General features: G+C 67.4%; 51 protein-coding genes. 22 read left to right on the top strand and 29 right to left on the bottom strand.

Annotation, left to right across the window (positions count from 1 at the left end; all coding sequences use genetic code 11):
• Nucleotides 1-77: 77 nt before the first annotated feature.
• Nucleotides 78-1,553, top strand: a complete 1,476-nt coding sequence (locus ROZ37_RS19330) for an inorganic phosphate transporter (protein ID WP_312662060.1) — start codon at nt 78-80, stop codon at nt 1,551-1,553.
• A gap of 51 nt (nt 1,554-1,604) precedes the next feature.
• Here the strand turns inward: ROZ37_RS19330 and ROZ37_RS19325 are convergent, their stop codons facing one another.
• Together ROZ37_RS19325 and ROZ37_RS19320 are read right to left on the bottom strand one after the other, a co-directional pair.
• Nucleotides 1,605-3,032, bottom strand: a complete 1,428-nt coding sequence (locus tag ROZ37_RS19325) for an aldehyde dehydrogenase family protein (protein WP_312662057.1) — start codon at nt 3,030-3,032, stop codon at nt 1,605-1,607.
• 69 nt (nt 3,033-3,101) lie between these two features.
• A complete protein-coding gene (locus tag ROZ37_RS19320; RefSeq protein ID WP_312662055.1) occupies nt 3,102-6,101 on the bottom strand; it encodes an EAL domain-containing protein in 3,000 nt (999 codons plus the stop codon).
• 593 nt (nt 6,102-6,694) lie between these two features.
• Between ROZ37_RS19320 and ROZ37_RS19315 the strand changes: the two genes are divergently transcribed.
• Together ROZ37_RS19315 and ROZ37_RS19310 are read left to right on the top strand one after the other, a co-directional pair.
• Entirely contained in the window at nt 6,695-6,979 is a 285-nt protein-coding gene (locus ROZ37_RS19315) for a hypothetical protein (RefSeq protein WP_312662054.1), read from the top strand.
• Between the two features lie 676 nt (nt 6,980-7,655).
• On the top strand, nt 7,656-9,884 hold the full coding sequence (locus ROZ37_RS19310; protein WP_312662053.1) for an EAL domain-containing protein: 2,229 nt from the start codon (nt 7,656-7,658) through the stop codon (nt 9,882-9,884).
• Nucleotides 9,885-9,922: 38 nt separating this feature from the next.
• Here ROZ37_RS19310 and ROZ37_RS19305 read toward each other — a convergent pair whose 3' ends face one another.
• Nucleotides 9,923-11,434, bottom strand: a complete 1,512-nt coding sequence (locus ROZ37_RS19305; RefSeq protein WP_312662051.1) for an acetyl-CoA hydrolase/transferase family protein — start codon at nt 11,432-11,434, stop codon at nt 9,923-9,925.
• A gap of 329 nt (nt 11,435-11,763) precedes the next feature.
• Here ROZ37_RS19305 and gcvA point away from each other — a divergent pair, with 329 nt between their 5' ends.
• Nucleotides 11,764-12,732, top strand: a complete 969-nt coding sequence (gene gcvA, locus ROZ37_RS19300; protein ID WP_312662050.1) for a transcriptional regulator GcvA — start codon at nt 11,764-11,766, stop codon at nt 12,730-12,732.
• A gap of 46 nt (nt 12,733-12,778) precedes the next feature.
• Here gcvA and ROZ37_RS19295 read toward each other — a convergent pair whose 3' ends face one another.
• The 3 genes from ROZ37_RS19295 to trmA form a co-directional block, all read right to left on the bottom strand.
• Nucleotides 12,779-12,988 (bottom strand): DUF1059 domain-containing protein, encoded by a 210-nt coding sequence (locus ROZ37_RS19295; protein WP_312662049.1) that lies wholly within the window; start codon nt 12,986-12,988, stop codon nt 12,779-12,781.
• Between the two features lie 151 nt (nt 12,989-13,139).
• Nucleotides 13,140-14,291 (bottom strand): phosphatase domain-containing protein, encoded by a 1,152-nt coding sequence (locus ROZ37_RS19290; RefSeq protein WP_312662047.1) that lies wholly within the window; start codon nt 14,289-14,291, stop codon nt 13,140-13,142.
• Nucleotides 14,292-14,516: 225 nt separating this feature from the next.
• On the bottom strand, nt 14,517-15,605 hold the full coding sequence (gene trmA, locus ROZ37_RS19285) for a tRNA (uridine(54)-C5)-methyltransferase TrmA (protein WP_312662046.1): 1,089 nt from the start codon (nt 15,603-15,605) through the stop codon (nt 14,517-14,519).
• Nucleotides 15,606-15,894: 289 nt separating this feature from the next.
• On the opposite strand from trmA, the gene ROZ37_RS19280 reads away from it, so the two are divergent.
• The 5 genes from ROZ37_RS19280 to ROZ37_RS19260 all read left to right on the top strand — a co-directional run bounded on the left by ROZ37_RS19280 (nt 15,895) and on the right by ROZ37_RS19260 (nt 19,750).
• Nucleotides 15,895-16,362, top strand: a complete 468-nt coding sequence (locus ROZ37_RS19280; protein ID WP_312662045.1) for a TerB family tellurite resistance protein — start codon at nt 15,895-15,897, stop codon at nt 16,360-16,362.
• A 13-nt stretch (nt 16,363-16,375) separates the two neighbouring features.
• Nucleotides 16,376-17,035, top strand: coding sequence for a UdgX family uracil-DNA binding protein (locus ROZ37_RS19275; RefSeq protein ID WP_312662043.1), 660 nt, complete (start codon nt 16,376-16,378; stop codon nt 17,033-17,035).
• Between the two features lie 155 nt (nt 17,036-17,190).
• Nucleotides 17,191-17,970, top strand: a complete 780-nt coding sequence (gene hyi, locus ROZ37_RS19270; protein WP_312662042.1) for a hydroxypyruvate isomerase — start codon at nt 17,191-17,193, stop codon at nt 17,968-17,970.
• Between the two features lie 71 nt (nt 17,971-18,041).
• On the top strand, nt 18,042-19,304 hold the full coding sequence (locus tag ROZ37_RS19265) for a glycerate kinase (RefSeq protein WP_312662041.1): 1,263 nt from the start codon (nt 18,042-18,044) through the stop codon (nt 19,302-19,304).
• 35 nt (nt 19,305-19,339) lie between these two features.
• Nucleotides 19,340-19,750 carry a heme-binding protein gene (locus ROZ37_RS19260; RefSeq protein ID WP_312662039.1) on the top strand — a complete coding sequence of 137 codons (411 nt, stop codon included), beginning with the start codon at nt 19,340-19,342 and terminating at the stop codon, nt 19,748-19,750.
• A gap of 87 nt (nt 19,751-19,837) precedes the next feature.
• On the opposite strand, the gene ROZ37_RS19255 is transcribed toward ROZ37_RS19260, so the two are convergent.
• Nucleotides 19,838-20,737: a LysR substrate-binding domain-containing protein gene (locus ROZ37_RS19255; protein WP_312662038.1), complete on the bottom strand. Its 900-nt coding sequence runs from the start codon at nt 20,735-20,737 to the stop codon at nt 19,838-19,840.
• Nucleotides 20,738-21,096: 359 nt separating this feature from the next.
• Between ROZ37_RS19255 and ROZ37_RS19250 the strand changes: the two genes are divergently transcribed.
• Complete coding sequence (locus tag ROZ37_RS19250) at nt 21,097-22,266, top strand: MFS transporter (protein WP_312662115.1); 1,170 nt, start codon at nt 21,097-21,099, stop codon at nt 22,264-22,266.
• Between the two features lie 59 nt (nt 22,267-22,325).
• Here the strand turns inward: ROZ37_RS19250 and ROZ37_RS19245 are convergent, their stop codons facing one another.
• Nucleotides 22,326-23,375 (bottom strand): DMT family transporter, encoded by a 1,050-nt coding sequence (locus ROZ37_RS19245; RefSeq protein ID WP_312662037.1) that lies wholly within the window; start codon nt 23,373-23,375, stop codon nt 22,326-22,328.
• Nucleotides 23,376-23,813: 438 nt separating this feature from the next.
• On the opposite strand from ROZ37_RS19245, the gene ROZ37_RS19240 reads away from it, so the two are divergent.
• Nucleotides 23,814-24,281: a polyhydroxyalkanoate granule-associated phasin gene (locus ROZ37_RS19240; protein WP_312662036.1), complete on the top strand. Its 468-nt coding sequence runs from the start codon at nt 23,814-23,816 to the stop codon at nt 24,279-24,281.
• Nucleotides 24,282-24,439: 158 nt separating this feature from the next.
• Here the strand turns inward: ROZ37_RS19240 and ROZ37_RS19235 are convergent, their stop codons facing one another.
• Together ROZ37_RS19235 and ROZ37_RS19230 are read right to left on the bottom strand one after the other, a co-directional pair.
• Nucleotides 24,440-25,075 (bottom strand): ABC transporter substrate-binding protein, encoded by a 636-nt coding sequence (locus ROZ37_RS19235; RefSeq protein ID WP_312662035.1) that lies wholly within the window; start codon nt 25,073-25,075, stop codon nt 24,440-24,442.
• 118 nt (nt 25,076-25,193) lie between these two features.
• The gene (locus ROZ37_RS19230) at nt 25,194-25,547 is read right to left on the bottom strand and encodes an EF-hand domain-containing protein (RefSeq protein ID WP_312662033.1); all 354 of its coding nucleotides are present in this window, start codon (nt 25,545-25,547) and stop codon (nt 25,194-25,196) included.
• Nucleotides 25,548-25,679: 132 nt separating this feature from the next.
• On the opposite strand from ROZ37_RS19230, the gene ROZ37_RS19225 reads away from it, so the two are divergent.
• The 5 genes from ROZ37_RS19225 to ROZ37_RS19205 all read left to right on the top strand — a co-directional run bounded on the left by ROZ37_RS19225 (nt 25,680) and on the right by ROZ37_RS19205 (nt 35,098).
• Nucleotides 25,680-25,904, top strand: coding sequence for a hypothetical protein (locus tag ROZ37_RS19225; RefSeq protein ID WP_312662032.1), 225 nt, complete (start codon nt 25,680-25,682; stop codon nt 25,902-25,904).
• Nucleotides 25,905-26,255: 351 nt separating this feature from the next.
• Entirely contained in the window at nt 26,256-32,132 is a 5,877-nt protein-coding gene (locus ROZ37_RS19220) for a CHAT domain-containing protein (protein WP_312662031.1), read from the top strand.
• A 155-nt stretch (nt 32,133-32,287) separates the two neighbouring features.
• Entirely contained in the window at nt 32,288-34,276 is a 1,989-nt protein-coding gene (locus tag ROZ37_RS19215) for an AsmA family protein (RefSeq protein WP_312662029.1), read from the top strand.
• 37 nt (nt 34,277-34,313) lie between these two features.
• Complete coding sequence (locus ROZ37_RS19210; protein ID WP_312662028.1) at nt 34,314-34,451, top strand: DUF3096 domain-containing protein; 138 nt, start codon at nt 34,314-34,316, stop codon at nt 34,449-34,451.
• A gap of 173 nt (nt 34,452-34,624) precedes the next feature.
• Nucleotides 34,625-35,098, top strand: coding sequence for a phasin family protein (locus ROZ37_RS19205; RefSeq protein WP_312662027.1), 474 nt, complete (start codon nt 34,625-34,627; stop codon nt 35,096-35,098).
• A 150-nt stretch (nt 35,099-35,248) separates the two neighbouring features.
• Here ROZ37_RS19205 and ROZ37_RS19200 read toward each other — a convergent pair whose 3' ends face one another.
• The 9 genes from ROZ37_RS19200 to ROZ37_RS19160 all read right to left on the bottom strand — a co-directional run bounded on the left by ROZ37_RS19200 (nt 35,249) and on the right by ROZ37_RS19160 (nt 41,515).
• A complete protein-coding gene (locus ROZ37_RS19200; protein WP_312662026.1) occupies nt 35,249-35,452 on the bottom strand; it encodes a CsbD family protein in 204 nt (67 codons plus the stop codon).
• A gap of 254 nt (nt 35,453-35,706) precedes the next feature.
• A complete protein-coding gene (locus tag ROZ37_RS19195; RefSeq protein ID WP_312662024.1) occupies nt 35,707-36,966 on the bottom strand; it encodes a class I SAM-dependent methyltransferase in 1,260 nt (419 codons plus the stop codon).
• 426 nt (nt 36,967-37,392) lie between these two features.
• The gene (locus ROZ37_RS19190; RefSeq protein ID WP_312662023.1) at nt 37,393-37,971 is read right to left on the bottom strand and encodes a NapC/NirT family cytochrome c; all 579 of its coding nucleotides are present in this window, start codon (nt 37,969-37,971) and stop codon (nt 37,393-37,395) included.
• Between the two features lie 26 nt (nt 37,972-37,997).
• Nucleotides 37,998-38,330 carry a c-type cytochrome gene (locus ROZ37_RS19185; RefSeq protein WP_312662022.1) on the bottom strand — a complete coding sequence of 111 codons (333 nt, stop codon included), beginning with the start codon at nt 38,328-38,330 and terminating at the stop codon, nt 37,998-38,000.
• A gap of 153 nt (nt 38,331-38,483) precedes the next feature.
• A complete protein-coding gene (locus ROZ37_RS19180) occupies nt 38,484-38,729 on the bottom strand; it encodes a CDGSH iron-sulfur domain-containing protein (RefSeq protein WP_312662021.1) in 246 nt (81 codons plus the stop codon).
• A gap of 89 nt (nt 38,730-38,818) precedes the next feature.
• Complete coding sequence (locus tag ROZ37_RS19175) at nt 38,819-39,397, bottom strand: YceI family protein (protein WP_312662019.1); 579 nt, start codon at nt 39,395-39,397, stop codon at nt 38,819-38,821.
• Nucleotides 39,398-39,459: 62 nt separating this feature from the next.
• A complete protein-coding gene (locus tag ROZ37_RS19170) occupies nt 39,460-40,053 on the bottom strand; it encodes a YceI family protein (RefSeq protein WP_312662017.1) in 594 nt (197 codons plus the stop codon).
• 13 nt (nt 40,054-40,066) lie between these two features.
• On the bottom strand, nt 40,067-40,612 hold the full coding sequence (locus ROZ37_RS19165) for a cytochrome b (protein WP_312662015.1): 546 nt from the start codon (nt 40,610-40,612) through the stop codon (nt 40,067-40,069).
• A 30-nt stretch (nt 40,613-40,642) separates the two neighbouring features.
• Nucleotides 40,643-41,515 (bottom strand): SDR family oxidoreductase, encoded by an 873-nt coding sequence (locus ROZ37_RS19160; RefSeq protein WP_312662014.1) that lies wholly within the window; start codon nt 41,513-41,515, stop codon nt 40,643-40,645.
• Between the two features lie 103 nt (nt 41,516-41,618).
• On the opposite strand from ROZ37_RS19160, the gene ROZ37_RS19155 reads away from it, so the two are divergent.
• A complete protein-coding gene (locus ROZ37_RS19155; RefSeq protein WP_312662012.1) occupies nt 41,619-42,560 on the top strand; it encodes a LysR family transcriptional regulator in 942 nt (313 codons plus the stop codon).
• On the opposite strand, the gene ROZ37_RS19150 is transcribed toward ROZ37_RS19155, so the two are convergent.
• Entirely contained in the window at nt 42,523-43,236 is a 714-nt protein-coding gene (locus tag ROZ37_RS19150; RefSeq protein ID WP_312662011.1) for a phosphate ABC transporter ATP-binding protein, read from the bottom strand. The two genes, ROZ37_RS19155 and ROZ37_RS19150, sit on opposite strands and share 38 nt — an antisense overlap.
• A 5-nt stretch (nt 43,237-43,241) precedes the next feature.
• Nucleotides 43,242-43,946: an ABC transporter permease gene (locus ROZ37_RS19145; RefSeq protein WP_312662113.1), complete on the bottom strand. Its 705-nt coding sequence runs from the start codon at nt 43,944-43,946 to the stop codon at nt 43,242-43,244.
• 135 nt (nt 43,947-44,081) lie between these two features.
• Here ROZ37_RS19145 and ROZ37_RS19140 point away from each other — a divergent pair, with 135 nt between their 5' ends.
• The 3 genes from ROZ37_RS19140 to ROZ37_RS19130 are packed head-to-tail and all read left to right on the top strand — an operon-like array spanning nt 44,082 to nt 45,372.
• Entirely contained in the window at nt 44,082-44,387 is a 306-nt protein-coding gene (locus tag ROZ37_RS19140; RefSeq protein WP_312662010.1) for a type II toxin-antitoxin system Phd/YefM family antitoxin, read from the top strand.
• Nucleotides 44,384-44,680, top strand: coding sequence for a type II toxin-antitoxin system RelE/ParE family toxin (locus tag ROZ37_RS19135; protein WP_312662009.1), 297 nt, complete (start codon nt 44,384-44,386; stop codon nt 44,678-44,680). The genes ROZ37_RS19140 and ROZ37_RS19135 overlap by 4 nt, the downstream gene beginning before the upstream one ends.
• Nucleotides 44,677-45,372, top strand: coding sequence for a DUF502 domain-containing protein (locus ROZ37_RS19130; protein ID WP_312662008.1), 696 nt, complete (start codon nt 44,677-44,679; stop codon nt 45,370-45,372). The genes ROZ37_RS19135 and ROZ37_RS19130 overlap by 4 nt, the downstream gene beginning before the upstream one ends.
• Before the next feature lie 8 nt (nt 45,373-45,380).
• Here the strand turns inward: ROZ37_RS19130 and ROZ37_RS19125 are convergent, their stop codons facing one another.
• From ROZ37_RS19125 to ROZ37_RS19100, 6 genes are all read right to left on the bottom strand, one after another.
• Nucleotides 45,381-45,731 (bottom strand): hypothetical protein, encoded by a 351-nt coding sequence (locus ROZ37_RS19125; RefSeq protein ID WP_312662006.1) that lies wholly within the window; start codon nt 45,729-45,731, stop codon nt 45,381-45,383.
• Nucleotides 45,707-45,958, bottom strand: coding sequence for a MoaD/ThiS family protein (locus tag ROZ37_RS19120; RefSeq protein WP_312662004.1), 252 nt, complete (start codon nt 45,956-45,958; stop codon nt 45,707-45,709). Before ROZ37_RS19120 ends, ROZ37_RS19125 begins: the two co-directional genes overlap by 25 nt.
• Nucleotides 45,955-47,229 carry an FAD-dependent oxidoreductase gene (locus ROZ37_RS19115; RefSeq protein ID WP_312662002.1) on the bottom strand — a complete coding sequence of 425 codons (1,275 nt, stop codon included), beginning with the start codon at nt 47,227-47,229 and terminating at the stop codon, nt 45,955-45,957. Before ROZ37_RS19115 ends, ROZ37_RS19120 begins: the two co-directional genes overlap by 4 nt.
• Before the next feature lie 233 nt (nt 47,230-47,462).
• On the bottom strand, nt 47,463-49,310 hold the full coding sequence (locus tag ROZ37_RS19110) for an aldehyde ferredoxin oxidoreductase family protein (RefSeq protein WP_312662001.1): 1,848 nt from the start codon (nt 49,308-49,310) through the stop codon (nt 47,463-47,465).
• Between the two features lie 13 nt (nt 49,311-49,323).
• Nucleotides 49,324-49,800, bottom strand: coding sequence for a 4Fe-4S dicluster domain-containing protein (locus ROZ37_RS19105; protein WP_312662000.1), 477 nt, complete (start codon nt 49,798-49,800; stop codon nt 49,324-49,326).
• A 173-nt stretch (nt 49,801-49,973) separates the two neighbouring features.
• On the bottom strand, nt 49,974-50,162 hold the full coding sequence (locus ROZ37_RS19100; RefSeq protein ID WP_312661999.1) for an NF038104 family lipoprotein: 189 nt from the start codon (nt 50,160-50,162) through the stop codon (nt 49,974-49,976).
• Between the two features lie 283 nt (nt 50,163-50,445).
• On the opposite strand from ROZ37_RS19100, the gene ROZ37_RS19095 reads away from it, so the two are divergent.
• The gene (locus tag ROZ37_RS19095; RefSeq protein WP_312661998.1) at nt 50,446-51,444 is read left to right on the top strand and encodes an LLM class flavin-dependent oxidoreductase; all 999 of its coding nucleotides are present in this window, start codon (nt 50,446-50,448) and stop codon (nt 51,442-51,444) included.
• 154 nt (nt 51,445-51,598) lie between these two features.
• The gene (locus ROZ37_RS19090; RefSeq protein WP_312661997.1) at nt 51,599-53,290 is read left to right on the top strand and encodes an alpha-glucosidase; all 1,692 of its coding nucleotides are present in this window, start codon (nt 51,599-51,601) and stop codon (nt 53,288-53,290) included.
• Between the two features lie 251 nt (nt 53,291-53,541).
• Here ROZ37_RS19090 and ROZ37_RS19085 read toward each other — a convergent pair whose 3' ends face one another.
• Together ROZ37_RS19085 and ROZ37_RS19080 are read right to left on the bottom strand one after the other, a co-directional pair.
• The gene (locus ROZ37_RS19085) at nt 53,542-55,884 is read right to left on the bottom strand and encodes a penicillin acylase family protein (RefSeq protein ID WP_312661995.1); all 2,343 of its coding nucleotides are present in this window, start codon (nt 55,882-55,884) and stop codon (nt 53,542-53,544) included.
• An 87-nt stretch (nt 55,885-55,971) separates the two neighbouring features.
• Nucleotides 55,972-56,245: hypothetical protein (locus ROZ37_RS19080; protein WP_312661993.1), on the bottom strand; the 274-nt coding region annotated here is incomplete at its 5' end.

Raw genomic sequence — 56,245 nt, 5'->3', positions numbered from 1 at the left:
CAGGATATCGGCCATAGGGCGCGTCCCGGTGCGGAACACGACTTTCCGTCACCGGCCGCAGCTGCAGGGCCGTGCAGATGATTCAACTATTCGGCACCCTCGACCCCTGGCTCCTCGCCAGTCTGGTCCTTGCGCTGGCGTTCGTGCTGGCCTTCGAATTCATCAACGGTTTCCACGACACGGCCAACGCGGTCGCGACGGTGATCTACACGCGCGCGATGCCGCCCTACCTCGCGGTGATCGCATCGGGCATCTTCAATTTTCTCGGTGTGTTGCTCGGCGGCGTCGGCGTCGCGTACGCGGTCGTGCATCTGCTGCCGGTCGAACTGCTGATCGACGTCGAGACCGGGCGCGGACTCGCGATGGTGTTCTCGCTGCTCACTGCGGCGATCGCGTGGAATCTCGGGACTTGGTACTTCGGGATCCCGGCGTCGAGCTCGCACACGCTGATCGGCTCGATCCTCGGCGTCGGCCTGGCGAACGCGGTGATCACCGACATCGCGCTGGCCGAGGGCGTGAACTGGCAGAAGGCGATCGACATCGGGATCTCGCTGATCGCGTCGCCGATCGCCGGTTTCGTCGTCGCCGGGCTGATCCTGATCGCGCTGAAATGGAAGAAGCCGCATTCGTCAATGCACCGCACGCCCGAATTCCGCATGGGCGAGGTCGGCAAGAAGCATCCGCCGTTCTGGAGCCGGCTGATCCTGGTGCTGTCGGCGATGGGCGTGAGCTTCGTCCATGGCTCGAACGACGGCCAGAAGGGCATCGGCCTGATCATGCTGGTGCTGATCGGCATCGTGCCGGCGCATTTCGTCGTGAACCTGGGCAGCACGTCGTACGACATCAGCCGCACCTACGACGCCGCGGGCCACCTCGGCGAGTTCTATCAGCGCAACGCCGCGTCGCTGTCCGGCTACCTCGCGCTGGGCAAATCGAACGGAACCGATCTGCCGGCGAAGTTCCGCTGCGATCCGCAGCAGACCGAGATCACGATCGCCGCGCTGCGTCGCGACCTCGAGGGCGTCCAGAGCTACGACGACCTGACGCACGCGGAACGCGTCGCGGTGCGCCGCTACCTGCTGTGCCTCGACGACACCGCGCGCAAGGTCTCGAAGCTCGCCTACCTGCCCGGCGCCGAAAAGAAGGACCTCGCAAGGCTGCGCAAGGACCTCACCTCGACGACCGAATACGCGCCGTTCTGGGTCGTGCTCGCGGTCGCGGTCGCGCTGGGGTGCGGCACGATGATCGGCTGGAAGCGCGTCGTCCTCACCGTCGGCGAGAAGATCGGCAAGCAGGGCATGACCTACGCGCAGGGCATGAGCGCGCAGATCACCGCCGCGATGGCGATCGGCCTGGCCAACGTGTACTCCTTGCCGGTGTCGACGACGCACGTGCTGTCGTCAGGCGTAGCGGGCACGATGGCGGCGAACCGCAGCGGCCTGCAAAGCCGCACGGTCGGCAACATCCTGCTGGCGTGGGTGCTGACGCTGCCCGCATCGATGCTCCTGTCGGCGGGCCTGTACTGGCTGGCTTACCGCAGCTTCATTTCCTGAGCGGATTGGTCCGCCGGGGAAGGCGGCGAGCCATCCCCGGCAGCAGGACGCTCAGTCCGCCCGCAGCTGGATCGCCTTGTACTCGAGGAACTCCTCGAGCCCGTAGACGCCGTTCTCGCGGCCGAGGCCGGACTGGCGGTAGCCGCCGAAGGGCGCGAGCGGGTTCCACGGCGCGCCGTTGACGTCGACCTGACCGGTGCGGATGCGCCGCGCGACCGCGAGGCCGTGCTCGTCGCTGCCCGCCCAGACGCCGCCGCCGAGGCCGTAGATCGAGTCGTTAGCGATCGCCACCGCGTCGTCGTCGCCGTCGTGCGGCAGGATCACGAGCACCGGTCCGAACACTTCCTCTTGCGCGATCGTCGCCTTCGCGTCGTCGACGACGAGCACCGTCGGCGCGACGAAGAAGCCTTCGCCCGCCGGCGCGGCATCCGCACCGCCCGCAACGAGCTTCGCCCCTTCCGCAACGCCGCGCCGGATGTAGCCGACGACGCGGTCACGCTGCACTGCCGACACCAACGGACCGAGACGGCTGCCGTCGGCGAGCGCCGGTCCGACCGTGAACGACGACGCGGCAGCGGCAGCGAGGCGGGCCGCTTCGTCGAGCTTCGCCCGCGGCACGATCATCCGGGTCTGCGCCGAGCACGTCTGTCCCGAATTCAGCAGGCAATTCGACACCGTGCCTTTCACCGCGGCCGCAAGATCCGCATCGTCGAGGACGACCGAAGCCGATTTGCCGCCGAGTTCGAGCGCGACCTTCTTGACGGTCGCCGCAGCGAGTTCGGCGACCCGCTTACCGGCGCGCGTCGAGCCGGTGAAGGACACCATATCGACGCGCGGGTCCGACGCGAGCACTTCGCCGACGACGGGGCCATAGCCGGTCACGAGGTTGAACACGCCAGCCGGCAAGCCCGCCTCGGCGATGATCTCGGCGAGGATGAACGCATTGATCGGCGCGACTTCGGACGGCTTCAGCACGACCGTGCAGCCTGCGGCGAGCGCCGGCGCGACTTTCAGCGTGATCTGGTTCAGCGGGAAATTCCACGGCGTGATCGCGCCGACGACGCCAACCGGCTCGCGCACGACGAGTGACGTGCCGACGCGCGCTTCCCATTCGAACTCGCGCGCGAGCTTCGCGTAACGTCGCCAGCTCCCCAGCGGCCCAGCGACCTGCACGCGCGCGGCCAGCTTCAGCGGCATTCCGACCTCGTGCGCGATCGCGTGCGCGAGTTCGTCGCTGCGTGCCTGGAAACCTTCGGCAATGCGGTCGATGTACGCCGCGCGGTCGGCGGGCGAGGTCCGCGACCAGGCGTCGAACGCATCCCGCGCGGCCGCGACGGCGGTTTCGGCGTCGGCCGGCGCGCCTTCGGGCACGCGTGCATAGACCGACGCGTCGCTCGGATCGATGACGTCGATGAAGCCGGCGCCCTGCGGTGCGACCCACTGGCCGCCGATGAAAAGCTTGTCGCGAACGATGGTCATGGAAACTCCTCGGCTGTCGGAATGCCGTCGACTATAGCCGGCGGAAATGCTCGGAGGGTCGCGGCCCGATCAGGCGTCGTGGGCAAACCCGGATTTCGCGGATATGACCGTGACGTCGTCGCTTCGGCCCAACAGCCGCTCGAACTCTTCGAGCGGCACCGGCTCGCTGAACAGATACCCCTGATACGCGTGGCAGCCGATCCCCTCCAGGAAGACCCGCTGCGCCTCGGACTCGACGCCTTCCGCGATGACATTCAGGCCGAGGCTCCGTGCCAGCGCAACGACGGTTTTCGCAATCGCGGCATCGTTGGGGTCGGTCAGCACATCCCGCACGAACGAGCGGTCGATCTTCAGCTTGTCCGGCAACAAGCGCTTCAGGTACGACAGCGACGAATAGCCCGTCCCGAAGTCGTCGAGCGCGAAACTGACTCCGTGCGCTTTCAGGCGCGTCATCTTTGCGATCGTGTCCTCGACGTCGCTCATCAGCTGGCTTTCGGTGAGTTCCAGCTTGAGCTTCGTCGGGTCGGCCCCGGTCCGGCCGATGATCGTGAGCACTTGCTCGACGAAGTCGACCTGCCGCAACTGCTTGGCGCTGACATTGACCGCGAGCGTGAGATCCGCGGTTTTCCGCTGCGACGCCCAGGCACCGAGCTGGATGCACGCGCGCTCGAGAACCCAGCGGCCCAGCGGCAGGATCAGCCCGGTCTCCTCGCACAGCGGAATGAACTCGTTCGGAAACACGAGACCGCGCTCGGGATGCTCCCAGCGCACGAGCGCTTCGGCGCCGGTCAGGATGCCGCCGTCGTCGACCTGCGCCTGGAAGTGGAGGACGAACTGGCCCTCGCGCAGCGCGTCGCGCAAATCCGTTTCGAGCGCAACATGCGCGGCGACGGCCGCCTGCATCGCGGGGTCGAAGAAGCGCACGGCGTTGCGGCCGGCCCCCTTGGCCTGGTACATCGCTAGATCGGCCTGCTGCAGCAGGCTGTCGATCGACACATGTTCGGATCCGAACAGCGTGACGCCGATGCTCGGCGTGCTGCGATGGTCGCGGCCGCCGAGCGCGTACGGTTCGCCGAGGGCGGCGCGGATCTTTTCGGCGACGACCTCCGCCTGCCCCGCCGCTTCGCTGAGCGCTTCGCTGAGGTTGTCGAGCATCACGACGAATTCGTCACCGCCGAGCCGCGCGACGGTGTCACCTTCGCGCACACACTCCAGCAGCCGCCCGGCGACCAGTTGCAGCAGCAGGTCGCCCTTGTTGTGCCCGAGCGTGTCGTTGAGCGACTTGAAGTTGTCGAGATCGATGAAGAGCAGCGCGCTGCGCCGCCCGGTACGTGCGCTCGCCGCATGCGACTGGTGCAGGCGATCGAGCAGCAGCCTGCGGTTGGGCAGGTGCGTCAGTGGATCGTAGAACGCGAAATATCGGATCTCCTCCTCGGCGGCCTTGCGATCGCTGATGTCGGTTTGCGTCCCGACGTAATGCGTCACCGCACCGTCGTCACCCTTCACCGCGGTGATCGTCAGCCACTTCGGGTAGATCTGGCCGTTCTTGCGGCGATCCCAGATTTCTCCGCGCCACACGCCGGTGCGCGCGACGCTCTCCCACATCGCTGCGTAGAAAGCGGCATCGTGCTGACCGGACTTCAGGATACGCGGCGTGTGGCCGACGACTTCCGCGGCGGTATAGCCCGTTTCCTCGGTGAAAGTGCGGTTGATCCGCAGGATCACGTTGTTCGGGTCGCAGACGACGATGCCGACGTGGGCCTCGAACGCAGCGGCGGCGACGCGCAGGTCTGTCTCGATTCGGCGCTGGTCGGTGACGTCCCGCAGGATCACCGTAAAGAACTTCCTGCCGTTCGTTGCCAGGTGTGCGATCGACGCCTCGATCGGGAACTCCTCGCCGTTCGCGCGCAGCCCGGTCATCGACCCGAGTCCGGGAATGTGCCGACTCGGACTGCCCGACGCTTCGAAAGCCTGCAGATGTTCCGGGTGGCCTGACCGGAAGCGCTCCGGCAGCAGCACGTCGAGCGGTTTGTCGAGCACATCCGGCGCGCGATGGCCGAACATGCGTTCCGCCGCGGGATTGAACAGCACGATGTGGTGCTCGCCGTCGATCATCACGATCGCGTCCATCGCCGAGTCGATGATCCCCGTCAGCTGGGCCTGCTGCTCGCGGCGCACGCGCTCGGTCGCCGCCCGGCGCATCTCGCTTTCGCGCAGCACGTCCGCGGTACGCCAGATGAACGCGCCGAACAGCGCGACGTAGACGACCGACACGAGCGCGACGCCGAAATCCGACTCGTAGTACCCCAATCGCTCGCCGAGCACGCGCCCCCACCCGATCAGGAACGGCGCGATGAAGGCGACCGGCAACAGGCGGCGCGCCATCATTCCGCCCAGCGTGTCGCTGATCACGGTCACCATCATGCCACTGCGAGGGCGGACGAAGAACACGCCGAGATGGAGCAGCACCAGCCCGATCGCCGTGGGGAATGCGACGGTGGAATAGAGGCCGAGGCCGTAAAGCGCATAGACGTCGTAGGCGTACCCGAGGATCGCGAGGACGCCGATCAGCCCGCCGCCTAGGGCTGCCGCCTGCGGTGCGAAGCGTAGGCGCGGAAGGTCGAGCATCAACAGCGCCGCGCCGAAAAACACGAAAGCGACCGCGGTCGCCGCTGCCATCCGCCCGTCAGGCCCGCCGCCGCTGCGGGGCTCGAACGGTGCATCGAACAGCATCCGGTCGATGCCGAAATCGACGGAGAAGACGTACTGCGCCAGCGTCAGCAGCACAAGGAGCAGCAACGTCGCAGCCGAAAGCCGGCTCGCGGCACGCCACGCCCCGCTGTCCGCGCTCTTGCCGGCGGCCCCGAGCGAAATCCCCGCAAGTATGAAGGCGACCGCCGTATTCGGCTTCATCGCCACCCACGGCGGCAGCAGGGTTTTCAGCACGCGGATATCGAAGGCCCAGCCCGCGAGGACGGCGAAACCCAGCGCGACCGTAGCGAACGCGCAATAGCGCGCCGCCCGTTCGCATGCCGCTGCCAGGGGAGCGCTTGCGTTGTCGTCGTTCATGTCGGGGCCGGATTATCCTTGTCCCCGCATTCTCTCATCCCCGTGCGCGACTGCGACGATTCGCCTCGCCTTTTCGTCGTCGGCGCCGGGGAATCCCCGCGACGGCAGCGCTCGCTCGCCGCACGCGGGGGAAAAGGCCAAGCGCTTGGGACCGCCGCCTCGGGCGGGCTGAAAAGAGCATATGGCTTCGCCCCGCAACGCCCGCAGATGCCTGTCGAAGATCTCGCCAAACGCATGCGGCATGTGCCGGCCGACGGCTGGTCCAGCGCGCGCTTGTGGTAGCGGGTCAGCTCCGGCTTAAACTGCGGTGCGCGCAGTTCTCCATGACGGCCTTCGCGCGTTGCTTCCGCAGGCAGCGGAGGTCCGCAAGAGCGCCCTCCGTCACGAGCACCTTCACGTCGTACTCGATGTGCTCAACGCGCAGGACGATCCGTCACGCGTGCGTTGAACCCCGCCCAAGTGCTCTTGCAATACTCGACGCACACCGCACGCGGTTCCCATTGACCCACAAGCTCATTGAACATTCGTTCGCGGCCATAGCGCTGACGGAAAGCGCCGTTGCTGAATAGCACGGTGTCCCCGGCAACGTAGGTGTGGACCCAGAGCAGCATCGCCGCTTTGCCGCCGGCCTGGTCAATCGCAGCATGGTTGGCCACGAGGTAGTCGATCTTGGCAGGCCGTGCCCGGAGCGAATCCGCTCGGTGCCGATTGCAGCCGATTTCGCCGTTACGGTGGCGGCACACGACGTGCTCAGGACAGCAATCACAGTGATGGCGATGTTCTTCATGAATTTCTGCATTTCAATCGTCAATGTCAAATCTGAAATTGCCCGCTTTACGGCGAGACATCATCGGGAGGACACAAATGATGAAAGGTGAAAAGAAATTTGAGGTCACGCGCAAGTACTTTTGTTTTGACGCACCGCCTTTTTCCACGGATTAGAACCGACGCGCAGAGGCGCCTTGATTACGGCACCGAGCAAACGAAGGCGAGCCAGGAAATAAACGGTGCAGGAAAAATGAATTTCATAGCTCACTCGAATTAAGTAACGATTTCGGCCGCCCTGGGCGTTAGCGAGAGATGTGCCACGTCACTTAGGTCGTTGAAAAACTGGTGTTTCGTATGCCAATTCGGATCAATCCGGGTCGCCGGATGAACGTTCATTTGAACGTCCAGCGTTCAGGCGATTCACGTTTTTCACTTTCCGGATCCGAATTTCAGGCAGCACGAGCGGGAGGCATCTGCACTATCAGGGAGGACTGCTTCGTTCGAAATCAGTGGCACGGCAAGTGCGGACAGGAACTGGATCCACGCATCACCTGCTCACAGCACTCATGCCCCTTTTTTGCGAGTTCAAATCACATTTTTGTTCTGCAAACGTGTACCTGGGGCATTTGAGCCACATCAAGGTTCGATATTTAATAGCCGAGTAATTTTCTCGGTCATTATCAGCTCCACCTCCGTTCGCGAAGAAGAAACCATGCTGTTCGAGACTTACCGAATATTCCTGTTTCCCGGCAGAACAGCCGTCAACGCCCTCGGGACGACTCATTTATGACCGACGAGGACTGCAAATTCGAATTGAGGATAGACGCAGCTGAAATTGCCGAGCGCAAACGATTCCTCGCTTTCGACGAAACCGACGTGGCGCGACTGCGAGCCGTGCACGAAAAGATTGCCGAAGCCCGCAGCGGCTTTTCAGATGGCCTTTACGATTACCTGCGCTGCTATTCCCCGCTCGCAACGCTGCTCGACGACGAAAAATCGGTGATCCGGCTCAAGGCTGCTCATGATCGCTACTTTTCGGAACTGACCGAGGGCGACTACGGTGCAGACTATGTCCAGCGACGCCTCAAGGTCGGACTGGTGCATGCACAGATCGGCCTCGAGCCGAAATGGTACGTGGGCGCCTTTCGCAAATATTTGGCCGACATGCTGCCGGCACTCTGGGACCAGGCCGAAGGAGATCGCGACAGCTTCCTCGGCACCTGTGACGCGCTACTCAAGGTCGTCGTCTTCGATCTGTGCCTGACGCTCGATACTTACATTCATGCCGACAAACGCAGCATTGCGCTTCGTGATCGCGCGATCGAATCCAGCGTCAATGGCATATTCATTGCAAACGCGACGCTCCCCGAATACCCGCTTATCTACGTGAACCCTGCGTTCGAACGCATTCTCGGTTTCGCGCCTGGCAGCGCCCTGGGCAAAGCCTGCATCTGCCGTGACGATGAGGCGGGCGCGGTTTGCAATGCCTATGCCGATGTCTGCCAGGCGATCAGCCGCGGCACCGAAGGCTACACGGTACTCAATCTGATACGGGACAACGGACAGCAGCAATGGGTGGAGCTCTTTCTCGCGCCGGTCGCAAATGAATCCGGCAAGGTCACCCATTTCATCGGCGTGCTGAACGACGTCACGGATCGCACGCGGGCCGAAACCCTGATGCATCAGGCCAGCCACGACGTGCTGACCGGTCTGCCGAATCGCAGCCTGCTGCACGACCGAATCAGCCACGCTGTCGCCCGCAGCCGCGGAGGACTGAACGCGGTGCTCTTTCTCGATCTGGACCGCTTCAAACTCGTCAACGATAGTTACGGGCACGCGGTCGGCGACGGCCTCATCCGGGAGGTCGCCAGCCGCCTGTCCGGTTGCCTGCGCGAAGGCGACACCGTGGCGCGACTGGGCGGCGACGAATTCGCCGTTTTACTAGAAGATCTGTCGAGCGCCGAGGATGTGGCGCGGCTCGCAGGAAAGCTACGTGACCGACTCGCCGAAAACGTCCGCGTCGGAGGACTCGAGCTGCCGCTGTCGGCGAGCATCGGCATCGCACTCGCGCCCCGTGACGGAACCAATCCGGAAACGCTACTCAAGCACGCCGATATCGCCATGTACCGCGCCAAGGAGTACGGACGCAACGGGTACTGCTTTTATGCTTCGGAGATGGACCACCACGCGCACCGCCGCTTGACTGTCGAAAGCGAGCTGCGGCGCGCGCTGGTAGCGGGCGAACTGGAAGTTCACTACCAACCACAGATCGACCTCGCGAGCGGCGCGCTGATCGGCGCGGAAGCTCTGGTGCGGTGGCGGCATCCTGTGCGAGGCATGGTGATGCCGGCTGAGTTCATTTCGGTGGCCGAGGAGACCGGGTTGATCGTGCCACTGGGCGAGCAGGTGCTTCGCGCGGCCTGCCGCGAGAGCGCGCGGTGGCGTGAGGCCGGGCGGCCCGATCTGAAGGTGGGGGTGAATTTACCGGCCCACCAGTTTCGACAACGCGACCTTGTCGCGAAACTCACCGCGATCCTCGCCGAAACGGGCGCCCACGCATCCCAGCTGGAGCTGGAGATCACGGAGAGCGTTGCGATGGCCGACGCCGATGGCAGCGCTGCAGTCCTGGCGAGCTTGCGCGAACACGGCATCTCGCTCGCGATAGACGATTTCGGAACCGGCTACTCGTCCCTGTCCTACCTGAAACGCTTTCCGATCGACGCCATCAAGATCGACCGCTCATTCATTCGCGGCATTCCGAATGACGGAGATGACACCGCGATCGTTCAGGCGATCATCGCAATGGCCCGCAGTCTGCGCCTCTCGCTATTGGCCGAGGGCGTGGAAACCCCCGAACAACGGGGGTTTCTGCTCGACCAAGGGTGCCAGTCGGCTCAGGGCTATCTCTTTGGCCGTGCCATGCCCGCGACAGAGTTTTACGCGCTGATCGCTTCGACGGCACCGCGTCCGAGGCTCGCGGTGTCCCACCGATCTGGCCGCGAAATGGCTGACTGAAGTCGGATGCATGCCGCGGCAAAGCCCCGCCGCGACGCCTACATCGACTCGCCGCGCAATGCCCGCAGGTGCCAGTCGAAGACTTCGCCGAGCAGATGCGGCGTATGTCGGCCGGGGGACTGGTCCAGCGCGCGCTTGTAGTAGTCGGTCAGCGCGGGCTTGAAGTCGGGGTGCGCGCAGTTCTCGATGACGGTTTTTGCGCGCTGCTTCGGCGACAGGCCGCGAAGGTCCGCGAGGCCGCGTTCGGTGACGAGCACCTGCACGTCGTGCTCGGTGTGGTCGACGTGCGGGACCATCGGCACGATGCACGACACCGCGCCCTTCTTCGCCACCGAAGGCGTCATGAAGATCGACAGATAGGCGTTGCGCGCGAAGTCGCCCGAGCCACCGATGCCGTTCATGATCTTCGAGCCCATCACGTGGGTCGAATTGACGTTGCCGTAGATGTCGGCCTCGATCATGCCGTTCATCGCGATGACGCCGAGCCGGCGGATCACTTCGGGGTGGTTGCTGATCTCCTGCGGGCGCAGCACGATGCGGTCGCGGTAGCGGCCGAGATCGGCGCTCAGTTCGGCAAGGGCTTCGTTGCTGAGCGAGAACGCGGTCGCCGACGCGCTCGCGAGCTTGCCCGACTTGATCATGTCGAGCATGCCGTCCTGCAGCACCTCGGTATAGGCGGTCAGGTTGTCGAACGGCCCACCGTTGAGGCCGGCCATCACCGCATTCGCGATGTTGCCGACGCCCGACTGGAGCGGCAGCAGATTCGCCGGCAGGCGCCCCTTCTTCACTTCATGTGCGAAGAAGTCGAGGATGTGCCCCGCGATGCGCTGCGAGTTTTCGTCGGGGGCGCTGAACGCCGAGTTGCGGTCCGGGCTGTGCGTTTCGACGATCGCGATGATCTTGTCGGCTGCGCAGTGCAGGTAGGGTTCGCCGATGCGGTCGGACGGACGGACGAGCGGGATCGGTTGCCGGTTCGGCGGCAGCTGCGTTCCGTAATAGATGTCGTGCATCCCTTCGAGTTCAGGGCTTTGCCACGAATTGACCTCGAGGATGACCTTGTCGGCCTGGTCGAGCCACGTCTTGTTGTTGCCGACCGACGACGACGGGATCAGCCGCCCGTCCTCGAGGATGCCCGCGACCTCGACGACCGCGACGTCGAGCTTGCCGAGGAAGCCGGACCACACGAACTGCGCGACGTGCGACAGGTGGATGTCGATGTATTCCATGCGGCCGTCGTTGATGCGCTCGCGGCAGGTCGGGTCCGACTGGTAGGGCAAGCGCATCTCGATGCCGTCGACTTTGGCGAGCGCGCCGTCGAGCTCGGGCGCAGTCGACGCGCCGGTCCATACGCCGATGCGGAATTTCTCGCCGTTCGCGTTCGCATCGTTGATCCGTGCGGCAAGCGCCTGCGGCACGGCCTTCGGGTAGCCGGCACCGGTGAAGCCGCTCATGCCGACGTTCGCGCCGTTGGGGATCAGGCGTGCGGCGTCGGCGGCGGACATGACCCGGCCGCGCAGCGCCGCGCAGTGAATTCGATTCTCTTTGCTCATCGTGTTCCGTCTCCAGACAGCCCGGATCGGCGTAGCCGGAGGAGGAACGCCGACGGGCGAAAGGTCCCGCTGTCGCGGGTCGCGAGCGACCGCTCGATGCCGTCGCTTGTGGCGAGGCATCGGGCCGCTTCTTCTAGGTTGTTCGGGAATCGCGCACCGCCTGGGACCAGGCGGTGCGCGCTGCGCTCGGTCGTATCTGGTCGACGGCGAGTGGAGGGAGGAGGCCGCCGGTCAGGACCGATGCATTGCAGCGAGTCTAGGGGGCGCTTTGCCCGGCCACAAACGACCATTTATGATGCGACGCATTAGCCATTGTTAACCATCGACCGATGAAGTACCGTCTGCCCGGGATCGCGCTGCTGCGCACCTTCGAAGCGGCCGCCCGACACCTGAGCTTCAAGAAGGCGGCCGAGGAACTCCACGTGACCCCGGCCGCGGTGAGCCAGCAGATCAAGGCGCTCGAGGACTGGCTCGGTGTCCCGCTCTTCCGCCGCATGACGCGCGCGCTGGAACTGACCAAGCAGGGCACGGCGATGCTGCCGAAAGTGTGCGAAGGCTTCGAGTGCTTCGCAGCGGCGATCGAGGCGACGCGGGAGCGCGCGTCGGTGCCGCTCACGGTTATCGCGCCACCGTCGTTCGCGAGTCACTGGCTCGTTCCGCGTCTTCCGCACTTCTCGGCAGCGCACCCCGACATCGAACTGCGCCTCGCGAGCACGGCCGACACGATCCACCGCCGCGGCGAGGCCGCGGTGCTCGAAAAGGACGGCGGCGATTCGCGCGACCCGCGCAGCGAAGTCGCGATCCTGTACGGTCAGGGCGACTATCCGGGCTACCGCGTCGAGCGCGTCTTCACGCCCGACTACGTGCCGGTGTGCGTCCCGTCGCTGCCGGGCCTCGCGGCGCTGACCGCGCCGCACGAGCTCGGCCACTTCACGCTGATCCACGACGAGACGCTGCACGAGCAGGAGCGCGGCGGGCGCTCGCGCTCCGGCTGGGGGCAATGGCTGCGGCGCGCGGGCGTGACCGGTGTCGATGCGAGCCGGGGCCCGCATTTCTCGAACGCCGTGCTCGCGATCGACGCGGCGCTCGCGGGCCAAGGCATCGCGCTCGCGTCGAAACCGCTCGTCGAAGCGCACGTCGCCGCCGGCAGCCTCGTGATCCCGTTCGACCTTGCGCTGCCGTCGCCGCTCTCGTACTTCCTCGTGATGCGCGAATCGATTTCGCTCCGTCCGGCCATCGAGGCGTTCCGGACCTGGCTGCTCGCCGAGGCGGCGGACACGGACGAGACGACCGACTGAACGTCGCGGCGCCCACGTCCGCTCGGGGTCGACCGACGGGCCGGCTTCACGCCGCCTTATGCTCCTCCGGCGGCGTACCCGTCTTGATCGCACCGCGCAGCCAGGTGCGCAGTTCCGGGGTGTCCTCGTGACCATGCACCGCGACCGCGTGCTGCACCGCGGCCGCGAGGAGTTCGTCGTCGGTGTCGGCGGACACCGTAACCGTGCAGTTCGTCGCGCTCGGATATTCGCGGCAATCGATGTATTTCCTCGTCATGGCGAGCTCCTTCGCAAAAGCGGGCTCGTGCCGCGCGTTGTCGTTGTCGGGCATTTGCCGGACGCGGATCGCAAGTCCTTCACACCCTCCCTGATTTCGCTATAGGTCGCGCCAGGGCTGAGGGCAATCGGAAATTCGGGCACCTCGGCGCTCAGATGCGGGCTCGCCCCGCAATCGTCGGCGCGTCCTGGTCCTCCCGTTTGTCGGCGCGTATCGCGGCCAGTGACGCAGGCGCGATAAGGCCCTGTGCCGCGGCGTGCACCGCCGCGAACTCGGTATCCGGCGCGAGGACGAGCTGCGCGCCGGTGTGCCGGACCTCGTCGATCAGCCGGTCGATCGCCGCGACGCGTCCCGGGTCGGGATTGACGCTGCGGATATAGATCGCGCGGATCCGCCCCGGATGCGCGTGGACGATTTCGGCATAGACCTCGGGGTCCTTCTCGCCGCTGTCGCCGATCAGCACGAACGGCAGATCCGGAAAGCGGCGCAGGATGCACCCGATGTTTTCTCGCTTGTGCCGCTGCTGGTGGCGCGACGACAGCAGCGCCTGCTTGCTGAAGTCGCGCAGCAGCAGCGGCCCGGCGGGAATCTCCTGCAGGCGCAGGAACTCGACCAGCGGCGTGTAAAGATTCCACGGACTGCCCGAGACGTAGAAGATCGGATTGCCTTCGCCGCCGCCCTCGCCGTCGACGAGCGCGCGATAGAACGCCGCGACGCCCTTGAAGGGCTTGCGCGTGTGGGCGTTCGAGCGGATCAGCAGCATCAGCATCCGCAGCTTGTTGCGGACGTTCGTCCACACCACCGTGTCGTCGATGTCGCTGACCACGCCGAAGCGCGCGGTCGGCGGCGGCACCAGCACCGGCGCGTCGGCGCGCACCCGCTCGCCCAAAGCCGGGGCCGGGCTGACGAGCTCGATCTCGGCGTCGTGCCAGCCGCTGCGCTCCAGCGGCGCGGGCAGCGACAGCTCGACGCTGAAATACCCATCCGCGTCGCCGACGACCGGCTCGTCGAGGCCGGCGAAACGCACGCGCAGCCCGGCGTCGGGCACCTCGTCGGTCTCGAGCCGCTTGTACAGCTCGATCAGGTTGCGCAGGCTGCGGTCGGTCGGGGTCGGCACCGCGAACGCCTCGTCCTTCAGCACCCGCCCCTGGATCAGCACGCTGTCCCGCGTGCCGCACCCGGCGTAGGCGGCGATGATGAACGGGCCACGCGGCGGCAACAGGCGGCGCACCCGCACGCGGGTCTGCGCCGCCAGCCGGTCGGCACCGCTCAGAAAGCCATGAAGACGGCGCGTCGCATTCATACCGGTCCTCCCGTTCGCCGCGTCGTTTCCACGGATTCCCTTGCTCGGGCGCCCGGGCTCAGCGCGCCCCGACCACATGGTGTTGCAACGCGCGTTCCCGCTAGCTCGGGAACCGGCAGTCCGGCGCGGCCCCGGGGGACCGCAAGCACCGGCAACGGCAGGCGCCCTTCGTCAAGCGGGGCGACCCGATCCGTGCCCCGTCGGCGGCAGGATCGGATTCGTGCTTCAGCGCCGCGCCAGCAGCAGCCCGCATTCCAGGTGGCGGGTGTACGGAAACTGGTCGAACACCGCCGCCGCGGCGATGCGGTGCGTGTCCTGCAGTGCGGCGACGTTGTCGTGCAGCGTCTGCGGATTGCAGGAGATGTACAGGACGCGGTCGAAGCGGCGCGCGAGCTCGACGGTCGCGTCGTCGAGGCCGCTGCGCGGCGGATCGACGAACAGCGTCGAGAAGCGGTAGCTGTCGAGGTCGAGGTCCTTCAGACGGCGGAACTCGCGCACGTGCGCGAGTGCGCCGCTGATCTCGTCGCTCGACATCCGTACCATCGCGACGTTGTCGATGCCGTTCGCGGCAAGGTTGTAATGCGCCGCGTGCACCGACGATTTGCTGACTTCGGTCGCCAGCACGCGGCCGAACAGCGGCGCCAGCGCGACGGTGAAATTGCCATTGCCGCAATAGAGCTCGAGCAGGTCGCCGCCGAGCCCCGCGGCTTGCGCACTCGCCCAACCGAGCATCTGACGATTCACGCCGCCATTGGGCTGCGTGAAGCTGCCTTCGATCTGCTTGTAGCGCAGCTGCCGCCCGCCGAGCTCGAATTCCTCGAGCACCCAGTCGCGGTCCAGCACGATCTTCTGCTTGCGGCTGCGGCCGATCAGCTGCACGCGGAGATCGGCGGCGAGCGCGCGCGCAGCCGCTTCCCACTGCTCGTCGAGCGGCCGGTGGTAGACGAGCGTGACCATCAGCTCCCCGCTCAAGGTCGCGAGGAAGTCCACCTGGAACAAGCGGCGTTTCAGGATTTCGTCGCGCTGCAGCCGTTCGCGCAGGCGCGGCATCAGCGCGCAGATCGGTTCGACCGCAACGGGGAACGCTTCGATCGCGACGGGTTGCTTCGGATCAGCCGAATCGAACATCGCGTAGTCGACGCGCTCGCCGTCGTGCCACATCCGGAACTCCGCGCGCAGCCGGTAATGCAGCGGAGCCGACGCGAACACCTCGGGCTCGGGTACGGCAAAGGGCGCGAACGCGTGCTTGAACCCGGCGACCTTCTCGGCGAGCTGGGACGGGTAAAGGGCGGGGTCGATGCTGGGCAGGGACATGGAACTCGTGACGAAGAGGCCGGGACGGTCGACAGCGCGTGCCGCGGGCGGCGCGAAGCGAGCGCGAAATATACGCCCCCATCGCGGGGCGAGCGAGGGCGATGTTCCGCGCCACGGCGCAGAAACTTCCGCTTCCGTCTGCGGACTCGCCAAACCCGACATGCGAGAGCCTGCTCGAGGAAAGCCTGATGCGCGTGTCGCACTACCCGGCAAATTCGCACCTTCCCGTTCGGCCGTTGTCCTCACAAAAACAGCCGGGCGCGAGCCCGCCCCCACCGGAGATCTGCCGATGCTTCGATCGCTAAACGATCTTTTCCGCAGCCTGTTCGACGCCGCACCCGCGAACGAAGCGCAAAGCACGCACACGCTGCAACTCGCGACCGCGGTCCTGCTCGTCGAAGTGATGCGCAGCGATTCGGAAGTCGGACCGCGCGAGCGGCAGGCGGTGCTCGCGGCGCTGCGCACGAAGTTCGGCCTAGCCGACGACGAACTCGCGCGCCTCGTCGAGCTTGCCGAGACCGAAGCGACGAACGCGACCGATTTCCACCGTTTCACGTCGCAGATCAACAAGGGATTCAGCGCCGAGCGCAAGCTGCGGATCGTCGAATTCCTGTGGCAGGTCGCGCTCGCGGACGGACACCTCAGCCACCACGAAAACCACCTGATGCGCCGGCTCGGCGACCTTCTCCACATCCCGCACGCCGATTATGTCGCCGCGAAGCAGCGCGCCCGCGAGCGGATCGACGCGGGCGAATGACAAAAGGATCGGCATGACCCGCAAGGAAGCGGAAAAGACTGCCGCGCCCTTCATCCAGCCGGACGCGTCGCTCGACGAACTGCGCGCGGCGGCCGAGCACTGCACCGGCTGCGATCTCTACAAGAACGCGACGCAGACGGTATTCGGCGAGGGGCCGGATGACGCCCCGGTGATGCTGGTCGGCGAGCAGCCCGGCGACGCCGAGGACCGCGCGGGGCATCCGTTCGTCGGCCCGGCCGGGCGCCTGCTCGACAAGGCGCTCGCCGAGGCCGGCATCGACCGCTCGCAGGTCTATGTCACGAACGCGGTGAAGCACTTCAAGTGGAGCGTCGTGCGCGGCCACAAGCGCCTGCACCAGACGCCTAAGATCATCGAAGTCCGCGCCTGCGCGCCGTGGCTGCGCGCGGAGATCGAGCGCGTGCGCCCGCGCGTCGTGATCCTGCTCGGCGCAACCGCCGCGAAGTCGGTGCTCGGGCCGAGCTTCCGCGTGACGCTGCATCGCGGCGAGCCGGTGGCGTCCGACCTCGCCGAGCGGGTCGTCGCGACCGTCCATCCGTCGTCGCTGTTGCGCACACCCGATCCCGACGCGCGCGCCCGCGCCTTCGACGAATTCGTCGACGACTTGCGGAAAGCCGCAGCGCAACTTCCGCCCCGGCCGCGCCGACCCGCGTAAAATCCGCGCCCCTATCCCCGGACCGATCGCTGAGCCGGAAAGCTGCGGGAGGCGAACGTCGACACAAGCTGATCGACGAGCGGCGCGCGGGCCACGCCGCACGACAGGGCGCCCCCGCGCCGCGCAGACGAAGACAAGACGCAGGAGACGAGGAAATGCCGAAGTTCGCCGCCAATCTGACGATGCTGTTCAACGAGGTCGGTTTTCTCGACCGCTTCGACGCGGCGGCAAACGCGGGCTTCAAAGCCGTCGAATGCCAGCTCCCGTACGCGTTCCCGAAAGAGGCGCTTGCCGAGCGGCTCGACCGCACGGGGCTCAAGCTCGTGCTGCACAACCTGCCGCCCGGCGACTGGGACGGCGGCGAACGCGGCATCGCCTGCCACCCCGATCGCGTCGGCGAGTTCCAGGACGGCGTCGGCCATGCGATCGACTACGCGCAGGCGCTCGGCTGCAAGCAGTTGAACTGCCTCGCCGGCATTGCGCCGGTCGGCGTCGACGCGCAGCAAGTGCACGCGACCTTCATCGACAACCTGCGCTTCGCCGCGCCGAAACTCGCCGCCGCCGGCATCCGGCTGCTCGTCGAGCCGATCAACACCTTCGACATTCCCGGCTTCTACCTTAGCCGCAGCAGCCAGGCCGCGCGGCTCCTCGACGAGGTCGGCTCGGACAACCTCTTCATCCAGTACGACATCTATCATGCGCACCGGATGGAAGGCGCGCTCGCGGACACGATCGCCCGCCTCCTGCCGAAGATCGCGCACATGCAACTCGCCGACCACCCCGGCCGCCACGAACCGGGCACCGGCGAGATCGACTGGCGGACACTGTTCGCGCACATCGACCGCCTCGGCTACGACGGCTGGATCGGCTGCGAATACAAGCCGGCCGGCGCGACGGCGGACGGGCTCGGCTGGATCGAGCGGCTCGCGCACTGATCATCCCCTTCCCTCGACAGGAAGGGCGAACCGCCTGATTTGATTCAGCGTTTGACCGAAAGAGAACCCCGATGCCCGACACGCCCCGCGAACTCCTCGCCCGCCTGTTCGCCGCCGCGGTCGCAGCGGCGCAGCCCGAGCGCTGCGTCCCGCCTCACCTTCCGCCGCCGCCGAAAGGCCGCACCGTCGTCCTCGGCGCCGGGAAGGCGTCCGCGGCGATGGCGCAGGCGCTCGAACGCCACTGGCCGGCCACGCTTACCGGCCTCGTCGTCACGCGCTACGGCCACGCGGTGCCGTGCGAGCGGATCGAGATCATCGAGGCCGCTCACCCGGTGCCCGACGCCGCGGGCGAAGCGACCGCCGGGCGGATGCTCGAACTCGTCCGTGGGCTCGGCGAGGACGATCTGGTGATCTGCCTGATCTCGGGCGGCGGTTCGGCGTTGCTGCCGCTGCCGGCCGTCGGCCTCACGCTCGGCGACAAGCAGGCGGTCAATCGTGCGCTGCTGAAATCCGGCGCGACGATCTCGGAGATGAACTGCGTGCGGCGCCACCTGTCGGCGATCAAGGGCGGGCGGCTCGCCGCCGCGTGCCATCCGGCGCGCGTCGTCAATCTGCTGATTTCGGACGTGCCCGGCGACGATCCGGCGAACATCGCGTCGGGTCCGACGGTCGGCGACCCCACGCGCTGCGCCGACGCGCTCGACATCGTTCGCCGCTACCGCATCGACCTGCCCGCCGCAGCGCGCGAGCTGCTCGAATCGGGGCTCGGCGAGAGCGTCAAGCCCGACGATCCGCGGCTCGCGCGCGTGACGACGACGCTCGTCGCGACGCCGCAGATGGCCTTGCAGGCCGCTGCCGAAGTCGCCGCCGCCGCCGGCTTCGCGCCGGTCGTGCTCGGCGATGCGATCGAAGGCGAGGCGCGCGAAGTCGGCAAGGTCATCGCCGCGATCGCACGCCAGGTCCGCCGCCACCGCCAGCCGATCGCGCCGCCCTGCGTGCTGCTGTCCGGCGGCGAGACCACGGTGACGGTGCGCGGCGACGGGCGCGGCGGGCGCAACGTGGAATTCCTGCTCTCGCTCGCGATCGCGCTCGACGGCGAGCCCGGCATCCATGCACTCGCCGGCGACACCGACGGCGTGGACGGTCAGCGGGAGATTGCCGGCGCGTTCGTCGCGCCCGATACCCTCGCCCGCGCGCGGGCCCGCGGGATGAATCCGCGCGAGCGGCTCGACGCGAACGACGGCCACGGCTTCTTCGAGGCGCTCGGCGATTCGCTCGTGACCGGGCCGACGCTGACGAACGTCAATGATTTCCGTGCAGTACTCGTCCGATGACTTCGGACGCCCCAACCCCTGATGGAGAACCCAAAATGAAAACGATCAACGCTTTGATGCTGGATGACGCGAGGATGATCGCCGCGGCCGCGGAGGCCGAGGCGCGTGCAAACGGCTGGGCGGTCACTATCGCGATCTGCGACGCGGGCGGTCACGCGCTGTGGCTGCAGCGCATGGACGGCGCCCCGTTGATGAGTGCCCAGGTCGCGCCGGAGAAGGCGCGCACCTGCGTGCTGACCGGCAAGCCGAGCAAGGCGTTCGAAGACATGGTGAACAACGGGCGCATTGCCGCGCTGTCGATGCCGGTGGTGCCCCTCGAAGGCGGCGAGCCGATCGTCGTCGACGGCGTCGTCATCGGCGCGGTTGGCGTGTCGGGGGTCAAGGCAGGCGAGGACGCGCAGGTCGCCCGCGCCGGCCTCACGGCCTTGACCGGCGCCGCCGCCTGATACGCCCGCCCCGGTCATCCCTCGCATCGACCGCGGCGTCCACCGCGTTTCCCTGCCGTGCCGCTCGCGCGGCGCGCGTTGCCGACTTCACTCCGGACTCGCCGCGACCTCATCGAGCACCGCGAGGAAGCCGGCGAGCAGCGGGCTCGGCGTGCGCTCGACCGCCGCGACCGCGAGCGAGAAATACGCGCCTTCGTCGAGCAAGGCCAGGTAGCGCACCCGCGGCAGCCTGACGCATTCGAGCGGGCCGGGCAGCATCGCGACCCCGAGCCCCGCGCCGACGAGGCCGATCTGCGTCGTCGCCTCGCGCGCCGTCTGCACGATGCGCGGCTCGAACCCGGCGCTGCGGCACAAGCGTTCGAGCACGAACGGCAAACCGGAGCCGACGTCGGGCGGAAACGCGATGAAACCGTCGTCGCGAAACCGGTCGAGCGACACCGCCCCGGCGCCGGCGAGCGGGTGCGCCGCATTCACGACGAGCCGCAACGGATCGCGCCCGATCTCGCGCACGCCGACGCCGACCGGCACTTCCAGCCCGCCGTGGCGCACGAAGCCGACGTCGAGTTCCCCCCGTGCGAGCGCGCCCAGCTGATCGAGTGTGAACATCTCTCGCAGTTGCAAGCCGACCTGCGGGTAGCGCTGGCGGTAACGGTAGAGCGTGTCGGCGAGGGTCGATGTGTAGGCCAGCGACGACGCGAAGCCGATCCGCAATTCGCCGGCCTCGCCGCGACCCGCGCGCCGGGCCTCCTCGACCGCCGCACGCGACTGCGCGAGGATCCCGCGGGCGTGGTCGAGAAACCGCCTGCCGGCCTCGGTCAACGCGATGCGCCGCTTCTCGCGATCGAACAGCGGCGTGCCGATCTCCTCTTCCAGGTCGCGGATCTGCATCGACAGCGGGGGCTGGCCGATATGCATCCGCTCGGCCGCGCGCGTGAAATTCAGCTCTTCGGCGACGGCGACGAAGTACCGCAGGTGGCGCAGTTCCATAAGTTGCTTTCGTATATGGTTTTCACCATTTCAATATATTGGACAGATATTGCAGCGACAACCTAGGATGCTTTTCAGACGCTGGGGAGGCCTTTCGGCCCCCAACGACGACGCGTCGCGGCGGACGGAACGTGCTCGATGACCGGGCGCACGCTGCGCGTTGTCCCGCGGGCGCGATCCCGCGGTCTCGGCGCGCGATGAATCGGCACTGACCTCTACACGAGTTCGACAAGTTGAAAACCGTCTCCCCCGCTCTTCCGACCCCCAGCGACGCAACCCGCGCGCCCACGACCCACGCGGGCGATCCCGATCTGCGCATCGAAGCCGGCACGTCTGCATTTCGCCGCGTGAACCTCGCGATGTTCGTCGGCGGCTTCGCGACGTTCTCGACGCTCTACGCCCCGCAGTCGATCCTGCCGCGCCTGTCCGCGGACTTCGCGGTCGCGCCGACCAGCGCGAGCCTGTCGGTCGCCGCCGGCACCGCCGCCCTCGCGGTGATGCTGATCCCAGCGAGCGTGCTGTCGGACCGTTACGGCCGCGAACGTGTCATGAAGACCGCGCTGGTACTCGCCGCCATCGTCGCGCTGGCGTCCGCGTTTGCCGCGGATTTCGGACAACTCCTCGTGCTGCGCATGATGCTCGGCGCCGTGCTCGCGGGCCTACCCGCGGCCGCGATGGCCTACGTTGGCGAGGAAGTGGCACCGGCCGCGCAAGGGCGCGCGATGGGCCTGCTGATTGCCGGCAACTCGCTCGGCGGCATGAGCGGCCGCTTCCTCGTCGCGACGCTCACCGACTGGACGTCGTGGCGCGTCGCCCTTGCGGTGCTCGGCGTGCTCGCCGTCGTCGCCGCGGCGTCGTTCTGCTACGCGCTGCCGCGATCGCGCCAGTTCCGCCGGCGCGCGGTGAGCATCGGCGCGGTCGCGAGCGACGCCGCCGCGCTCTTCGCCGACCGCGGCCAGCGCTCGCTGTTCGCGATCGCCTTCCTGATGATGGGAGCCTTCACCAGCCTCTACAACTACCTCGGCTTCCGCCTGCATCTGCCACCGTTCTCGCTCGGACAGACGGCGGTCGGCGCGGTGTTCCTGCTGTATTTCGTCGGCACGCTGTCGTCCGCCTGGACCGGCCGGCTCGTCGATCGCGTCGGGCGGCGCAAGGTCCTGTGGTGGATGATCGTCGCCACCGTCGCCGGCCTCGCCGTGACGCTGTCCGACCATCTCGTTCCGGTGATCCTGGGCGTCGCCGGCCTGACCTTCGGCTACTTCGGCGCGCACACCGCCGCGAGCGGCTGGGTCGGCCGGCGCGCCGGCGAACGCCGCGCGCTCGGCGCGGCGCTGTACCTGTGCAGCTACTACCTCGGCGCCAGCGTCATCGGCACCCTTTCCGGACTCGCGTGGGAGCACGGCGCCTGGCCCGGCGTCGTCATCGCGCTCGCCGGCGCAATGTCGCTCGCCCTCGCCGCCGCATGGCAACTTCGGAAGCTGCAGCCGATCGCCGCGCCGGCGCAACCGGTCTCGAATACCGCTTCGTAAGCCCGGGCCTCGCCAGCCGCCCCCCTCCCTCGCCGCGCGTTCGTCCGCGGATTTCCGGCTCAATGTCGATGACGATGATGCGCGTCGGGGAAGTGCGCGTGCATGTGGTCCATTGGTTCGTGCCGATGCCGATGGCGGTGCGGTTCGCGGCCGTCCCAGTCGAAGTCGTGATCGTGGCGATGGTGGTCGTCGTGGACGTGCTGATGGTCGTGCGCGATCGCCTCGTGCCGATGCTCGTGCTCGTGCCGCTCGGTGAGGTGCAGCCAGACGCCGACGGCCATCAACAAGCCCGCGGCAATGAGCGGCAGCGTCAGCGGCTCGCCGAGCAGCACCGCGAGCAGCGCGCCGAAAAATGGCGCGACGCTGAAATACGCGCCGGCGCGGGCGGTGCCGAGTTCGCGCAACCCGACGACGAATAGCGCGAGGCTCACGCCGTACGCGAGCAGGCCGACGCCCATCGCGGCAGCGGCCTCGGCAGGCGCCGGCAGCTCGGCGCCGAGCGCGAAGGCCAAGCCGAGGTTGACGACGCCCGCCGCGAGTCCTTTCACCGACGCGACCCACGTCGCATCGGCGAGCGACACCTTGCGGGTGAAGTTGTTGTCGAGGCCCCACGCGAAACAGGCGCCGAGGATCAGCAGCGTCGGCACGAGCCCGGCGAACCGCGCCTCACCCGGCCAGGCCAGTACGAGCGCGCCGGCGACGATCGCGAACATGCCGAGCGCGATGCGCCGGTCGACGCTCTCGCCGAACACGAACCACGCGAGCAGCGCGGTGAATACCCCTTCAGCGTTGAGCAGCAGCGACGCGTCCGACGCGGGCATGCCCGCGAGACCGAACATCAGCAGCACCGGCCCGGCGACGCCGCCCGCCGCAATCGCCGCGACGAACCAGCCGGCCTCACCGCGCGCAAGCCGCACCGCCGGCTGGCGCGAGACGCGGCGATAGAGCCACAGCCCGAGCCCCGACCCGAGATACAGCAAACCCGCGAGCAGCCACGGATCGACGCCGTCGAGCAGCCGCTTCGCGAGCGGTGTCCCGGCCCCGAACAGCAACGCCGCCAGCAGCGCTGCGCCGACGCCCGGGCTGCGGGTAAGCTTGGTCAGAATCATGATCTCGTCGAGAAGCAGCGCAATCGCGCCGCCGCCTGTTATTAGTCCGGCAAATCAATACAGCCGTTCGCCCTGAGTGTCGAAGGGCGTTGCCAGGGCTTCGACAAGCTCAGCCCGAACGGTAAGGTGCCGGGTCCATAGCGGTGAACCGGAACTCCCGCATCGCTCGCCGCCCTTCTCCCGCATCGATCGTCCCCCTTCTTTCGCCCGCGCCCGACGATGCCCGCCACGCGAGATGAGGTCAAGCCCGCCGCACCGCTCGCCTTACAAACGGACGCATCGGGTGGCGGGCTTTCCTGATACCCTTTTGCGTCCGCCGCGGCTCACGCGTGCGCTTCCACAATTTTCCACGAGGACTTCCGACACCGCCTTCTGCGGCGGGAGCCTCCGTATTCGCAGGTAGATAAACTTTTGACGACACGATCGCAAACCCGCGGCTTGTCCGCTGACCCGTTCCTGCAATGGACGAACCTCGCACTCAAGACCGCGGAGATGATGGTCGCCTCCGCCCAGGTGATCGGACATCGGACGACGCGGATCGCCGGTGCAGGCTTGAGCCCGAACGAGCACGATCAGCGGGAATTCACGTTGATGGGACAGGAAAAGATCGAAGCGGCGACCGAGTCGGCGCGCGCGATGACCGAGCGCCTGATCCGGATCAACGGCCGCATGTGGACCGAGGCTTCGACGCAAATGCTTGCCGGCGTGAGCGCGATGTGGTCGCTCGCGACCAGTCCGTCGTTGGCGGCATCGTTCGAGCGCCAGGGCGCCCTTTTCGACGCGATGCGGGCCCCGGCGGTCGACCCGGCCGGGTTCGCGGGCTCGGCAGCCCGGCTCGCGCACTCCGTCCTCAAGCCGATCCACGCCAGGGCGACCGCGAATGCGCGCCGCCTGGGCAGCCGATAAAGCTCCGTCCCGCGTTTTCGACAACGTCGCGGCGGTGGCCGCGGGCTCGCCGCGGGCGCCGCTGTGCCCCGGCGCCCGGCTGCGACTCGTAGCGGCTCGCGTGCCAATGCGCCGGGGACATCCGGCATGGCGGTCGCAGATTCATCACGCGGCCCCGCTCAACCTGGCGTCGGCGAAGTCGCCGGCGTCTGCACGTCGCGGTTCTTCGCCTGCAACGCCTTCAGCAGTCCGTCGACGCCGCCACTCCTGACCTCCGACGCGAAGCTGCTGCGATAGCTCGTCACGAGGCTGACGTTCGCGACCGCGACATCGATGACCTTCCACCCGTTCGGCGTGCGCGAGAGGCGGTAGTCGAGTGCGACCGGCTGACCGCCGGGCTGATTGATCTGGCTGCTGACCATGACCTCGTTCGCGTCGGTGCCGGGTCGCAGCGGTTTGAAAGTCACGGTCTGTTCGCGATATCGCGTCAGCGAATTCGCGTACGTGCGGACCAGAAGTTTTCGGAACTCCTCGGTCAGTGCCGCGCGCTGGCTGGCATCGGCCTGGCCCCATGCCCGGCCGACGGCGAGCGCCGTGATGCGCGGGAAATCGAAATGCGGGGCGATGCGGGTCTCGATCAGTTCGGCGGCACGCTTCGTGTCGCCGCTCTGGATCTGCCGGTCATCGCGCAGAATCGCCAGGACCTCCTCGGTGACGCTCTTCACCAGTTCCTCCGGCGCACGCTCCTGCGCCACCCCGGGAGTCGCGACGAACAGGAACAGGGTGGAGAACAACAGGCGGGCAAATGTGGTCATCGTTGCGTTCCTCCTGGCGTCTGGACATGGAAGCCCGCCCGGCCGCCCCTCCTGCGGAAGGGGGCCGGGCCTGAAGGTGGCATCCCCCGGACCGGAAGCGACCCGAGGGGGAAGCCGCTTACGGCATGACCTTCCTCTTCGGACTGCTGTTCCACTCGCTCATCGACACCTTGCCGTCACGGTTCGCATCGAGTTCGTCGAAGCGCGCCTGCACGTCGGCCGAGCGCTTGGCCTCCTCCTTGCTGATCTGTCCGTCCTTGTCGCGGTCTAGTTCCTTGAAGAGCGACGACGTGTCACCGCTCGTGGCGCCGGGGGTGGCAGCCGCATCCGGCGTCGCCGCTCCGCCCTGAGTTCCCTTCGGTTGGGCCGAGTCGGTGCGAGGAGTCGAGTCCTGGTAACCGCCCTGCGCGAGTACCGCCATCGGAAGCGAAGCAGCCATAACCAGTGCTGTGAGCGTGAGTTTGCGTTTCATCGTCCATCTCCTATGGGTTTGGTCGAGCAGCCGTTCGAACATCGGCTGGACTCGGTAACGCAACTGCGATGCCAGCCGCCCCAATCGCCTTGCATGGCGCGGGTTTCGAGGCCTGCGGGGAATGCAGAGGACATGACGGCGGTAGCGAACCTGTCGCCGTTGCCCGACGGCCGGCGCCACGCCGACGGCCCGACGAGCGCATACCACCGGCAAAAGCGCCTGTCGTCCGGGGACGACAACGCACGGTCTCGGCATCCGGAAATCCGCGGGCTCGCGTACGAAAACAACGACCGGCAGCCCGCGCCGTTCGACCGATCTGACACCCCTGCGGACCGGCGGACGGCGGGAGTCGGTTGAACGCGAATCGCCTTGTCCGACGCACGTGTCCTTTGCGCCGGTATGCGATTTGACAAAGCCGCAGCGGGCCTCTACACCGAGATCGTCGAAAGCCACGGGAACAGCGGCTCCGAACGGCGCCGTAGCGAACTCCACGCTTTTCGAGGCAACGATCCGATACGGCCGTTCGTCCTGAACGGTCGAAGCGAGATGGAAGAGTTTCGACAGGCTCGGCCCGAACGGCAGGGTCGGGTCTGATGGTTTCTTACCGGCCACCGGATACCGTTCGGGTGGAGTTCTTCGCGCGCTCGGAACGGGCTCGTCGAAGTCCGGTTTCCCTGCCCGCTGCAACCACCGACCGACGGGCTCCTGATGCCGACGATGACGAAACCGGGGCAAATCGAGATCCGCCTGCCGGGCAAGCCCCTTCCCGTGACGGGCGTGCGCGACGCCTTGCCGCCGGCACTCGCGGCGGGGAGCCGGGCCGGCGACGGCACGGCAGACCCGTTCCTCGACCGCGTCCTCAAGGTCGAAGCCCGTTACAGCCTCGTCGCGCCCGGGCGCGCCGGGGGCGACGAAACCACGGCAGCGGTCGGCAACGACCGGCTCCTCGCGCTCGAAACCGACGACGGTACGAGCGTATGCATGCGCGCCGACAAGCTGCGCGAGGATCTCGCCCGCGTCCACCCCGAAGCCCTCGGCGCCGACGGCTCGCTCGACGTCGGCGCATTGCGCGATCCGACGGCCGCCGCGCGCGGCATCACGGACTGGATCTGGTCCGGAATGTCGGTGCTGTCGTTGGGCAGCGACTCGATCACCGACGCCGCCCTCGACAAGGCGAAGGAATGGCTCGCCGAATGGCTCGGCGACGGCGCGGGGGAGCTCGCCTCCGGTGGGGCGTCGTGGCTCGGTGCGAAGGCGCTGATGTGGGCGATCGAGAACCGGCTGCCGGGCGAGCCGGGGATCTACCAGTGGCGCAACGGCGGCACGCTCGCGGCGTCGGACCGCTGCGAGCCGGGGGACGCCCGCCTCGCGGCCGGCGCGGACGCCCCGATGCTGCTTTTCATCCACGGCACCGGCTCGCACACGCTCGGCAGCTTCAAGGACTTGCGCAGCGGCAGCGCCGCCGGCGACTGGGAGCCGCTCGCGCGACGCTTCGGCGGGCGCATGTTCGGCTTCGAGCACCGCACCTTTTCCGAGAGCCCGATCGACAACGCGATCGCGCTCGCCCGCGCGCTGCCGGCCGAAGCCCGCCTGTCGCTCGTCACGCATTCGCGCGGCGGCCTCGTCGGCGACCTGCTGTGTCTGGCCGGCCTGTCGGAAGCCGAGATCGCCGCGTACCGCCGCGCCGCGCCGCCGAACACTGTCGAAACGACGCAGCAGAAGCAGCTTCGCGACCTTTTCGCCGCCCGCGAGCAGGAATCGCTGCGGGCGCTGCGACGCGAACTCGAAACGAAGAACTTCCGCATCGAGCGCTACATCCGCGTCGCGTCTCCGTCGCGCGGCACGCTGCTGCTGTCCGACAACCTCGACGTCTTCATGTCGGCGCTGCTGAGCCTGACCGGCCGCTTCGTCGGCGCGGTCGCCGGACCGGCCGGCGGCGCGGCGCTGTCCGCGCTAAAACGCATCGTGCTAGAGATCGCCGACAAGCGGATCGAACCGCGCCTGCTGCCGGGCATCGAGGCGATGCTGACCGACGCGCCGATGGCGACGCTGCTCGCCGGCGCGCAGCGCAAGCAGGGCATCGACATGGCGATCGTCAGCGGCGACGTCGAAGGCGGCAGCGTGCTGAAGCGGCTCGGCGCGTGCTTCACGGACTGGATGCTCTTCGACCGCGTCGACAACGACCTCGTCGTCGATACCGAGTCGATGTACGCCGGCCTCGCCACGCGCAACGGCGCGCGCTACCTCTTCGACCAGGGAGCCTCGGTCAATCATTTCAGCTATTTCGCGAACCGCAGCACGCGCGGCGCGTTGCGCGACTGGCTGACGGCGGACGATCCCGCGGCTCTGCCCGTGTTCGCCCCCCTCGTGCGCCGCGGCGAACCCGACGTGGCAGCGGCGCGGTCCCGTGCGGCGCTGCGTGCCCCGCCGCTGCCCGACACGCGGCCGGTCGTGATCGTGCTGCCGGGCATCATGGGTTCGCACCTGGAGATCCGCGCCGCCGACCGTCCGCCCGGCGACGGCGACCGCGTGTGGTTCGACTTTTTCGACCTCGCGACCGGAGGTCTGTCGAAGATCCGCTTCGACCGGCCGGACGTGCACGAGGAAGACCTGTTCGACATGGCGTACGGCGAGCTCACGGAACATCTCGCGGGCAGCCATTTCGTGATCCGCTGCCCGTACGACTGGCGGCGCCCGCTGCAGGCCGACGGTGCGGCGGCGGACCGCCTCGCCGACCTCGTGAAGCAGGCGCTCGCGGAGCACCCCAGCCAGCCGGTGCGTCTGCTCGCGCACAGCCTGGGCGGCGTCGTCGCCCGCGCGATGATCGCGAAGCATCCGCAACTCTGGGCGGAAGCCGTGCGCCGCCCCGGCAGCCGGCTCGTGATGCTCGGCACGCCGAACAACGGCTCGCACATGATGGTCGAAGCGCTGCTCGGCAAGTCGGACACGATGCGCAAGCTCACGCACCTCGATCTCGTCCACGACCTGCAGGACGTCCTCGACATCGTCGGAGGTTTTCCCGGCGCGCTGCAGCTGCTGCCGCGGCCGGATTTCATCGACAGCGGCCCGAGCTGGGAACACGGCTATCTCGACGCCGCCGTGTGGCCGGCGCTCGCGCAGCTCAACCGGGACCGCTGGTTCGGCGACCGCGTGGGTGCCACGCCCGTCGCCGACACCGTCGCGCAGGCACGCGCGCTGTGGCAGGGACTGCTGGCGACGAACGACGCTCCGCAACCGGTCGAGCGCGTCCATTACGTGTTCGGCAAGGCGGAGAACACGCCTTGCGGCCTGGTGCTCGACGGTGACCGCCTGAAGATGGTCGGCACGCCCGAAGGCGACGGCTCTGTGAGCTGGGCATCGGGGCGCCTCGCGAACCTGCCCGACGAACAGTGCTGGTTCATGCCGGCAGACCATGGCGGGCTCGCGGACACGCGCGAGCACTTCCCGGCGCTCGTCGATCTGCTGGAGACCGGCAGCACGGCGCGGCTCGGCCGCGTGCCGGCGCTGCGCGGTGCCGCCGCGGCGACGGTCCGCTACGACGCGCCGCCGCCCGTGCTGCCGACCGAGGAAGAGCTCGCGCGCAGCATCATCGGGACGCGCCCGCAACCACGCCGGCCCGCCGCCGCGGTGCAGTCGCTGCACGTCTCGGTGACCGCGATGGACCTGCGCTTCGCGCGCCAGCCGGTGATCTGCGGCCACTACATCGGCGACCCGATCGCGGGCGCCGAGCTGAGCATCGACCGCTATCTCGTGCAGGGCGCACTGCGTCAGCGCGAGCGGCTCGGCGTGTATGCCGGCGAGGTCGGGTCGAGCGCGATCGTGCTGCAGGCGCGCGGCGCCGAAGACCGGCTGCGCGGCACCGGCCGCGGCGCGGTCATCGTCGGTCTCGGGCGCTTCGGCGACCTCACGACGATGGACATCGGCGAGACCGTCCGCGCCGGCGTGCTGCGCTTCCTGCTGCATTCGCTCGACCGCCAGGGCACGGCGGACGCGGGCGCCGGCGAGAACGGGTCCGATGGCGACCTGACCCTCGCGAGCCTGCTCGTCGGCTACAACTCGACCGCACATATCAACGTCGAAGACTCGGTCGCGATGATCGTGCGCGGCGTGATCGCGGCGAACCGGCAGTTCGCCGACGCGATGCCGCGAGCACGGCTGCGCGTCGCGCGGCTCGAACTGATCGAGCTGTTTCTCGACACCGCGATCACCGCCGCACACGCGGTGCGCGCGCTGCCCGAGCGCATCGCCGCCGACCTGCGCCGGCTCGAGGCGCGCATCGACACCGCCGAGGAGCTGCGCGAAGGCGAAGGCGCGCGCCCGCGCCTCGCGGTTTTCGCGCGCTTCGGCTACTGGCCGCGGCTGATCGTCACAGACGCCGACCGCCCCGACGACGCCGGTCTGCGTCCGTCGCCGCTGCCGGGCGGCGCGCTGCAGCCGCCGTCGCGCCCGGTCGCAACGCGCCTCAAGTACGTCTTCCTGTCGGAACGCGCGCGCGCCGAGAGCGTCGTCCAGCAGCGCCAGCCCGGGCTCATCGAAGCGCTCGTGAAGAACGCGATCCACCGTGACGAGTACAGCGCGGACCTGGCCCGCACGCTGTTCCAGCTGATGATTCCGCTCGATTTCAAGGCCGCCGCGCGCGACACCGAAAAGCTCGTGCTCGTCGTCGACGGCTACACCGCGAACCTGCCGTGGGAAATGCTGCAGGCCGAGGACCAGCCGATGGCGCTGAAGACCGCGATGGTGCGCAAGTTCGAGTCGACGCGATACCGCCGCAATCCGCTGATCCTCACGCGCAAGGTCGCCTGCATCATCGCCAACCCGTCGACGCGCGGCTTCCTCTCCGCGTTCGGGGCTTCCGGCGCGCCGGTGCCGGCGCCGGTGGCGGTCCCGGACTCGGTCCCCCTGGCCGTGCCCGCGAACGACGGCCTCCCCGATCTCCCCGGCGCGGCCACGGAAGGGGCGGCGATCCGCGACCTTCTGCTGCAGTGCGGGTACGAAGTCAGCCACGGAGAAGGGCTCGAGGCGCTCGACGTCTTCGCGCGCCTGTTCCGGCAAGCGTGGCGCATCCTCGCGATCGCCGCGCACGGCGTGTTCCAGGTCGTCGCGCACGACGGCCGCGCCCGCACCGGCGTCGTGCTGTCGGACGGCCTGCTGCTCACCGCGGCGGAGATCGGACAGATGGAAGCCGTGCCCGAGCTCGTGTTCCTCAACTGCTGCCATCTCGGCGCGATGAGCGCGAGCCCCGAAACCGCGAACCGGCTCGCGTACAGCCTCGCGCGCGAGCTGATCGAGATCGGCGTGCGCTGCGTCGTCGTCGCCGGCTGGCAGGTCAACGACGCTGCCGCCCAGACCTTCGCGACGACCTTCTTCGACGCCTTCGTCGCGCGCGGCCAGCCGTTCGGCGCCGCGGTGTTCGCCGCGCGGCGCGCGACCTGGGAGCGGTTTCCGCAGTACAACACCTGGGGCGCCTACCAGGCCTACGGAGAGCCCGAACACATGCTGGAGCCCCCGCGCGAGGAAACGCCGGGCTGGGGCACGGCCGGTATGGTCTCGCCGGCCGAGTTGCTGAGCACCCTCGCAGGGGCGCGGGTCGATCTCGGCCACGACCGCGTCGACCGGGCGACGCTCGAAGGCCGCCTCGCGGCGCTGCTCGGCTCGGCGCCGGCCGGCTGGCAGGCGCTTCCCGAAGTGCAGGCGGCGCTCGGCGCGGTCTATGGCGAACTCGGCGCGGACGCGTTCGAGCCCGCCTGCGCGGCGTACTGCCGCGCGATCGAGGTCGAGGACCATCACGGGCGCGTGCCGATACGGATCATCGAACAGCTCGCGGACCTCGAAGTGCGCACCGGCGAAGCCCGCGGCGACCTCGCGCTGATCGACCGCGCGATCGTCCGCCTGCGCGGGCTGATCGACCTGTGCTCTCACCCCGACGCGGCGACAGGCGTCGCGGGGCCGATGGAACGCTGCGAGGCGCTCGGCAGCGCATTGACCCGCAAGGCGGCGATCCTCGCCGCAACGGGCGGCGCCTGGACCAAGGTCGAAACCGTGCTGCGCGAAGGCCGCGACGCCTACGCATGCGGCGCGGACAGCACCGATGCGCTGGCGACCGACGTCGGCGCGACGACGAAGAGACTGCAGTTCGACTGGCTGCTGCTCGCGGACGAGGCGGACGACGCGCGGAAACATCTGGCCGCACTCGCGACGCGCAACGCCGATGCGGCGCACCGCCGATTCTCCGGCAGCGATGATTTCCTCGACGCGATGAAACCCGCCGACGCCGAATTCACGCTGCGCCTGGTCGCGGGCCTGCGCGACAGGGATGTCGACGACCTAGAACGGATCTACCGCGACGCGGCGGGCCAAATGCTGCAGGGCGCGCACCGGTTCGACGCGGCCGCGAAGGAGATCGGCCTGCTCGCCCGCTTTGCCGCGCTGCGCGGCCGGCGTGGCGACGCTGCGCTCGCCGCCCGACTCGACAAGCTGGCGGCGCGTCTCCGCGGCAGCCCTGCTCCGCCGGCGCCGAGCCGCCCCAAACTCCCGGCTCCGCCGCGACCACCGAGTGCCAAACGCCCGAAGAAGAAAGCGTGAAGGTCGGAAGCGGTCCGCGATCGCGCATCCCGGGAACCCGGTTTGCTGCACCCCGGCGACGGATTTCTCGAGCCAGCCCCCATGCCCCTGATCGCTTCCGCCGCTTTCCCCGACGCCCCCTGCGGCGCCGCGCGTGATTCACGGAGCCGCGCGCGATGACAGCGGGCCGCGTCGCGCGCGTCGCCGGCTGGGTTCTGCTCGGCTTCGTCGTGCTCATCGCACTCTTCGTGCTGCTGTTCGACCCGAACTGGCTGCGCGGCCCGATCATGCGACAGACGACCGAGAAGACCGGGCGCGAGCTCGTCATCGACGGCGATCTGGACATCGACTGGGGCTGGCCGGTGACGCGGCTCAGTGCCGCGGGCGTGAGCTTCGCGAACCCGGAATGGGCCGAGGGCGAGCAGATGGTGACGGCCGAGAACATCACCGTCGGCGTCAGCCTGCCCCAGTTGCTCAGGCGCCACGTCGAGCTGCCGGAGATCGATCTCGACACCGTGGAGGTCTTCCTCGAACAGCACCCGGACGGCCGGCGGAACTGGCTGCTCGACCGCGAGCAGAAAGACGAAGGCGCGCGCTTGGAGATCGGCACGCTGTCGCTGCACGACGGGCACATCCGCTACTTCGAGCCGGCACAGGAGACGCGAATCGACGCGGACGTGTCGACCACGGACGAAGCTGCCGAGCGCCCCCCCGTCGAACGCGGCAAGTCCGACGCCGCCGCGGCCGAGGGCAAGGCCGCCGCGCCGCAGGGCGGGAGCGATGCCGGCATCCGCTTCGACGCCAAGGGCCGCTACAAGGGGATGGCGATGCAGGCGCGCGGCACAGGAGGACCGGTGCTCGCGCTGCGCGACGACGCGACGCCCTATCCGCTCGACGTCGAGGCGAGCTTCGGCCGCACACGGGTGAAGGCCGACGGCACCATCACGAGCCTGCTGAAGTTCAGCGCGATCGATCTCGACGTGGACCTGCGCGGCGCGAGTCTCGAACGGCTGTTCCCGCTGATCGGCATCGCGCTGCCCGAAACCCCCGAATACCGGACCGAGGGCCATCTTGTCCGCGACGGCAAGACGTGGCGCTATGAAGAATTTTCCGGTTCGATCGGCAAGAGCGAGGTGGCGGGCACGCTGCAGGTCGACACCGACGGCGAGCGGCCCTACCTGCATGGCGCGCTGACGTTCAAGACGCTCGATTTCGCCGACCTGGGGCCGGTCGTCGGCGCGAAAGGCGGCGCCAAAGAGGATGAAGCGGGTCCGGCCAAAGGCCGCCGCAAGGTGCTGCCGCAGACGCCGTTCCGCACCGACCGCTGGGACACGGTCGACGCGGATGTGACGCTGAAAGCCGGGACGATCCGCCGTCCCGAAGCGCTGCCGATCGAAAACCTCGACACCCGTCTGCAGCTGCGCGACTCGGTGGTGACGCTCGACCCGCTCAAGTTCGGCTTCGCGGGCGGGACGCTCGCCGGCACGATCAGGCTTGACGGCAAGAGCGAGCCGCTGAACGCTCGCCTCGAGCTCGGCGTCCGCCAGCTCCGTCTCGCCGAGCTCTTTCCGACCCTAGACAAGTCGAAGTCGAGCATCGGCGAACTCAACGGCGAGTTCGACCTGAAAGGAAAAGGCGACACGGTGGCGGCGATGCTCGGCAGCGCCGACGGCAAAGCGGCGCTGATGGTCGCCGACGGCAAGATCAGCCGCTTCCTGATGGAAGCGATCGGGCTGCACCTGTTGGAGATGCTGCGGCTGAAGGTCGCCGGCGACGAACTCGCCGAGATCCGCTGCGTGATCGGCGACTTCGGCATCAAGGACGGGGTCATGGAGACCAATGCGCTGGTGTTCGACACCAGCGTCACGCGGATCAACGGCTCGGGAACGATCGACCTCGGCAAGGAAACGCTCGACCTGACGCTCGTTCCCGATACGAAGATCACGACCGCCGTCGCGCTGCCGAGCCCGATCTACATCCGCGGCACATTCGCGAATCCCGAGCCCTCGATCGACACCGGGCGCGTCGCCGCGCGCGGGCTCGGGGCGGTCGCGCTCGGTTTCATCAACCCCTTGCTTGCGCTGATTCCGCTGATCGAAACCGGCCCGGGGATGGACAGCCAGTGCGGAAAGCTCATCCAGGAGGCGAAAGCCGCAGGCAAGTAAAACCCCTTTCCGCAACAAGTCGTCGAGGAGTCACGCAATGGATCTTCATCTGAGCATCGGCCCGGTCGTCGCGCTGATTGCCGGCATCCTGATTCTTGTGATGCCGCGGTTACTGAACTTCATCGTCGCGATCTATCTGATCATTATCGGGGTCGTCGGCCTTTTCGGCGCGTGACTGCCGGGTACGGAAACATCCGGTATTGAATCAAAGCTTGCTTCTGTGTCGGCAGCCGCCATACTGAAGGTTCTGCTGCAGTGCAGCACGACGTACACAGGATCCCGGCGCGGGTAGCGACACAAGCCGCGGGAACTCGTGTCCGATCAACACGAAGGCCAATAGGAGACACCATGCCTTTTCAATCGAACAACCTCCTCGCCGGCGGCGAGGCCATGGTCGACGCGGTCCGCACGATCTCCAGCCTGTACATGACGAGCGCACAGCGCCTGCTGGAACTCAACCTCAACACGATGCGGGAATCGGTAGAGAAGACCGCCGAAGCGACGCGCTCGACTTCCGGCGCACGCTCGCCCCAGGAGCTTCAAGGCGTGTTCCAGCCGATGCTCGATTGCGCGCAGGAGTACAGCCGCGATGCATTCGAGATCATCGTCGGAACCCAGCAGGAAGTGATGAAGGTGATGCTGACCCAATTCGCCGGTCCGAACAGCATGTTCTCCCTGCCGACCGACTGGAGCGCCGCGTTCGACGCGTTCAACACGGGCGTCCGCCGCTTCTCGACCATGGCGACCGAAAACGCCACTGAGGCCGTCGAGGCGGGGCAGCGGGCCTTCACCTCCGCCACCCAGGGCAAGCGCTCGGCGTAAGAGCGCAAGTCGGGCAATCCGGCCGCCGGCCCGACTCGGCGCCGAATCGAAGGCCCCTTCCGAGGGGCCTTCGTCTATTTCGGGGTGCATCCGGGCCCGTTCCCGCGGGCAGATCGTCCGGCGCCCCCGCGCAGCGCTCGCGTCTAGACGTCAGAGCTTCTGCCGCGCTTCCCAGTCAGCGATCTGCCGCTCCGCTTCGTCCTTCGAGATGCCGTAGGTTTCCTGAATCCGCCCGGCGAGCTGATCCCGTTTGCCCGCGATCACGTCGAGATCGTCGTCGGTAATCTTTCCCCACTGCTCCTTCATGTTGCCCTTGAACTGCTTCCAGTTGCCTTCGATGCGATCCCAGTTCATTGCTCGCTCCTTCCGATTGGGTGCCGAAACGACGGGTGCCTGACCGAACAGTGCCGGCAGGCCCCGCACCGCCGATTCGGCATGCAATCCGCAGTCCCGCCCGGGCCGGGGAGCGAATTTCATTCGAGGCCTTTGCCATAGAGTCGCGGTCGATGGATGCGACTTCCGCTCTTATCGGCCGCACGTGGCCGATCCCGACGAACTCGAAGCGCTCGTCCGGGCGTCGCAAGCGAGGCTGCAAGACGAGCGCGATATCAACGAACCGCGAGCCGCCACAACGACGTGACTTCGGCCGCCCGCGCCGCGTATAGCGCGTCGTCCGCGTCCGACGCGCGCGGATGCCGCGGGCGTGCATCCAACCGCCCCACGACGTGCAGCCCGGCAGCTTCGATCATCGCGAGGAAATCGTCGCGCGAGCGCAAGCGGAGGTGCTCCGCGAGATCGGACAGGATCAGCCAGCCCTCGCCCTGCGGCGCGAGATGCGCCGCAAGACCGGCGAGAAAGCCGCGCAACATGCGGCTGTCCGGATCATAGACCGCATGTTCGACCGGCGAACTGGGCCGCGCCGGCACCCACGGCGGGTTGCAGACAACGAGCGGAGCACGCCCCGCGGGAAAAAGGTCCGCTTCGACGACTTCGATCTGCCGCGAGAGCCCGAGCCGGGCGACGTTCTCGCGCGCGCACGCCAGCGCCCGCTCGTCCTGCTCGGTGGCGACGACGCGTCGAACCCCGCGCTGCGCGAGCACGGCCGCCAGCACGGCGGTGCCGGTGCCGATGTCGAACGCGAGCTCGCTCGCGCCCGCCGGCAGCGGCGCTTGTGCGACGAGATCGACGTACTCCCCGCGCACCGGCGAGAACACGCCGTAATGCGGATGGATAGGCGCGCCGAGCGCCGGAATCATCACGCCCTTCTTGCGCCACTCGTGCGCACCGACAAGTCCCTGCAACTCGCGCAGCGACGCAACGAAAGCACCGTCCGGCGGCCCGTAAGCCTCCTCGCATGCGTCGCGGACGTCGGGGGCGCGCCGCAGCGGAATGCGGTAATCGGCATCGAACGGCACCAGCAACATGCCCAGTGTGCGGGCGCGCTGCGCCTGCGCCTGACGATGCAGATGAAACGCCTCCGGCATCGCACCGCCGGGGGTGGCGCTCCCGGACGCCAATCCGGCCCCCGGCGCAGTGACGGTTGCCGGCCCACCCGACGGAGCCGCCGCAGCGCGCGCCGCCTTGCGCGCCGCGTTCGCCGCCTTTCCGGCCTTGCCGCCCTTCCCCGCCTTCGCCGGCTTGCGTTCGATCCGCCGCGCAATCGCCTGCAGCAACAGCCGCGCGTTGTTGAAATCCCCGCGCCACAGCAAGCCGGTGCCCTCGCACGCGTGACGGTAAGCGATGTCGGCGGGCATCGTGTCGTCGGCGACGACGATCCGCTTCGGCGGCCGAGCGCCGCTCTCCGACCGCCAGCGCGCCGAGCGCTCCTCGCCATCTTCCTGCCACACGATCTTCAATTCTTCGCTCACGGCTTCTCGATCCTCAAAACAACCCGATTCGCCGGACGACAGGATACCGACGCCCGGAAGGGCGTAACCATCGCATAGTTGCCGCAAGAGCGGGTTGGATTTAGGCCGACGGGTTGAGAACGCTCCGTCGGCCGCCAGATCACGGGCATCTGCATATGCCGTTGAAATCACAGCGACGCCGGCGACCGCGAAGGCGGCGAATGGATCGAGAGGATGTGGAGGCCGGGGAGAAACAGGGCGCGCGGTGCGGGTGCGCTGGCGGAACTGGCGGAACTGGCGGAACTGGCGGAACTGGCGGAACTGGCGGAACTGGCGGAAAACGATGACCGCAGCCGCCGTTTCGAAAAAAAAAAAAGCCGCGGCGGTCGGCGGCGCGCCCTTCCCTTTCGTTTCGGGAGGCGCGCCGGGAACCGCCGCGGCGGACGATTACAGCTTCGTGAAGTCGATTTCCTGCGGACCGGGGCCTTCCGGCTCCTGGTGCGCGATGCCGAAGTGGCAGTCGATGCAGGTCATGCCTTCACGCTCGGCCTTCGCGTGACGGGTCTGGGCGCGTTCCGACTGCAGGTCGGGGACCATCGCGGCCTGCGTGTGGCAGTGGCGGCACTCGCGCGAATCGGTGGTCTTCATGCGCTTCCAGACGTTCACCGCGAGCTGGTAGCGGTGCTCTTCGAACTGTTCGCGCGTGTCGATCTTGCCGGTCAGCTTCGCCCACAACTCGCCGGATGCCTGAACCTTGCGGATCAGCAGGTCGACCGTTTCACGGGGCACGTGGCAATCGGGGCACTTCGCGCGAACGCCGGAGGCGTTGCGGTCGTGCGGCGATTCCTTGAACTCGGCATAGACGTTGTCCCGCATTTCATGGCATCCCGTACAGAACGCCTCGGTATTCGTCCATGCCATGCCGGCGGTCGCGCCGCCGCCGATGACGAGCGCACCGACGACGCCGACGGCCAGCAGCACCCACGGCGACTGCCGGCCGAGCCACGATGTTATTTTTTTGAACATGATCAGCCCCCTGATTGGTCAGCGGTTCAGAGCGAGAGAATCCACTGGACGACGTTCTTCACCGCGACCGGATCGTCCGTCTTCAGGGTTTCGTGGTCCTCTTCCTTGCCATCGACCTTGACCTTGCTCGGCACCGTGACGTGCTTGACCAACTTTTCTTCCGCGTCGGCCTTGTCCTTGTATTTCGCCGCGACCTCCTTGTACGCGGGACCGTCCTTCTTCTTGTCGATCGCGTGACAGGTCAGGCACTTGCTCTTGCGGACCAGCGCGTTGGCCGCCGAAGCATCGACTCCGGCAGCGGCGGGGAAACTCGTGACGCCGACGGCAAGAACGGCGGCAATCATGCAAAGGCGCTTCATTTCAGATCTCCTGGATCGTCGATCGGGAACGTCCGAGAGGGCGATTCCCAGGGGGAAGACGGTCGGTCCGCCCCCGTACCACCCCGCGCTGCGCCCCACGCACGCGCGGGAAACGGCCCGCTTCCTCCGGTTCGGCGAAGCGGGCGGACTTCCTTACAGCTTCTGGTGACTTCCGTCGCACATCACGCCGTTGTTGCCGTGCTTACAGCCGCAGAAGTACGCGGTCTTGCTTTCCTCGGCCTTGTATTCGACCGGTGCGAAGCCGGTTCCCTGGTGGCTGCCATCGCAGAACGGCTGCTTGGCGCTCTTGCCACAGGAGCACCACCAGTAGCTCTTGCCCGCCTCGACGTCGACGGGATACGGGGATTTCTGCGCGATTTGCGCGGTTTCTTTGGACATTTACGACTCCCTGAACGACAAAAAGCCGCCTTCCGTTTGACCGGAAGGCGACGTATTACCCGGCGATGGATTCCGGATTCGACATGTGCTTACTGCTGCACGGCTTCCACGGCGATGACAAGCTTCACTTCGTCGCTGACGTAGGGCGCGTTCGCGCCGGCGCCGAACTCCGAGCGCTTGATCATCGTCGTCGCATTCGCGCCGCAGCCGAGCTTCTTCAGCATCGGATGGGGCATGCAGTGGAACGACGTCACGTCGAGCGTGACCGGCTTCGTGACGCCCTTGATCGTGAGGTTGCCGGCGACCGACGCCAGCTTGTCACCGGCGAACTTCACGCCGGTCGACTTGAACGTGATCGTCGGGTACTTCTCGGTGTGGAAGTAGTCCTCGCCCTGGATGTGCTCGTTGAAGAGCGCGAAACCGGTGTCGACCGACTTGGCGTCGATCGTCACGTCGACCGAACCCGTCTTCGCGGCGCGGTCCAGCGTGATCGTGCCGGTCGTCTTGTTGAAGCGGCTCTGCTGCGTCGAGTAACCGAAGTGGTTGTACTCGAAGCGCGGGAAAGTATGCGAGTTGTCGATATTGAAGGTTTCAGGCGCGGCGAGCGCAGGGGCGGCGACGGCGGCCGCGAAACCGGAGGCGATAGCGAGACGGAGAAGCTTGTTCATCGTGATTTCCTTGTTGGGGATTGAGGGTTGGGAATTAATAAATTGCACTGCCGGAAACTCGTTCACTTCGCGGCACCACTGCGGGCGGCGACCGCATGGAAGCGGACATCGACCTCGTTCGCGACGACCGAGGTGTCGGCCCACATGCCGTCGCCGATTGCGAACTCGAGGCGCTTCAGCGTGAAGCCGCCGTCGAAGGTCGCGGTATTGCCCTGCTGCGTGACGGTCACCGGGGCGGTGACGGTCTGCGTCTTGCCCTTGATCGTCAGCGTGCCGGCGACCTCGTAGCGGTTGCCGCCGAGCGGCTTGACGGCGGTCGAGACGAAGGTCGCTTTGGGGTTCTGCTTGACGTTGAACCACGACTTGCCGACGACTTCCTTGTTGGCCTCCGACGAACCCGCGTCGATGCTCGCGAGGTCGAGTTCGAGGCGCACGCTCGACTTCTCGGGCGCCGCAGGATCGAAGACGAGATCCGTCTTGAACGTCCGGAAATGTCCTTCGATGGGCACGTTCATCTGCTTGAACACGAAGTCGATGCGCCCCTTGTCGGCGACGACCTGGTTGAAGCTTGCGGGGGCCGGCGCGGCGATTGCCGTCGCACCGAGCGACAGGCCGAGGGCGAACAGCGCGGCATTCAGGGGAAAGTGCATTTTCATGGCAGGAGTCCTCTTATCGGGCGCGAGCGAGCGCGGGCAGCATGCGCGACAGCGTCGCGTCACGATCGAACAGGTGATGCTTCACGGCGGCGGCAACGTGCAACACGACGAGCGCGAGCAAGGTGTAATTGAGCGTCACGTGCGCGGTGGCAAAGAAGTCGCCGAGCGCGTCGCTCTTGCCGACGAGGTCGGGCAGCGGCACGACGCCGAGGAACACGACCGGAAAGCCTTTCGCGGAACTCATCAGCCAGCCGGTCATCGGCACCGCGATCATCAGCACGTAGAGCAGCACGTGGGTGAGGCCGGCGACCTTTTGCTGCCAGGCGGGTGCCGGCAGCGGAGCGGGCGCGCGGCGCGTCAGACGCACGAACAAGCGCGGCAGGATCAGCAGCAGCACACCGACGCCGATCCATTTGTGATACGAGATGAGCTGCAACTTCAGGGGCGACAGCGGCAGCTCGTGCATGTACACGCCGAGGGGGAACGCCGCGAACATCAGCGCCGCTGTCGTCCAGTGCGCCCAGCGGGCGGGCGCGGAGTAGTGGGGTTGGGGGGACATGGAGTTTTCTCCTTTTATGTTTTCGGGTTTTCAGGCCGCGCGGAAAAACTCGGCCACGAGGCAGTCGATCGACCGCGGCGGGTGACCGACGAGCGCCGCAAAATCGGTCGTCGTGCGTGCGAAGCGATTCTCCGCGGCGGCCGAATACATGTTTCCGAGGGCACGCGCGAACTTCGCCGGCAGTCCGGCAGCTTCGAGCGACGCGACGTACTCGTCCTCCGAGACCGGCTCGTAGCGCAGCGTCTTGCCGGCGGCGCGGCCGACTTTCGCCGCAAGTTCCCGGTAGTCGTGAGCGCTTTGTCCGGTCAGTTCGTACACCTTCTTTTCGAGCCGCGGCGCGAGCACGGCGGCGGCGATCGCCTCCGCGAGGTCGTTGCGCGACACGTAGCTCACCTTGCCCTCGCCCGCCGGCAACTGCAGCACGCCGCTTTCCAGCGCAGCGGCGAAGTTCATCGGCAGGAAGTCGGCATACAGACCGTTGCGCAGCAGCGTGAAGTCGAGCCCGGAGCCGGCCAGCGTCGCCTCGGTCGCCGCGTGCACTTGCGCGAATTCGGACGGCGAATCGGCGTCGGCGTCGAGGAAGCTGGTGTAATAGATGTGACCCACGCCCGCCGCTTTCGCCGCCTCGATCGCATTGCGATGCTGCGCGATCCGGATGTCCTTCGGCCCGTCGGTCGAGATCAAAACCAGACGCTCGACGCCCGAAAACGCCATCATCAGGGTTTCGCGATCGTCGAAATCGGCCCGCCGGACGTCGATGCCGCGGGCGGCGAGTTCGGCGGCCCGGGAAACATCGCGCACGCTGGCGGCGAGACGTCCGGCGCCGGTTTCGGACAGACCGGCGAACAGGCGCCTGACGATGCGCTGTCCCAACTGCCCGGTTGCTCCCGTCACCAGAATCATTTCCGTATCCCCCGCTGCCGTGAATCGATGGGCGAAATTTAGGGGATTGATTGGTTCGAAAATAGCAGCTATTTTCAAATTCTTTGTTGCCGATAGGAAAACAATGGATCGCCTGCAAGCCATGGACGTGTTCGTCCGGGTCGCCGAAGCCGGCAGCTTCACCGCCGTCGCGGACCATCTGAACGTCGCGCGCTCCGCAATCACGCGCCAGATCGCCGGGCTCGAAGCGCACCTCGGCACCAAGCTGCTCGCGCGCAGCACGCGCCGGCTGAGCCTCACGTCGTCGGGAATCGCTTACCTCGAGAAGTGCCGGGAGATTCTCGCGCTGGTCGAGAGCGCGGAAGGCGACCTCGCCGGCGAGAACCGGGCGCCGCGCGGCGCGATCCGCGTCAGCGTCCCGATGAGCTTCGGCATCCGTCACCTCGTGCCGCTGATCTCGGACTTCGTGACGACCTATCCGGACGTGACCGTCGACCTGGAGTTCAGCGACCGCCGGGTCAATCTGATCGAAGGCGGGATGGACTTCGCGGTGCGCATCTCGCAACAGATCGACCCCAACCTCGCGATGCGGCGGCTGACGACGAGCGACATGGTCGCAGTCGCGGCGCCGTCCTATCTAGAACGCCACGGCCGGCCGCAGCATCCGGACGAACTGCTGGAGCACCACTGCCTGACCTACACGCTCGCGCCGTCGTCGGGCTGGCGCTTCCGGGTCGGCGACGAGATCCGGACCATTCCGGTGCGCGGGCGCATGCACATGAACAACGGCGACGCCCTGCTCGAAGCGGCGATCCGCGGCCTCGGCATCGCGTACCAGCCGACGTTCATCACGTCGAGGGCCGTCCAGGCGGGGCTGCTCGAAGAACTGCTGCCGGAATATTCGTCGACCCAGCTGCAGGTCTATGCGGTGTTTCCGGGCACGCGCTACGTGCCGCACCGCGTCCGCGTGCTGGTCGACTATCTCGCCGAACGCCTCGGCCCGGTGCCGTACTGGGACCGGACGGCGATCAAAACGTCAGCCGCCACGGCAACTCGCCCTGAATGAAGAGGCGCGCCTCCTCGGACGCGGGCCGCGCGAAGAAGCGCTGCACCGGCGCGTGCTCGCGCACCCGGCCCGCGCTCATGAACACGACGTCGTCGCCGAGCCGCGTCGCCTGACCGAGGTTGTGCGTCGCCATCAGGATGCGCGTGCCGTCGGTGCGGATCTCGCGCACGATGCGCTCGACTTCCGCGGTCGCAGAAGGGTCGAGGCTCGCGGTCGGTTCGTCGAGGAGCAGCAGTTTCGGCGCGGTGATCCACGCGCGCGCGAGCGCGAGACGCTGTTTTTCGCCGCCGGACAGATGGCGCGCGCTGTCGCCCTCGCGACCGCCGAGCCCGACCCGCGCCAGCACGGCCGCCGCCCGGCGCGCGCGCTCCCGTCGTGCGACGCCACGCGGTTTCAGCGCGACCGCGACGTTTTCGAGCACCGACGCGCGCAGCACCATCGGATGCTGGAACACCATCGTCACGCCGAAATCGGGCCGCGCGCCGCCGCCCCAGTCGATCGCGCCGCCGCTCGGCTCGACGAGCCCGCACAAGGTGCGCAGCAGCACGCTCTTGCCCGCACCGTTCGGCCCGAGCAGCAGCGTGATGCCCTCGTCGCCGAGTTCGAGATCGACGCCGTCGAGCACCGTCCGTCCGTTCGGCTGAAAGCGCAAACCGCGAAGCCGCAGTGGAAACATGCTGCTCATCCGTAACGACGCATCGCCCAGCCCCGCAGCGCGAACGCGAACGCGTTGAGCCCGAGGATCACTACGATCAGCACGATGCCGAGGGCAATCGCGAGCGGCAGGTCGCCCTTGCTCGTCTCGAGCGCGATCGTCGTCGTCATCACGCGCGTCGAGCGATCGATGTTGCCGCCGACGATCATCACCGCACCGACCTCGCTCATCGCGCGCCCGAGGCCGGCGAGCAGCGCGACCACAAGCGAATGCCGGCAGTCGTACAGCAAGGTCGTCACGCTCTGCCACCACGAGAAGCGCATCACCCGCAACTCCTCGGCATAGCGCTGCCACGCGTCCTCGATCACCTGCCGGCTGATTGCCGCCATCAGCGGGATCACGAGCAGGCTCTGCGCCAGCACCATCGCGCCGGGCGTGTACAGCAGGCCGAAGTCGCCGAGCGGCCCCGAGCGCGACAGCAGCAGGTAGACGACGACGCCGACGACGACCGACGGCGCGCCCATCATTCCGTTCATCAGCACCGACGCCACGTGTTTGCCCGGGAAACTGCCGATCGCAAGGCAGGCGCCGAGCGGCAGACCGATCAGCGTGCCGACGGCGACCGCGGTGCCGCTCACCTGCAACGACAGCAGCACGATTTCCGCGACGCGCTGATCGAGCGAGGCGAGCAGCGAAAAGGCTTCGGAGAAGGTCGCGGCGAACAGGGACATGGGCACGGAGAATAGCGGATCGGCCCGGGTTTCCACAGTCGGGCGTGATCGTACGGCATGACGGCCGAGGTAAAGGACACGTTGGTCAGAATGCCCACTATAGTTACAATGGACACATTTAAATGGAGACTCGTCATGAAGATCATGTCCGCCCGCGAGGCCAAGAATCACTTCGGCGAATTCCTCGATGCAGCCCGGCGCGAGCCGGTCGTGGTTACCAGGAACGACCGGCCAGTCGGGATCATGATCTCGATTGAAGACGCAGCCGACACGGTACTTCCGGAGCTCCTGCTCGATAAGGAGCCAGGCTACGACGGGTGGCTCTTCGAAAAGGTCTCCCGGACGCTGGAACAGGTCGATGACGGCAAAGTGGAAATCGTCGAACACGACGAGGCCATGAAACGCGTGCGCGATCGGCTCAAGGACCGTTTTGCCCGATGAGGATCGTCTGGACGCGTGCGGCGCTCGACGATCTCGAAGAGATTCTCGCGTACTACTTCAGGGAGGCGGGGCCGGCGACGGCCGAAGCGGTAAGCCGCCGCCTCATATCCCAGATCGAGTCGCTCGCGCCTTTCCCGGAACGCATCCGGGAAAGCGACCGGATTCCGGGGGCACGCGAGCTCGTAATTCGACGATTGCCCTACATCGCCTTCGTCAAAATCAGCGCTGACGCCATCGTGATTTTGAACCTCGTCCACACCGCGCGAAAATTTCCCGGAGAAGCCCTCCCATGAGCGCCGACGATTCCGACCGTCCGGTCCCGCCGCGCCCCACTCATCATTTCGGCCGCTACATCCTGATCGGCTTCTTTACCGTCGCGCCGCTGTGGGTGACGTGGCTGGTGTTCGACTTTCTGCTCGGCATTCTCGCGTCGATGGGAACGCCGCTGCTGCGGGCGGCCGCGGGCCTCATCGCGCCGGTGTCCGGGACCGCGGCCGCGTGGCTGCTCGACTCCGACTTCCAGAAGCTCGTCGCGGTGCTGCTGACGCTCGCCAGCCTGTATGCGATCGGCGTGATGGCGTCGCTCGTGCTCGGGCGGAAGCTGCTCGACGCAGCCGAGGCGATGCTCGCCCGCCTGCCGCTCGTGCAGACGATCTACGGCGGCACAAAGCGTTTTCTGGAGACGCTGCGCAAGCCGCCGATGAAGGGCCAGCGCGTCGTCCTGATCAGCTTCCCCAACCGGCAGATGAAGACGGTCGGCTTCGTCACGAAAGTCATGCTCGACTCGGAGACCGGCGAGGAAATCGCCGCGGTCTACGTGCCGACGGCGCCGAACCCGACGTCGGGCTATATCGAGATCGTCCCGCTCGTCGATGTCGTGCCGACCGACTGGACGATGGAAGAAGCGATGACCTTCGTGATGACGGGCGGGACGAGCTCCCCCGACCACATCCGCTTCGACAACCCGCCGCGGACCGGCAGCTGAAGCGCCGATCAGCCGCCGCCGCGCTGCATCGCGCGGTCGAGCGTGCGCAGCAGCCGGGCGCGCTCGGCTTCTCCGGCGCCCGAAAAGCAGTACTGGACCGCGATCTGCGGCAACTCGAACATGCCGAGCCGACGAACGCCGCGCGACTCGACGCGGAGGTCGAGCACGGCTGAGCCGTCCTGCACCCGAAAATGCCCCGGTGCGACCGTCGCGACGCCGGCCGGCCACGCCTTGCGCAGGTCGCGCTCGAACTGCGCCGGCGTCGCGCTGATCTGCCGCTCGAAGGTTTCTGGCACCGGGCCGTTGATGAACGCCGAGCCCGAACTCACCGGCGTCAGCCCCCCGCGATCGGCGGCCACACGGCGAGCTCGTCGTGCTCCGCAAGGCGCCGGCTCGCGCGCGCCTCGCGCGGGATGAACAGCCCGTTCACGAGCACGAGATGCGCGCTGCGCTCGGGAACCCGGAAGCGCGCGATCACGTCCGCGATCGTCGTGCCCTCCTCGAGGTCGAGCTCGACGCGGTTGCCGTCGCGTTCGGGCGGCAGCAGGTCGGTCAGCGACGCGAAGAGCTTGAAGCCGACTTTCATCGGACCAGCGCGACCGGTTGTTGCGACCGCGCGATATACGCGTCGACGAACTGCAGCGGCGAGTGCAGCAGCCGGTCCTTCCACTCGCCCAGAGGCACCTTGCCCTGGATCAGCCCGCGCAGCACGCCGACATGTTCGGTCAGCCCGATCGAGGTCGCGCCGATCATCACGTCGTCCCGGAACTGCAGGCTCAGGTAGCGGTACGCCACCTCGTCGACATGCTCGACGCCCGCGCCGCCCTTCGACGCATCCTCGCCCCACCACTGGCCGAACGAGGACGAGATCAGCCCGAGCGTCGCCAGCACGTTGATCGCGAGCACGCCTTTCAGCCGCGTATCGCCGCCCGCCATGTTCAGCGCCGCAACGCGCGCCTGGTCGACCGCGTTCGGCTGGATCGCCGCGACGAGGTGCTCGCCGGTGAAGAGGTCCGGGGCTTCGGCGACGTCGCCGGCCGCGAAGATGCCCGAGACGCTGGTCTCGAGCCGGTCGTCGACGAGCACGCCTTTCGCCACGTGGACGCCCGTCGACTCGAGGAACGCGACGTTCGGAGCGACGCCGGCCGCGACGATCACGAGATCGGCGACGACGACCTCGCCGGTCGACAGCGTCACATCGAGCGGCGCGTCGTTGCTCGCGCGTCGATCGATCCGGCGCACGCCGGCATTCGTCACGACGCGGATGCCCTTGTTCTCGACCCACTTCCGTATCATGCCGCCCGCCTGCGGCGTCATCATCCGCGGCACCATGCGGTCGCCCATCTCGACGACCGTCAGCTCGACGCCGCGCGCCTCGAGCGCCTCCATGATGATGCAGCCGATGAAGCCGGCGCCGAGCTGCAGCACGCGTGCTCCGGGCTGCGCGAAGCGGGCGATCGCGCGTGCGTCCTCCAGTGTCCAGCAAGTGTGGACTTCCGGCAGATCAACGCCGGGAATCGGCGGGCGCACCGGGTGGGAGCCGGTCGCGATCAGCAGGCGGTCGTAGTCCTCGAAATGCCCGTCGTCGAATAGCACGCGTCGCCCGGCCTCGTCGAGCGACACCGCCCGCCCGCGCAGTTCGCGGATCCGCAGCCCTTCGAAGTGCCCCGGGGACTTGCGCAGGTAGGTCCCCGACTCGTCGATGTTCTCTTCGAGCAGATAGGGGATCGCCATGCGCGAATACGGCGGCGCGTCCTCGGCGCCGACGAGGACGATCTCGTCGGCCGGCGCCGCATGTCGCAAGGTTTCGGCGGCGACGACGCCCGCGGGCCCGTTGCCGAGAATCACGTGTTTCATCGGTTCGCCCTCGTTTGCGCGATTTGCATGGGGTCGCCCCTTTCGCGGTTGCGTGCGCACGGGAACGGGCGACCGTATCGGATACAGACTGTCGATCCGGCAGCCGGCGCCGGTTACGCGCGACCGGCGTGTCGAAGCCCGCGATCGTCCTTCGACACGCCTCGATCCGTCGAAGGACTCGACGCGGACGGACGGATCCGGCCGCCCTCGACTCAACCCCCGTAACGCTCGGCTCAAAGGCCCAGCCGCGACAGCGTCTCCGGCATCGGCACCCCTTCCGGCGTCCAGCCTCGCACCCGGTAATACTCCGGCAGCATCTCGGACAGCCGATTGACCATGCCTTCGGCCGGTCCCGATTTCGCCGGTTCGGTGGTCAGGCGCGGCGGCAGATTGTCGTCGCTGGCGGTGAGGCCGGCGGCGTTGTTGAACTGTCGCTCCATGTTCCAGATGCGCTCGCCGACTTCGTTCAACTTGTCCATCGACCAGTCGCCTTCGCACGCGGCCGCGATCTGCGGCTGCACGTCGGCGAGCGTCCACGCGAACGACGTGAACACGCAGATGCCGGCCGAATCGAACACCGCGGTCGCGTCCTGGAACGCCTTCACGAGTTCCGCCTTGCCTTCGATCGCGTGCGGATCGGTCTTCACCGGCACGCCGAGCACTTCCGACGCGACGGTGTAGCCGCGCAGGTGACACGCGCCGCGGTTCGACGTCGCGTACGCGAGGCCGATCCCCTGGATGCCGCGCGAGTCGTACGCCGGGAATTCCTGCTTCTTGACCGTCATCGACAGCTCGGGATGGCCGTACTTCGCGGTGAGCCGCGCCGAACCGAGGCCGATCTCGCGGCCGAAGCCTTCGCCGGCCGCGGTCATCTCGGTGAGCTTCGCGAGCGCCTCGGCCGAGCCGAACGGCGCGTCGATGCCGATCTGCTCCTTCGTCAGCACGCCCATCTCGTACAGCTCCATCACCGCGCCGATGGTCGCGCCGAACGAGATCGGGTCCATGCCCTGCTCGTTGCACAGCAGGTTCGCGTACTGCAGCGCTTCGAGGTCGCCGACGCCGTTGGCCGCGCCGAGCGCCCACGCGGCTTCGTACTCAAGTCCGCCGGACGCGCCCCAGTACTTGGGGCTGTTCTTCACGGTGAAATGCGTCTTGTCGATCGCGGAGATCCGCCCGCAGGCGATCGTGCAGCCGAAGCACGCGGCGTTCGTCACGAGCTGCGGCTTGCCGTCGGTCGGGCGCTTTTCGTGCATCGCTTCGGCCGAGATCTTCGACGCGTCCTCGAACTGCACGTCGCGATGGTTGCGCGTAGGCAGCGCGCCCATCTCGTTGATAACGTTCATCAGCACCTGCGTGCCGAACTTCGGCAGGCCCTCGCCGGTGACCGCGTTGTCGGCGAGCACCTTCTTCGCGTCCGTCGTCGCCTTCAGGAAGCCGGCGAAATCCCGGATGCCCGACACGCCCTTCGTGCCGCGGATCGCAACCGCCTTCAGGTTCTTCGAGCCCATCACCGCGCCGACCCCGGAACGCCCGGCGGCGCGGTGCAGGTCATTGACGATGCACGCGAACAGCACCTGGTTTTCGCCCGTGCGGCCGATCGACGACACGCGGATCAGCGGGTCCTGGTGCTGCGTCTTGATCGTCTCTTCGGTCTCCCAGCAGCTCTTGCCCCACAGGTGCGACGCGTCGCGCAGTTCGGCCTTGTCGTTCTCGATGTACAGATAGACCGGCTTCGGTGCGCGGCCTTCGAAGATCACCATGTCCCAGCCGGCGAACTTCATCTCGGCGCCGAAGAAGCCGCCCGAGTTCGAACAGGCGATCGCGCCGGTCAGCGGACCTTTCGTGACGACCGTGTAGCGCCCACCGGTCGAGGCCATCGTGCCGGTCAGCGGGCCGGTGCCCATGATCATCTTGTTGTCCGGCGACAGCGGATCGACCTTCGGGTCGATCTCGGACACCAGGTATTTCGTCGACAGTCCCCGCGAGCCGAGGTACTCGTTCGCCCACTGCATGTTCAGCGGTTCTTCCTTGCACGTGCCTTCGGTGAGGTTCACGCGCAGGACCTTGCGATTCCATCCCATGATCGTGCTCCCGTCAGGCGGCCGAAGCCGGCGTGTTGGCCTTCGCAGCCCAGGCCTGCATGCGCCCGAGCCCGGTCCAGTCGGCGTCGACGTAGGTGATTGCGCCGGTCGGACAGGCGTTGGCGCACGCCGGGTCGCCTTCGCACAGGTCGCACTTCTGCACCTTGCCGGTCGCCTGGTTGTAGTTGATCGTGCCGAACGGACAGGCGATCGTGCACACCTTGCAGCCGACGCAGGTGTCCTCGAACACCATCTTCGCGCCGGTCATGAGGTCGAGCCGGATCGCGTCTACCGGACAGGAGTGCATGCACCACGCCTCGGTGCACTGCGTACAGGTGTAGGGGATCTTGCGCCCCTCGTGCTCGAAGCTGAAGACCTTGATCCGCGATTTGCTGGGGTTGATCGCGCCCGTGTGTTCGTACGAACACGCCATCTCGCACTGCAGGCAGCCGGTGCATTTGGCCGGGTCAATGTGAAGCGATTTCCACATCGAAAGACTCCTTCGAAAAACGGGGACAGACCGCGTTTTCTGGGCGGAAAAACGTGGTCTGTCCCCGTTTCTCCGCAGGGCATGTTTCTTGTAAGTAAGCGCCCCGGTGCCCGCCAAAGTAGCACTCGCGGCGGGGTGAGGCAATCGCTTCGGCCCGCCGACGTTTCCGTGCGCTAATCACTCTTTTCCGCGCTGTCCTCGTCGTCCGGAATCATCGCCTCGACGCCGGCGCCGACGACCTTCGCACCGACCTTGACCGTCGTCGCCGCAACCGTGACCGCCGCATCCGCGACCGCGAAAACCGCGCACCCGCCGGTCGATGAGACAAGCGCGACGAGAATCAGCAACGACATCGATTTCATTTCCAGCCTCCAGCCCGCATCGGCAACCGAGCGCGCATTCTACGGCGCAGTGATGGAAAGACCCGTGGCCGGCGCTACGCAATGTCGAATGCCGCGTCCGTTGCGGCTCTTGGGCGGTCGCGATCGATTTCTGAGCAAGCCCGGCTCGTCGCGCTTTTCCATCACGGCGCCGGGCTTTTTTCAGTTGCGCCAGGACTCGAATGCACGCCGTTCGGCGCCGGCACTAACCCCCGGACACATCCTGCGGTTGACAGCGGCCGGCGGCGTTTCCGATATTCCCGGGATGACTCCTTTCTCCGTCCTGGACCTCTGTCCGATCATCGAGAGCGGCGACGCTGCGCTCGCCTTTCGTCATTCCGCCGATCTCGCGCAGCACTGCGAGCGCTGGGGCTACCGTCGCTTCTGGCTCGCCGAGCATCACAGCATGCCCGGGATCGCCAGCGCGGCGACCGCGGTCGTCATCGCGCACGTCGCCGGCGCGACGTCGACGATCCGGGTCGGCGCCGGCGGCGTGATGCTGCCGAACCACTCGCCGCTCGTCGTCGCCGAGCAGTTCGGCACGCTCGAAGCGCTGTTCCCGGGGCGCATTGATCTCGGCCTCGGCCGCGCGCCGGGGTCGGACGCAGCGACCGCACGCGCGCTGCGCCGCGACCTGCACGCGAACGAGGACCAGTTCCCGCATGACGTCGTCGAGCTGATCGGCTACCTCCAGCCGGACGAGCCGGCGCGGAAGGTGCGCGCGGTGCCGGGGGCGGGGTCGGAAGTCCCGGTGTGGATCCTCGGTTCGAGCCTCTTCGGCGCCCAGCTCGCGGCAGTGCTCGGCCTGCCGTACGCGTTCGCGTCGCACTTCGCGCCGGCGCAGATGATGGACGCGGTCGCGCTGTACCGGCGCCTTTTTCGCCCGTCGGCGCACCTCGAGCGGCCTTACGTCATGCTCGGCTTCAACGTGTTCGCCGCGGACAGCGACGAGGAAGCCGAATACCTCGCGACGTCGATGCAGCAGGCCTTCGTCAATCTGCGCAGCGGACGGCCGACGAAGCTCCAGCCGCCCGTTCAAGGCTACATCGAGCAGCTCGGCGGCGCCGAGAAGGCGATGCTCGCGCACGTGCTTTCGTGCTCCGCGATCGGCTCGCCGGACACCGTCGCCCGGCGGCTGCGTGAGTTCATCGCCGAGACCGGCGCGGACGAGCTGATGATCGCGTCGCAGATTCATGACCACGACGCGCGGCTGCGCTCTTACGAAATCGCCGCGCAGGTGCGCGCCGCGGAAATCGGGAAGTAGTTTTTCCGGGAAAGCGCGTCCGGTCCCTTCTTCGCGCCCGCCGACGCGGTAAAATCCGCGCCGGTTTTCGGGGCCGCCACCCAGCGCGGTCTCCCGCTTGCCCGGGTCCAATGCCCGGCAGGCTCCCCAGCATCGAATTCGGCAGGAATAACGCATGAGCACGGAAGGCACCACCGGCGGCAGGATCTGGTGGAAGGAAGCTGTCGCATATCAGATCTACCCGCGCAGCTTCATGGATTCGAACGGCGACGGCATCGGCGACCTGAACGGCATCGCATCCCGCCTCGACTACCTGCAATCGCTCGGCGTCGACCTGATCTGGATCTGCCCGATCTTCCGCTCGCCGAACGACGACAACGGCTACGACGTCAGTGACTATCAGACCATCCTCGCCGAGTTCGGCACGATGGAGGATTTCGACCGGCTGCTCGCCGACGTCCACCGCCGCGGCATGCGCCTGATCCTCGACCTCGTCGCGAACCACACCAGCGACGAGCACCCGTGGTTCATCGAATCGCGCTCGTCGCGCGACAACCCCAAGCGCGACTGGTACATCTGGCGCGACGGACGCGGTGAGCGCGAGCCGAACAACTGGGAGAGCATCTTCAAGGGCTCGGCGTGGAAGCACGACGAGACGACCGACCAGTATTTCCTGCACCTCTTCTCCGAGCGCCAGCCCGACCTCAACTGGGACAACCCGGAGATGCGCAAGGCGATCTACGCGACCGTGCGCTGGTGGATGGACAAGGGCGTCGACGGCTTCCGGCTCGACGCGGTCAGCCACAAGAAGAAGGAACCCGGCCTGCCCGACATGCCGAACCCGGACGGGCTCGACTACGTGCCGTCGTTCCCGAAGCACATGAACGTCGACGGCGTGCTCGACTACCTCGACGAGCTGTGCCGCAACACCTTCGCGCATTACGACGGCGTCACCGTCGGCGAAGCGAACGGCGTGTCGCCCGAGGAAGCCTGCCACTGGGTCGGCGACGAGCACGAGCGGCTCAACATGATCTTCCAGTTCGAACACTCCGCGCTGTGGAAACGCGACCCGCGCGGCCCGCTCGACGTCGTTGCGCTGAAGCGCGTGCTGACGAAATGGCAGAAGACGCTCGACGGCATCGGCTGGAACGCGCTCTTCATCGAGAACCACGACCTGCCGCGCATCGTCTCCCGCTGGGGCGACACGAACGCGCTGCGGCGCGAGAGCGCGACGGCGCTCGCGACGATGTACTTTCTGATGCAGGGCACGCCGTTCATCTACCAGGGCCAGGAGCTCGGCATGACGAACAGCCGCTTCGACACGCTGGCCGACTTCGACGACGTGCTGACGAAGAACCGCCACGCGCAGATGAAGCGCCAGGGCATGTCCGAGGACGACATCCTCGAACTTCTGCGCGTCATCTCGCGCGACAACTCGCGCACGCCGATGCAGTGGAACGCTTCGCCCAACGCCGGCTTCTCGACCGGCCCGCGCACCTGGCTCAAGCTCAATCCGAACCATGCGACGATCAACGTCGCCGCGCAGGACGACGACCCGGCTTCCGTCCTCAACTACTACCGCCGCCTGATCCGCCTGCGCCGGGAAGCGCCGACGCTGATCTACGGCCGGTACGACCTGCTGATGGAAGACGATCCGCAGGTGTACGCGTACATCCGCCACGACGACACACACCGCTACGTCGTCATCACGAACCTCACGCGCAACCCGGCAATGTTCGAACATGACGGCCTCGCGCTGAACCACGCGAATCTCGTGCTCGCGAACCGCGCGATCGACCCGCACGAACCTCTCCGCCAGTTGCCGCTGCGTCCGTACGAAGCACGGGTATACCGGCTGAGTTACTAACGACAACCAATATCGTTCGGGCTGAGCTTGTCGAAGTCCTGTCAGCGCGACTGCCCTTCGACAGGTTCAGGACGAGCCATGCTGTGCGTTTCATTTGCGGCCTGAAGAGGCCACGCACTTTTCACGCAGAGCGGAAAAGCGCAGCGCCTTCCGCCGCTTGTCTTCCCGTCGGTGGTATCGCCGCCGAGGCTTCGGTTCGGGTACGGCCGAAAAGCGCAGCGCGTTCGCCCGGATTCGTTGTCATCGCCCCTTCAAGGCTGCAGTTTCATCGACGACACGGTCGCCGCGGCGATCGCCTCCTCGCTCCACGTCGCCGGATGCGTCGCGCCGCGCAGGTAGAGGTCGAGCTGGTCGTCGTAGTGAGGATCGAACGGATGGCCGGATTGGCCGCCGGGCAGGACGGCGAGGCTGCGGTCGCCGTCGCCTGCGACCGCCACCCAGCGCACCGTCGGTCCCTCGTTGACGTTGGCAGCCTTGCCGGGCCCGGGGAGCGGGAAGGCTGCAATGGTCGTCGCCGAGCCGGCAATGGGGAACGGTCCGCGGTTGAAGAGGCGGCCGACGACGGGCAGCATTCCAAGCGGATGACGCAGCGTCAGCCGGTGCAATTCGCCGTACTCCCATCGGCTCACCTCCTCGCCCCAGCGTTCCGCGCCCTCGTCCCAGGCTTCACCGAGCGCCTTGGCGATGATCGCGTCGCGGGATTCGATGTCGGGCGTGGCGACGTCGTCGAACCATGCTCCGTCCATCTCGCCGTGCAGGATCCGCATCAGCCACGCGCGCCGCACCGGTCCCGTCACCTGTGCGACGTCGAGCTCATCACCGAAGATCGCTTCGGTCAGCCGCTTCTCGTATAACGCGAACAGCGCCGACGTTCCGTCCACGCCCATTCGTCCGTCCCAGCTGGCGAGGGCTTCGTGCGCACGGGCGGCGGAGCCGACGTAGGCCCCGTCGCTGAGCGCGACCAGCTCGCGCGCGAAGAGCGACACGGTGTCGCCCTGCATCGCGGCGAAATCCGCCGCCAGCCAGCGTGGCTTCTGCACGAGCAATTCGCGAATGCGCTTCGCGCGAGCGGGACCATCGAAGTCGGCGGTCAGCGGGCTAGCACCCGGTTTCGGGCGGATGTCCTCGTTGGCGGTGACGAGCGAGTCGTCTTCCGGCGGGCGCCGCGGATTCTCGCTCGCATCGCGCAGCCCGTCCCATCCATAGGCCGCGTCGCGGCCGGGCGTCGGCAAACGCCCGTCCCCCTGCAAGCGCCGCGGCATCCGGCCGAGGATTACATGCAGCAAGCCGCCGTCGCGGTCCGCCGCGACCAGGTTCTGCGCCGGAGCGACGAAACCCTTGATGCCGGCCGGGATGTCCGCGACACGCCGCGCGCGGCCGAGATGCAGGAAGGCCGCGAGCGGATCGTCGAGCCGGTACGCGGTCCAGGCGAGGCTGCGCGGCGGCAGGCCGCGGTTGGGGTCGGCCGGCAGCAGCGGGCCGCGGTCGGTGGTCTGCAGCGTCAGTGGCACCGGACGCGCCCAGCGCACCGGGATTTCGACGCGCTCGGTCGCGATCGGTGCCCACTCGTCGCCTCGGCGCACGCGCTCGCCGGCGGGATCGAGCTCCTCGAAGAACAGGTCGTGGTCGTCCATCATCACGTTGGTCAGCGCCCACGCGAGGTCGCGGTTCTGCCCGACGACGACGCCGGGGACGCCGGGCAGCGTGACGCCCATGACTTCGTAATCCGGCGCGCGAAAGTGCGCCTGGTACCACAAGCCCGGCAATTGCATCGGCAGATGCATGTCGTTCGCGACCAATGGCAGTCCTTCCGCGCTGCGCGACAGCCCGACCACCCAGTTGTTGCTGCCGAGAGCCAGATCGCGGGCGGGAACCGACGCAGTCGCGGCGCGCCCCGCCGCCGCGTGTTCCGCCTGCGCCATGGCGACGATTGCGGGCGGCATATGCAAATTCGGGTCGCCGATGAGATCCTGCGTGCGCTCCGGGCCGAAGCGCCGCAGCCACTCGAACCGCATCTCCTCGGGCCGACCCTGCCAGAACGACAAATCGCGCGCCATCAGGAACACGAAGCCGAGGCTATCCACCGGCGTCCACGGCTCGGGCCGGATGCCGAAGAGCTTCAGCGTCGGCGGCAGATCGTCGCCGCGGCGCTCCAGCCACGCATTGACCCCGGCCGCATAGGCGTCGAACCACTCGCGGCTTTCCGGACCCGCGCGCGTCAGCGCCGCCTCGGCCGCTTCGCGCAGGCGCAGCATCCGCGCCTCGGCGTCCATCGGCACCGCGCCCGGCCCGAAGACTTCCGCGAGCCGTCCCGCCGCCGCGCGACGCCCGAGTTCGAGTTGCGTCATGCGGTCGTTGGCGTGAAGAAAACCGAGCGCGAGCGCGAGATCCCGTCCGCTCCCGCCCTTCAGATGCGGCACACCGTAACGGTCCCACCGCACCTCGACCGGCGCATGCAGGCCCGCGAGGCGCAGCTCCCCGTCCCGCTGCGGCAAGCCCGAGCGCATCACCCACACGCCGTACAGCGCCGCCAGCAGGAACAGCAATGCGAAGCCGAGCAGCCACCGGCGGGCGCGTTTCTTCTTCGTCGCCATGACGTTCTCACAGGACAGGAGGACGCCGCATTATCGCGCGGAGCGAGACGATCACCTCGGCAAGCAGATGCCGTTCGGACCGAGCTATTAACCCGGCAAATTAATACAACCGTTCGCCCTGAGCTTGTCGAAGGGCGTTGGCAGGGCTTCGACAAGCTCAGCCCGAACGGTATTTAGCTGCCGGGGTAATAGTCGAAGCGCCGGCACCGCGGTCCTGCCTCCTAACAGGGTGTTGAAAATTCCGCCTTCACCTTCGGTTTCCGGCCGCCTGGAAAAAAATCGATGCTGAAAAGATCCGACCTGAGCCGCCCTGATGACGATTCCAGCTGCTTTTTCAGCCGATTGTGCAACGGCAATTGGG

The organism is Aromatoleum sp., from assembly GCF_032027225.1.
Taxonomy (GTDB): Bacteria; Pseudomonadota; Gammaproteobacteria; order Burkholderiales; family Rhodocyclaceae; genus Aromatoleum.
The sequence above is the reverse complement of the archived record's forward strand: the minus strand, read 5'-3'. Positions and strand labels throughout refer to the sequence as shown.

Bases quoted from the DNA above. Each gene is read 5' to 3' on its own strand.
- ROZ37_RS19330 (WP_312662060.1), top strand. From the start codon at position 78: ATGATTCAACTATTCGGCACCCTCGACCCCTGGCTCCTCGCCAGTCTG.
- ROZ37_RS19325 (WP_312662057.1), bottom strand. From the start codon at position 3,032: ATGACCATCGTTCGCGACAAGCTTTTCATCGGCGGCCAGTGGGTCGCA.
- ROZ37_RS19320 (WP_312662055.1), bottom strand. From the start codon at position 6,101: ATGAACGACGACAACGCAAGCGCTCCCCTGGCAGCGGCATGCGAACGG.
- ROZ37_RS19310 (WP_312662053.1), top strand. From the start codon at position 7,656: ATGACCGACGAGGACTGCAAATTCGAATTGAGGATAGACGCAGCTGAA.
- ROZ37_RS19305 (WP_312662051.1), bottom strand. From the start codon at position 11,434: ATGAGCAAAGAGAATCGAATTCACTGCGCGGCGCTGCGCGGCCGGGTC.
- gcvA (WP_312662050.1), top strand. From the start codon at position 11,764: ATGAAGTACCGTCTGCCCGGGATCGCGCTGCTGCGCACCTTCGAAGCG.
- ROZ37_RS19295 (WP_312662049.1), bottom strand. From the start codon at position 12,988: ATGACGAGGAAATACATCGATTGCCGCGAATATCCGAGCGCGACGAAC.
- ROZ37_RS19290 (WP_312662047.1), bottom strand. From the start codon at position 14,291: ATGAATGCGACGCGCCGTCTTCATGGCTTTCTGAGCGGTGCCGACCGG.
- trmA (WP_312662046.1), bottom strand. From the start codon at position 15,605: ATGTCCCTGCCCAGCATCGACCCCGCCCTTTACCCGTCCCAGCTCGCC.
- ROZ37_RS19280 (WP_312662045.1), top strand. From the start codon at position 15,895: ATGCTTCGATCGCTAAACGATCTTTTCCGCAGCCTGTTCGACGCCGCA.
- ROZ37_RS19275 (WP_312662043.1), top strand. From the start codon at position 16,376: ATGACCCGCAAGGAAGCGGAAAAGACTGCCGCGCCCTTCATCCAGCCG.
- hyi (WP_312662042.1), top strand. From the start codon at position 17,191: ATGCCGAAGTTCGCCGCCAATCTGACGATGCTGTTCAACGAGGTCGGT.
- ROZ37_RS19265 (WP_312662041.1), top strand. From the start codon at position 18,042: ATGCCCGACACGCCCCGCGAACTCCTCGCCCGCCTGTTCGCCGCCGCG.
- ROZ37_RS19260 (WP_312662039.1), top strand. From the start codon at position 19,340: ATGAAAACGATCAACGCTTTGATGCTGGATGACGCGAGGATGATCGCC.
- ROZ37_RS19255 (WP_312662038.1), bottom strand. From the start codon at position 20,737: ATGGAACTGCGCCACCTGCGGTACTTCGTCGCCGTCGCCGAAGAGCTG.
- ROZ37_RS19250 (WP_312662115.1), top strand. From the start codon at position 21,097: ATGTTCGTCGGCGGCTTCGCGACGTTCTCGACGCTCTACGCCCCGCAG.
- ROZ37_RS19245 (WP_312662037.1), bottom strand. From the start codon at position 23,375: ATGATTCTGACCAAGCTTACCCGCAGCCCGGGCGTCGGCGCAGCGCTG.
- ROZ37_RS19235 (WP_312662035.1), bottom strand. From the start codon at position 25,075: ATGACCACATTTGCCCGCCTGTTGTTCTCCACCCTGTTCCTGTTCGTC.
- ROZ37_RS19230 (WP_312662033.1), bottom strand. From the start codon at position 25,547: ATGAAACGCAAACTCACGCTCACAGCACTGGTTATGGCTGCTTCGCTT.
- ROZ37_RS19225 (WP_312662032.1), top strand. From the start codon at position 25,680: ATGACGGCGGTAGCGAACCTGTCGCCGTTGCCCGACGGCCGGCGCCAC.
- ROZ37_RS19220 (WP_312662031.1), top strand. From the start codon at position 26,256: ATGCCGACGATGACGAAACCGGGGCAAATCGAGATCCGCCTGCCGGGC.
- ROZ37_RS19215 (WP_312662029.1), top strand. From the start codon at position 32,288: ATGACAGCGGGCCGCGTCGCGCGCGTCGCCGGCTGGGTTCTGCTCGGC.
- ROZ37_RS19210 (WP_312662028.1), top strand. From the start codon at position 34,314: ATGGATCTTCATCTGAGCATCGGCCCGGTCGTCGCGCTGATTGCCGGC.
- ROZ37_RS19205 (WP_312662027.1), top strand. From the start codon at position 34,625: ATGCCTTTTCAATCGAACAACCTCCTCGCCGGCGGCGAGGCCATGGTC.
- ROZ37_RS19200 (WP_312662026.1), bottom strand. From the start codon at position 35,452: ATGAACTGGGATCGCATCGAAGGCAACTGGAAGCAGTTCAAGGGCAAC.
- ROZ37_RS19190 (WP_312662023.1), bottom strand. From the start codon at position 37,971: ATGTTCAAAAAAATAACATCGTGGCTCGGCCGGCAGTCGCCGTGGGTG.
- ROZ37_RS19185 (WP_312662022.1), bottom strand. From the start codon at position 38,330: ATGAAGCGCCTTTGCATGATTGCCGCCGTTCTTGCCGTCGGCGTCACG.
- ROZ37_RS19180 (WP_312662021.1), bottom strand. From the start codon at position 38,729: ATGTCCAAAGAAACCGCGCAAATCGCGCAGAAATCCCCGTATCCCGTC.
- ROZ37_RS19175 (WP_312662019.1), bottom strand. From the start codon at position 39,397: ATGAACAAGCTTCTCCGTCTCGCTATCGCCTCCGGTTTCGCGGCCGCC.
- ROZ37_RS19170 (WP_312662017.1), bottom strand. From the start codon at position 40,053: ATGAAAATGCACTTTCCCCTGAATGCCGCGCTGTTCGCCCTCGGCCTG.
- ROZ37_RS19165 (WP_312662015.1), bottom strand. From the start codon at position 40,612: ATGTCCCCCCAACCCCACTACTCCGCGCCCGCCCGCTGGGCGCACTGG.
- ROZ37_RS19160 (WP_312662014.1), bottom strand. From the start codon at position 41,515: ATGATTCTGGTGACGGGAGCAACCGGGCAGTTGGGACAGCGCATCGTC.
- ROZ37_RS19155 (WP_312662012.1), top strand. From the start codon at position 41,619: ATGGATCGCCTGCAAGCCATGGACGTGTTCGTCCGGGTCGCCGAAGCC.
- ROZ37_RS19150 (WP_312662011.1), bottom strand. From the start codon at position 43,236: ATGTTTCCACTGCGGCTTCGCGGTTTGCGCTTTCAGCCGAACGGACGG.
- ROZ37_RS19145 (WP_312662113.1), bottom strand. From the start codon at position 43,946: ATGTCCCTGTTCGCCGCGACCTTCTCCGAAGCCTTTTCGCTGCTCGCC.
- ROZ37_RS19140 (WP_312662010.1), top strand. From the start codon at position 44,082: ATGAAGATCATGTCCGCCCGCGAGGCCAAGAATCACTTCGGCGAATTC.
- ROZ37_RS19135 (WP_312662009.1), top strand. From the start codon at position 44,384: ATGAGGATCGTCTGGACGCGTGCGGCGCTCGACGATCTCGAAGAGATT.
- ROZ37_RS19130 (WP_312662008.1), top strand. From the start codon at position 44,677: ATGAGCGCCGACGATTCCGACCGTCCGGTCCCGCCGCGCCCCACTCAT.
- ROZ37_RS19120 (WP_312662004.1), bottom strand. From the start codon at position 45,958: ATGAAAGTCGGCTTCAAGCTCTTCGCGTCGCTGACCGACCTGCTGCCG.
- ROZ37_RS19115 (WP_312662002.1), bottom strand. From the start codon at position 47,229: ATGAAACACGTGATTCTCGGCAACGGGCCCGCGGGCGTCGTCGCCGCC.
- ROZ37_RS19110 (WP_312662001.1), bottom strand. From the start codon at position 49,310: ATGGGATGGAATCGCAAGGTCCTGCGCGTGAACCTCACCGAAGGCACG.
- ROZ37_RS19105 (WP_312662000.1), bottom strand. From the start codon at position 49,800: ATGTGGAAATCGCTTCACATTGACCCGGCCAAATGCACCGGCTGCCTG.
- ROZ37_RS19100 (WP_312661999.1), bottom strand. From the start codon at position 50,162: ATGAAATCGATGTCGTTGCTGATTCTCGTCGCGCTTGTCTCATCGACC.
- ROZ37_RS19095 (WP_312661998.1), top strand. From the start codon at position 50,446: ATGACTCCTTTCTCCGTCCTGGACCTCTGTCCGATCATCGAGAGCGGC.
- ROZ37_RS19090 (WP_312661997.1), top strand. From the start codon at position 51,599: ATGAGCACGGAAGGCACCACCGGCGGCAGGATCTGGTGGAAGGAAGCT.
- ROZ37_RS19085 (WP_312661995.1), bottom strand. From the start codon at position 55,884: ATGGCGACGAAGAAGAAACGCGCCCGCCGGTGGCTGCTCGGCTTCGCA.